This window comes from Clostridium sp. UBA1652, from assembly GCF_002320975.1.
In the GTDB taxonomy this organism is placed as follows: Bacteria; Bacillota; Clostridia; order Clostridiales; family Clostridiaceae; genus Clostridium_T; species Clostridium_T intestinale.
On the sequence record NZ_DCLI01000036.1, the window covers coordinates 57,672 to 115,342 of the forward strand.

Here is a 57,671-nt window from a genome sequence, read left to right on the forward strand (position 1 = left end):
TGATCTTAAGTCCCCAAGAAATTTGTGCAAAGTCTTCATCTGTTTTAAGATAAGTTAATTCTTTTAATTTCTTTTTTTCTACGTTTTCATCATTGACTATTATTAATTCTTCTCCAACTTTGTATTTTGCCATAACTTACACCTCCTATTTTCTTTATAGAATAGTTTACCATTGTTAAATATTTCTTTCAACACCTAAATAAAGCATAACTCTAATTTATAACATATTTATTATAAATTTAACATTTTCAGTAATTTCACTTTATACTTGTACAAAACTTCTCATTTAAAAATATTGTATTATTTTTAAATTTTATGTTGTTTTTTATACGTATATACTTTATTATTTAATATTGAGTATAAAAAATTTCCAGTAGAATTAGTTGTCCTAGATCTTACTAATACATGTGATTATCTATAATAGCTAATTAATCTGATGAAGCTTTTAAAAACAAAAAGAACAGTAAAACTGTTCTTAAAGTTAAATGAAATAAAATGAACATGGATTTATGAGGATTGTTAATTGTTTAACAACCATGTTTTTATTTTATCAAACTTTTCGTAGTAATACAAGCATTTTTTTATATTATTTGAAATTTATTTCTCTTTATGAATAAATTATTAATAAATAAGAATTGACAGTAAATAATTATTATCATATAATATAATTAATTAAATTCAAGGATGGTGACCATGGATAATATAACTTCTATTTTCAGAGAAAAAAAGCTTAAATTAACACCTCAAAGAATTGCTGTTTATAAGTACCTAAAAAGTACACATGAACATCCTTCAGCAGAAGTAATCTACAAAGCCCTTCAAACTGAATATCCTACTATGAGTCTGGCAACCGTATACAAAGCATTAAAAACTTTAGTAGAGGTTGGTCTTGTTCAAGAGATAAATGTTGGTGAAGGCAATTTTAGGTATGATGGTACTTTAGGACAGCATCCTCATGTTCAATGTGTTGAATGTGGTAGAGTCGATGATTTAGATACCTTAGACTTTAGTTCACTAAACACTGAAGCTGAACAAAACTCAAAGTACAAAATACTTTCAAACAAAATTTATTTCTATGGTGTTTGTGAAGAATGCCAAGAAAAATAAAGCTACTTTTTAGGTAGCTTTATTTTTTTACTTAATAATATCATTCCATTCATTACCGTCATATTTACCATTCATTACTTCTTTTAACTTTTCTTTTAGGCTTGATAAATATTTCTTAGGAATATTATAAAAGTAGAAAACATTATTTTCATTTGCGTTAACAATGTTTTTTGCCATAGCTCCCCTTACACCTTCTAAACTCATATCTAAGTTTTTATTAGCAACTATTATTCCTTCTTTTGATAAGTCAGAATACATATCTTCTTTAACTAAATATCCCAATAACTTTCTAGAAGAATCCTTATTTTTTCCTTCAGCATAAAGAGATATCATTGCACCTAATCCTACAGGTGAAAACATTGTGTTTTCAGTCAAATTAATATTTGATATACTTTTTATTGAATTAACTTTTTTTATGTTTTTAGATAAAAATGATGTACCTATTAATATAGGTATTTCTTCATTTTCAAGTTCTTCTATATTATGTTCTGAACCTACATAAAAGTTAGTTAGGTTAAATTGTCCACTAGAAACTATTGAATTCATTATAGAAAACATCTGCTGCATAGATTCTAACTTTTTATAATCTTCTTCACTATCTCCATAAATATCTTTTAATTGAGATGACACTAATAAAAAATTAGCTATATAGGATGATAATGCTAACTCTAGACTAACCTCCTCAGGTAGAATATAGGGGATTTTTATATTTTTATCCCTTAAAGTTTTTAATAAATTTAACATATCTGCTGAATTTTCAGGGATTTTTATATTAAGTTTTTCGAGAGCCTTAGGGTTATATAAAAAATCTATTGTATATGGAAAAGCACCTATCCCATAATATTTATCCTTTAATCTTCCACTTGATGTATTTATATTATAAAAATTTTCATTATACTTTTCCTCTTTTATTATCTCATCTATTGCTTGTAGTTCATTTTCCTTAAATATTTCTATAAAACTACTTCTAGTAGTTATCAATATATCTGGAGACAAATCTTTATTACTAATTGCATCCTTAATATTATCTTTTGTTATTATCTGTAGATTAATCTCACTATTACTTTCTTTAAATTTATCTAATATTTTATTTAAATTATCCATAATAGGTATACTATTATTCTCTACTAAAACAATAACTTCTTTATCTCTACTCTTGTCAATTTTCTTGCAAGCTACTGGCATAAACCCTAAAATTAATACAAGCAAAAAACAAATATATTTCTTCATATATCACGCCTCCTTTAATAAATATTTTGCTCAATATTAATTCCTTCATACTATTTATATTTAGAATAAAATTCTCTCGCCTTCATATAATTCTATTGAGGTGATTATTAATGAAGTTTAAAGTTATTTTTCTAACTAAGAGAAATATCTATATAGCACTTTTTTTTATATTTACTTTTTTATCGCTTTTGTTTATATATAGTCTCTTTTCACAAAAATCTTATGATGAAACTTCTATGGTAATGGCAAAAAAGGATATAGAAAAAGGAGTTAAAAAAGATTTTAATGGAGATGGAAATGAGGATATTTTATACATTACGACTAAAGAGGATAAGTATTATGCTAGTATAAATATTAAAGATAAAAGCTACATGTTGTCTCCAGACAAACAAATAGGCTCCTTAGGAAAAGAATATCCTTATTGGGGAATGAGACTTTTTATACGTGATATATCTAGAGATGGTATTCCAGAAATTTTTCTTCAATCCTCTCAAGAAGGTACACCTATTTCACATATTTTTAGATGGAATGGTACTGGTTTTGATGATATTCATTTCTCCAAAAATAACATTATAGGAATTCTTAATTCAAAAAATAATAAAACACCAAAAGTATTTTCTGGATCTATTGTTAATGGAGTATTTTCTTTTGAAAGTCATATGCTTATAGGTAGTAATTTTAAAGATATAACCTATGAAAACTCTCCTGTTCCAGGTAAAGATGAGGTTATTAAATTTACGGATATTGTAGAAAATCCTTACGAACCATCTGAACTTCCTAATATCTTTAGTAGCTCCATATCAAGAAATGACACTGCTTTATTGTGGAAATTAGAAAAAGAACTCTATAGCTATAACTTACAGGATGCCTTTTTTGTAGATACTGACTGGGATAATAATGGAAACATATCATCAGTTATGTGGGAACTTAACTTTAAAAAGACAGACAAATCAAAATCTAAAGCTAATGAATCTATAAGTATACGAATTTCTTTAAAATATTCAGATAATAAATATAATATATCATCCATAACTTATTCATAAATATAAAAGGCCGCTAAAGCGGCCTAAAAAGGGGGATGGGGGGTTTAGTTATAATAAGTTAAACTTACTATAACAAGGAGATAAATCTCCTTATAACTGTAGTATTACCTTCTTGTCATATTCTATTCAATATGTTTCATATTAATCATAAAATTTTCCTTTTTCATAAAGATCAATAACTCTATCTATAAACTTTACTCTTTCAGGATCCACAATTCTTCTCATTGCTTTCATCATTTGCATATTTCTATCATCATCAGTAACTTCTTCAGTACTAGCTTCACTGAAGTTTACATTTTCGTTGTAAGCTGAATTATCCGAGAAATTATTGGAGCTATTTCCTCCCATATTACCTAACCCCATCATGCTTATTATATTTCCTATATCTCCCAATCCGCCTAAACCACCAAGTCCTGCTAAATTTCCTAAATTGCCTAGACCACCCATATTACCAAGGCCCCCTAGGTTGCCCATATTGCCCATACCATTTGCATTTCCCATATTCCCCATATTAGGTGCGCTATTATTCATATTAAACATATTTGCAAGATTTGCAAAACTATTCATATTAAAGCCTTCTCCACTCATTCCAGCCAATAAACTTGCAATTTGTCCCATATCAAAATTGCCACCTAGCATATCCATTAATTGATTTGGATTAAATCCCATAGGATTCATATTATTGGGCTGAGCTTGAGGATTAGGTATATTCTCAGATCTATTTCGATGTCTTCTTCTTGACATTAAGTTTCCTCCTACATATTGTTAGATAGGTATGTACTTCTATGTATTTATTTATATATGTATAATTAGATATCTATAGGTGAAGATTATATATTTATATGTGAATATTTTTTTGGAGGGCTTTGCCCTCCAACTATTATACTAAAATCCGAAACCTGGTGCTCCTGCTCCAGCTCCTACTCCAGAACCTCCACAAAGCCAGAACAATAAAATTAATATAAATGCTCTGTCATTGCACAATACTTCTGGTTTGCAAAGTATAATTAATAACACTATAAGTGACCAAATATTATTTCCACCAAATCCGCAACCACCACCATATGGAGCTACTCCAGCACTCATATAAGGATTAACTGCTGTTTGATAGCAATACTCATATTCATCACAATGACGATGTTTACTCATACAAATCGCTCCTTTCAATTGTATCTTTATACTATTTTTCTTCTAAAGTTATTTTTTATATTAGCAGAAGTTATTATTATTACCAAATCCTCTTCCGCCGCATCCACAGAAGAATATTAATAATATTATTATCCACCATATTCCATTTCCACCGAATCCGCATCCACCTAATCCGCCGAATCCGCCTGGGTATCCGCCTCCCATTGGGTATCCTCCCATTGGATAACCGCCCATTGGCTGTCCGCAACATGGATCAGGTTTACAACAACATTTACTCATATATTTTTCCTCCTAAATTCAAGTTATTTTAATTTTTTATCTACAATGTTTTTAGATTAAACACAAACGTTATTATTATCATTGCATCCGCAGCCATTATTTCCGAAACCTCTTCCACAACCACAGAAGAATATTAATAATATTATTATCCACCATGAATTAAATCCACAGCCAGCACCTTGTTGAGTTGCATATGGTTGATACATTGGCATACTTCCACAGCAGCACTTATTCTTTTTGCATTTACACTTACAAGTATAAGTGTCTCCTACTGGAGCATATCCTTGATATCCGCCAGGGGAACCAGCTCCAAATCCGCCACCACAGCCGCTACCAAATAGTATAAACAACAGAATTAACCAGATCCAACTTCCGCCGAACCCATTATTATTACAGTTATCCTTTTGTCCGCCTAATCCATTTAAAATTTCATTAATTTCCACAGGAAAATCCTCCTCTCATTTTTAAATAATTAAGATTTTATAGTATATACTATTCTGCAATTCAAAAAGTTGCTACAAAATATTGGAATATTATAGATTATATGGAATATATATTTATATACAACAAAAATCCCATTCTAAGCATTAACCTAGAATGGGATTTTTCATTTTTATTACTCTTCTGATTCTTCTACAATTCCACCAAAAACAAAATCTATTAACTCATCTCTTCTTTTTTTATTAAGTGAGGAAAAGAAAAACAGCTTATCTTCTTTTCCTAATTTTAAGGTTTCTTTTATTATCTTCTCACTTTTCTTAAGATCGTTATTGGAAAGTTTATCGCTTTTAGTTGCTACTATAACATAATCATATCCGAAATGTTTAGTCCACTCAAGCATTGTAATGTCATCACTTGTTGGTTTATGCCTACAATCTACTAATAAAACAACTCTTTTAAGTTCTTCTCTATCATTGATGTATAACTCTATAGTTTTACCCCAACTTGCTTTTTCCGTCTTAGATACCTTAGCATATCCATAACCAGGTAAATCCACGAGATAAAATTCTTTATTTATAAGAAAAAAGTTTATTAATCTAGTTTTCCCTGGGGTTTGACTTGTTTTAGCTAGTTTTTTTCTATTTGTTATTGCGTTTATAATTGAAGATTTTCCTACGTTTGATCTTCCTACAAAGGCTACTTCCGGCATCCCATCTATAGGATATTGTTCTCTTTTTACTGCTGATATTATAAATTCAGATTGTTTAATATTCATTTAGTTCAACTCCAATTAATGCATGTTCTAAAACCTCTTCCACTTTAGTCGCAAATATAAATTTTAATTTACTCTTTATAGTTTTAGGGATTTTATTAGCATCTTTCTCATTTTGCTTTGGTACAATTACTGTGTCAATTCCAGCCCTAAATGCTGCCAAAGCTTTTTCTTTTAGCCCACCTATAGCAAGCACTTTTCCAGTTAATGTTATCTCTCCTGTCATTGCAACATTGTGCCTAACCTTTTTGTTAGATAAAGCACTTACAAGAGCAGTTATTAAAGTAACTCCTGCTGAAGGACCATCTTTAGGTACAGCCCCTTCTGGAACATGTATGTGAATATCCTTCTCTTTATAGAAGTCTTCATTTATACCATATTCACTAGCATGAGCTCTAACATAAGAATAAGCAGCCTTTGCTGACTCCTTCATAACATCTCCTAATTGACCTGTAAGTTCTAGCTTTCCAGTGCCCTTCATAACTACAACCTCTACAGGAAGAGTATCTCCACCGTAAGCAGTCCAAGCCATACCTGTTACCACTCCAACTTGATCATCTTTTCCAATCTTATCATAAGTAAAAATCTTATTTCCTAAATATTTTTCTAAATTACCTGTATTAATAGAAACACTGTTTTTGTTTTTTTCCATTATGTCAGTAACCGCTTTTCTAGCAACAGTTCCTAACTTTCTTTCAAGATTTCTTACTCCTGATTCTCTAGTGTAATATTCAATTACATCTTTAATTACAGACTCACTTATCTTAAGCTTATTCTCATCTAAATTATGTTCTTTTAAAACTTTTGGTAATAGATATTTTTTAGCAATATTGAACTTTTCTTCATATGTATACCCAGAAACCTCTATTATCTCCATTCTATCTAATAATGGTCTTGGGATAGAATCTAAGGAGTTAGCTGTAGTAATAAACATAACTTTTGACAAGTCCATATCTAACTCAATATAGTTATCTCTAAAATTAGAATTTTGTTCTGGATCTAAAACCTCTAACAAGGCATCTGATGGATCCCCTTTAAAATCTCTACTTACCTTATCTATCTCATCTAATAATATTAATGGATTTTTTGATTTAGCATTTTTTATACCATATATTATTCTTCCTGGAATAGCCCCAACATAAGTTTTTCTGTGACCTCTAACCTCAGCCTCATCTCTTATTCCACCTAATGATATTCTAATAAAGTTTCTATTAAGAGATTTTGCTACTGATTTAGCTATTGATGACTTTCCAACTCCTGGTGGCCCTACTAAACATAAAATAGGCCCTCTTAAACTGTCGCTCATCTTCTTTACAGCTAGATATTCTATTATTCTCTCTTTTACATCACTTAATCCATAATGATCTTCTTCTAATATCTCTCTAGCTTTAGTTAAGTCTAAATTATCTTTAGTTGATTTGTTCCAAGGCAACTCTAATATCCAGTCTAAATAAGTTTTAATAACTGAACCTTCTTGAGAATAAGAAGATGAATTTTTTAATCTATTTAACTCATAAGTAGCTTTTTCTTTCACTTCTTTTGGAAGTTTTGCTTTTTTTATTAAATTCTCATATTTCTCTATCTCAAGTTTTTCTTCAATATCTTCACCTAGTTCTTCTTTAATTACCTTTAGCTGCTCTCTTAAATAATATTCCTTTTGAAGTTTATCAATTTTCTTCTTAACTTTAAAACCAATCTTTTTTTCTAATTTTAAAACTTCTATTTCATTTTTAACTATTACTAAAAGCTTTTCCACTCTTTCTTTAATATCTAAAGCTTCTAATATCTCCTGTTTAATTTTATGCTTTAACATTAAATAGGACGCAATTATATCTATAACTCTACCTGGCTCATCACTTTCATCCATGTCATAAACTTCATCAGCCGTCTTATTATTTGACAAATCTAAAAACTCACTAAAATCATCCATTAGTTTTCTTAAGGATGCAAGAAATTCCACATTATCTTTATACTCATCATTATTGTCATAAATAGATTCTATATTTCCTTTAATATATTTATCCCTATTTATAAACTCTACTAATCTTCCTCTTTCTATACCTTCAACTAATACTCTTACGGTATCTCCTGGCAACTTCAAAAGTTGTTTTACTATAGATATAGTTCCAACATTATATACATCGCTAATCTCTGGATCATCTATCTTAGCATCCTTTTGTGATACTAAAAATATCTCTTGTTTATTTAGCATAGCTTCTTCCAATGCAGCTATGGACTTCTCTCTTCCAACATCAAAATGAATCACCATATTAGGGAATACAGTTAAGCCCCTAAGTGGAATAAGAGGAAGAAGTTTAACCTTTTCACTCATTTAAATTTCCTCCCTTTAAAGATTGTACTTCTCTAGTTAAATAATTATACACATAAACCTCTTATTTTTCAACAATTTTCAATCTATTAAGAGTATGTTTGTTCTCTACACAGAAAAAATCCACCTAAAATCTAGATGGATTTTTCTTTTTAACTAAAAGCTCTCATTACCCTCTGCATATAATACTTCAATATTTACATTATCATCTTTCTTTTGAGAATAATCTTTAAATAAAGCTACTTCCAAAACTTCTTTAATATTTTCTACTGGAACTATCTTTATGCCCTCTATTTTCTCTAAGCTTTCATCATAATTATCTTTTGGAATTATAACAGTTGTAGCTCCAGATTTTTTAGCTGCTAATATTTTTGCACTTACTCCTCCTATAGGCTTAACCTTGCCTATTAATGATACTTCCCCAGTCATAGCAACCTTATTGTCTATTGGTATTCCATTAATAGCGCTATAAACTGCACAAGTTATACTTATTCCGGCTGAAGGACCATCTACTGGAGTACCACCCGGAAAATTAACATGAATATGATAGGATGAACAATCTATTTTAAAAATGTTTTCTAAAATACTTAATACATTTTGTACAGAGCAATGAGCATTACTCTTCCTTCTTATTTTTCTATTATTACTGCTTATTTCCTCTTCTTCAACTATACCAGTAATTTTAACATTTCCTTTTTCCTTATCAACCTTTTTAGCTGTAGCCTCAATCTCCATCAAGGTTCCTAAATTCGATCCATATACAGCTAACCCATTTACAATTCCTACTTGCGGTTTATCATATATTCTTTTATCTCCGCGTTCTGTATACTGCCCATTTTCAATTACCCACATTACATCTTTAATAGTTACGTTTTTCCTATCTTCATTTATAGCTAAACCCGAACATAACTGAACAATATTAACAACTTCTCTTCCATTTGTGCAGTATCTTGAAATTTTATTTAAGCTTTCTTTATCTATAGTTAGATTTATTTTATTAATAGCATTTTGAGCTATTACTTGTATCTCTTCCTCATCTAAAGCCCTAAAGAATATTTCTACGCACCTTGATCTAATTGCAGGCGCTATCTCCTCTGGACTTCTAGTGGTTGCACCAATTAACCTAAAATCTGCTGGCAAACCATTGTCAAATACTTCTTTAATATACACAGGCATATTAGGATCCTCTGAGCTATAATACGAAGAATCTAGAAATACCTTTCTATCCTCCAAAACCTTCAATAACTTATTAAGCTCTGTGGAGTGTAATTCACCTATTTCATCTAAAAATAATATACCCCCATGAGCCTTAGTTACAGCTCCTGGTTTAGGTTGAGGTATCCCTGCAATACCCATAGATCCTGCCCCCTGATATATAGGATCATGTACAGAGCCTATTAAAGGGTCCGCTATCCCTCTTTCATCAAATCTTATCGTAGTAGCATCAACTTCAACAAACTTAGCTTCATTGCTAAATGGAGTGTTTCCTTTAGTTTTTGCATATTCTAATACCAATCTTGCAGCTGCAGTTTTACCAACTCCAGGTGGACCATAAATTATTACATGCTGAGGATTAGGACCGCATATCGCTGCTTTTAATGCCATTATTCCTTTTTCTTGACCTATCACTTCTTTGAATTCTTTAGGTCTACTTTTTTCAGTAAGTGGCTCACTTAATTTTATATTTCTCAGCTTATTAAGGTTCTCCATTTCCTTTTTGCTTTCTTTATCTATAACCACTCTTTGATTACGAGTAGTTTTAGAATTTGTAACCACATGCATAAATAAAACAAGGATCAATATTATTTGTAGAAAGACCATCACATTAATACTTTCCATTAATTACCCTCCCTTCTTTACATTGTTATTATTGACTGTCTTATACAATCCTATTCTAAAATTTTGTTAACAAATTCTAAAAAAAGAAAATAAAAAAAGCCTCTATATAAGAGACTTTTAATATAGCATTAAGCTGTTTCTACATCTTTACCTTTTTTAAGTTTTTTACTTTTCGATTCTTTAATTTTAGATTCCCCTATGATAATTGTAGGCTCTTCTTTAGATATTATTGATTCTTTAGTTATTACAACTTTAGCAATATCATCTCTTGAAGGTATTTCATACATTATGTTTGTCATAGTATCCTCTATAATAGCTCTAAGCCCTCTAGCCCCAGTACTTCTCTTTATTGCTTCATCTGCAATAGCTCTTAAAGCTTCTTCGTCAAATTCTAATTCAACATTATCATATTCAAATAGCTTTTTGTACTGTTTAACTAAAGCATTTTTAGGTTTACTTAAAATACTTATTAATGCACTGTGATCTAAAGACTCCAATGTTACAACTATAGGAAGTCTTCCTACAAACTCTGGAATTAATCCAAACTTTAATAAATCTCCTGGCATTACATCTTTTAGAAGTTTACCTACGTCCTTATTAGTTTTTGAAGTTATTTCTGCTCCAAAACCTATAGAACTTCTTCTTGTTCTCTTTTCAACAAGCTTATCTATACCATCAAATGCTCCACCACAAATAAATAGAATATTAGATGTATTTATTTGTATAAACTCTTGATGAGGATGCTTTCTGCCACCTTGTGGTGGTACAGAAGCTGTAGTTCCTTCTAATATTTTTAAAAGTGCCTGTTGAACACCTTCTCCTGATACATCTCTTGTTATTGAAGGATTTTCTGATTTTCTAGCGATTTTATCAATCTCATCAATATAGATTATTCCTTTTTCTGCTCTTTCTACATCATAATCGGCGTTTTGAATAAGCTTTAAAAGAATGTTTTCTACATCTTCTCCTACATAACCAGCTTCAGTTAAAGTTGTTGCGTCTGCTATGGCAAAAGGAACATTTAAAAATTTAGCAAGAGTTTGAGCTAAAAGAGTTTTACCTGATCCAGTAGGTCCTAAAAGTAATATATTACTCTTTTGAAGCTCTACATCAGTTTCCTTTTCTTTTGCATTAATTCTTTTATAATGGTTATAGACAGCAACTGAAAGTGATTTTTTAGCATCTTCTTGACCTATTACATATTCATCTAAATGACTTTTAATTTCTAATGGTTTTGGTAATTCTGTAGATGTCAGTATTTTAGGTTCTTCAAATTCATCTGCAATTATTTCAGAACAAAGTTCTATACATTCATCACAAATATAAACTCCTGGACCAGCTATTAATCTTTTAACTTGATCTTGATTTTTCCCACAAAAGGAACACTTTAGTTGCTTCTTATCATCAAATTTTGCCATCCAATACACCTCTCTAAAATAGTCAATTATTTTTCTTTAGCAGTTTCTATTTTTCTAATAACCTTATCTATTAAACCATATTCCATTGATTCTTCTGCAGTCATGAAATAATCTCTTTCAACATCTGCATTTATCTTTTCTAATGGCTTACCTGTATTTTCACTTAATATTTTATTAAGAGTTTCTTTTGTTCTTAAAATTCTTCTTGCATGGATATCAATATCAGTAGCCTGACCTTGGAATCCACCAAGTGGTTGATGTATCATTATTTCACTATTAGGAAGTGCAAATCTTTTACCCTTAGCTCCTGATGATAGTAAGAATGCTCCCATAGAAGCAGCCATTCCTATACATATAGTTGAAACGTCAGATTTTATATATTGCATTGTATCATAAATTGCCATACCGGAGGTAATAGAACCACCTGGGCTATTTATGTATAAATATATATCTTTATCAGGATCTTCACTTTCTAAGAATAATAACTGTGATACAACTAGGTTTGAAGTTACGTCGTTTACTTCTCCACTAAGCATTATTATTCTATCCTTTAATAATCTAGAAAAGATATCGTAGCTTCTTTCTCCTCTACTTGTTTGTTCAATGACATATGGTACTAAACTCATTCTAAATCCCTCGCTTTCTATATACATTACCCTTTTAGTTATAATATATCCAATTTATATAAAAGTAATTATATTAAAATTATATAAAACTTTTCATCATTTGTTAATTACTATATTGAAAATAATTGCCAGAAATATTGTTTCTGGCAATTATATCTTATATACTATTTTATTATTTTACTTTAGCATTTTCAACTAATAATTTTATTGTTTTTTCTACTAATACATCATGCTTTAATACTGACTCTTGAGCTTTTAATATTAAATCAGCCATTTTTTCAGAATCTTCAGCTGAGTACATCTTAGCAACTTCTTGAGCTTTTTCTTTTAATTCATCTTCTGATACTTCAAAGTTTTCTGCTTTAGCTATAGCTTCTAATACTAAATCAGTTTTAACTTTTCTATCAGCAGTTTCTTTCATGTAAGATTTCATCTTTTCTTCATCATTACCTGTGAATTGATAATATTGCTCTAAAGTTAATCCTTGATATTGTAATCTTGTTTCAAGATCTTTAACCATAGATTCTAATTCTTTCTCTACCATTACTTCTGGTACATCAATTTTAGCATTATCTACAGCTTTATTTATAACAGCTTCTTCAAATTCTCTTTTTTCTCTATCTGCATTAGCATCAGCTATTTGCTTTCTTATATCTTCTTTAACTTCTTCTATAGTGTCAAATTCAGATACTTCTTTTGCAAACTCATCATCTAATTCAGGCATTTCTTTAGCTTGAATAGCTTTAATAGTTACTTCAAATTTTGCTGGTTTTCCATTTAATTCTTCTTTACCATAGTTTTCTGGGAAGTTAACATTAACATCCTTGCTTTCTCCTATAGCTAACCCAACTAATTGATCTTCAAAATCTCCAATGAAGCTTCCTGAACCTATTTCTAATGGGTAATCAGTTCCTTCTCCACCTTCAAATGCAACATCATCTATGTATCCTTTGAAGTCAATAACTGCTATATTTCCTTTTTCAACAGTTCCTTCTTCTTTAGTTTCAACTCTAGCATTTTTTTCTTGCATTGAAGTTAATCTCTTTTGAACTTCTTCTTCAGAAACTTCATAAGCTACTTTTTCAACTTCTACGCCTTTATATTCGCCAAGTTCAACTTCTGGATATACAGTAACTTTTGCTGTATAAACAAGTTCTTTTCCTTCTCCAACTTCTAATACGTCGATTTCTGGATAATCAACTGGTCTTACGTTATTATCGTTTAAAGCTGTTGAATAAGTTTCATCTATAACTATATTTATAGCATCTTCATATAAAGCTTCCATACCATAATATTTTTTTACTATTGCCATTGGCACTTTGCCTTTTCTAAATCCAGGAACATTAAACTTCTTTTGATTTTTCTTAAAAGCTTTATTTAAAGCTTCGTTAAACTTTTCAGCAGTAGCTTTTATCTCAAGTTTAACTACATTTGTTTCTATTTTTTCCATTTTAACTTCCATTACATTTTCCTCCTAATTTCTTCGCCTTTAGAAAATAGTTCTTATTTAACTAGGTTATTATAACATACAAACTTTTAATATATCAAATATTTTAGGAAAAGTTTCTTAAATAAAGCTATAATAAAGCTATATAACCTTAATTTCCCTATAAGAATTCCAAAAACAAAGGGATGAGGTTGCCCCATCCTATTTTCAAATAGCAATATGTATTTTAATTATATCCATGATTTACAGCTTTGATACGCTTCCGTTATTCATCAATAGATATTTTTTTTCATCCACTGTTACTTCTAATTTATTGTCAGTTACATTCCCAAAAGAAATATTTTTTCCTTTTAAGGCCCAGATAGCAGCATGATTGCCATTTGAAGTATCTAATATCCATACATATGTATCTACATCACCAGTTTTAAAATATGGCAGATAACTTAAATAAGCTATATGAGAATCATCTATAAATCTTCCATCATTTGCCCATTTATATCCTTGATACCTCTTTATTATGTCATCTTTATTAAAGGTTTCTCCAGCTTTAGAAACATATTGGCTTTTTGTTACTATTGTTTCTGCTCCATTTATATCAATAAGCTTAAGATCTTGAGTTATAATATCTGTAGCTATTATACTTTTTCCTGAAGGGCTTATATAGGCTGTATTACTGTTTTGAAGACCTGTAACTAGCTTATATTGTTTATTATCTCCTTCCCCTTCATATAAAGCTTTTGCAGTATCACCATTCCCAAACTTAATTTCTACAGCTTGCTCTTGATCCTGAGGATTATCCACTGGTTGTTGCTCAATAATATTTTCTTCTTTTTTGTTATCTTCTATAACCTCTGCTTCTTCTTTTGAAGTAGCTAACTGATTTTCATTAGCTTCATCTTTTTTGTTGAATATAGAGGAAATTCCATCTTTTGCCTTAGTTATATAAGTATTTAAATTGCTTCTAAAAGCAAAAATCCCTACAATTATTACTAAAACAAAGACCAGTGAAAATATTCTTCTACGTCTTCTTTTCATCTTCATTTCATACTCTCTACTAAAAATACTAGGTTTTCCCAAAATTCTTCCCTCCTAGGTTTTTATTTCAACAAATATATTATACCTTATAGTGTATAAAATTAATAATACATTTTGTAAATTTTATATTTATGTTATATAATTATTGATAACTTTATTATTTAAGGTTATCGGAGGTTTTATGTGTAAAATAAATTTTTTAGGAACAGGTAGTGCTATGGTTACGAAATGTTTCAATACTTGTTTCACTATATCAGATGAAAATAATGAGCATTTTTTAGTTGATACAGGTGGTGGAAACCTTATATTAACTAATTTAGAGAAGGCTAGAATACCCTTAAACAAAATTCATAATATGTTTTTGTCCCATTCTCACAATGATCATATTAACGGAATAAGCTGGATTATTCGAGCTATAGCTAGTGAAATTTCTAACGAAGTTTATGAAGGAAACTTAAATGTATATGGACATAAAGAAGTTCTAGAAACTGCAAAACAATTATGCACTATACTTTTAAGCGAAAAAAACACTAAATTCTTTGACAATAGAATTAAATTTATTGAGGTAACTGATAAGTTTAATATAGATATTTTAGATTTTAATGTAACTTTCTTTAATATTAACAGCTCAAAACTAAAACAATTTGGTTTTACTTTTAAGACTTTAGACAATAAAAAAGTTGTCTTTTTAGGTGATGAAGGTTATAAAGATGATTTATTCGATTATTGTAATGATGCTGACTATTTAATTCATGAAGCTTTTTGTCTTTATGAACAAAAAGATATCTACTCACCACATGAAAAACATCATTCTACAGTAAAAGATGCAGCTGAAATCTCTGAAAAGTTAGGAGTTAAAAACCTAATTCTAATACATACAGAAGATGATAATTTTGCTAATAAAAAAGAATTTTACTCTGCTGAGGCTAATTACTTCTTTAGAGGAAATGTATTTGTACCAAAAGATTTAGAAACTATTTCATTAGTTGATGAAGTTGTTGAATAAATAAAGATTATAAAGCTTAGCATTAATAAGTGGGTTTATTGATGCTAAGCTTTTTTTATTTAATCTTATTAAAGCATAAACCTTCAATCTTCATTGTGGTAATACCTCTACTGTTAGTTCCCATCTATCACATCTTGTAAAAGAAACAGTATACTCAAACACCCGCCCTTTATCATCATAGGAAGTTCTTGTTTTCTTAATTATTTGGCTATTTTCCTCAACTTTCAATATATCACTTATTGTTTTATTAACTTTTACAATCTTAATATAATCTATAATTTTTGATATTGTGATATCATTATAATTCTTTAGTATATCATGTAATTCGCCTGCAAATTCCTTATAATCATTAGGTATTTTTATCTCATTTAATAAATATGTTTCAGAGTATGATACAGGCGTTTGAACAGAATATATTGTAATTCCAATCCGCTTTACTTCTTGTCCCCGCTCCAAGCTCATCATGTCTGATATCTTACTGCTTGATTTAATCACTTCAATGCCAATCATTTTACGTCTATCCCAAGGATCTAAATTAAGTGTTTCCAAGTAATCACCTATTTTTGAGGATGGAGTTTTAATTTCATTTTGAATAACAATAGCTCCTTTTCCTCTTTGTTTTTTTATATATCCCTCTTTTAAAAGTTCATCAAACGCTTTTCTTACTGTTACTCTACTTACCTTAAAGGCTTCTGTTAATACTAACTCGGAGGGAAGTTTGTCTCCAACCTTGTATTTATTATTTTTAATTTTATTTAGTAAAAACTCTTTAATTTGATGGTATAAAGGAGCTGCCTTATTACTATAATCTAATTTCATTTATTTAAAATCCTTTTTTAATTCTATAATTGTATATTATTCTTAAGGTTTTAAAGTTGTCCCAATATTATAATATCCTAATATTAGGATAACCTAATGTCCTATTGTCCTAATATTATAACATCTTATTTCATTAAAATTATAAGGGCGTAAAATAGCTTTTCAAAAACTATTTTACACCCTTAAACAACTTATTTATTCAACAATTTTGTAGTAAGCTCTTGCAGTTAAACTGAATACTATTCCATAAATTATAACAAAGACGAGTATTGTTGCTAATGTAAGCCACATAAATAAATTAACATTTGTAATGTTTAGCACTTTAAGAATTTTAGTTATCATTGGGAATGCAAAACCAACATGTATTATTGCTGTAATGAGGGGTAGAAAAAATACCATAAGTATTTGTCTACTAATTGTTTTCTTAATCTCAGCTTTGCTCATTCCTACTTTTTGCATTATATCAAAACGTTCTTTATCATCATATCCTTCTGAAACTTGTTTATAATAGATTATAAGTACTGTTGCCATTAAAAATAATGCTCCTAAAAATACACCTATAAACAACATACCTCCATAAAATGAAAAGAACTCCTCTTTAACTCCAGCTGCACTATCAACAAAAATATCAATTCCATTTTTACTAAAGGCCTCTCTAATTTTATTAGTTAGTGTAACTAAATCTTTTTCTGAACCATTAACATCCATTTCAAGATCATAAAATTTATTACCTTTTACATTTGGCAAATCTATATTATTTACGAACAGAAAATAATTGTTGCCTAAGTCATCTCCGTCACTTTCAAATTCCTCTATAGGTTTATCTAATGCTTTTTTGATTTTAAAAACCTTATTTTCTATAGTAATACTGTTTTTATCAAAACCATCTACATTTGAATAAAAAACTGCTTCATCATCTTTAAGGCTTATGTTTTCCCCTGTTATTCTGTTGTAATCAGAAATAGAAATAAGATTTATACCATGTAAATCATTTGAAAAACCAGATTTATTTACAACTTGAAAGTTTTCGTTATTTTTTTTAGTAGTAAATATGTTACTCCAGTAATTAAATCTTTTATCTAAATTTATATTAGTATTTTTTAATTCAGCATCTATTATTTCATTTATATTTTGGGCCTGCTCCTCTGTAACCTTGCTACTGTTTATCATTATCTCTCTAGGGTACCTATTTTTTATAGCATCATCCACGCCTAAATAAAGAGAAACTGTTGTTGATATCATCACAAGTACACAAGTGCTTAAAATACAAATATTCGCAAGCCCAACTGCATTTTGTTTCATTCTATACATCATGCCAGAAACAGAAATAAAGTTACTAGTCTTATAGTAGAAGTTTTTATTTTTTCTAAGGGTTTTTAATATAACAATACTTCCCGAGGTAAAAAGAGCATAAGTTCCTATCATAACTAATATAACTGCAATAAAGAAATTGCCTAAAGCTGCAACTGGGGATTTAATAGTTAATGCAATTACATATGCACTAATAAGAGCTATTAATCCTACTAACGTCATTAACCATTTTGTCTTAGGTTCTTTTTCTCCAGTCTCATTACCTCTTAATAATTCTATAAGTTTCAAAATTTTTATTTGAATTAAGTTAAATAATAAATTAGCTACAAAGATTCCTACAAAAACGGTCAACGTAAATAAAATAGATTGTACTGATAACTGGAATCCAAAAGCTACCTTAAAATTTAGAATCTTTAGTAATGCTAAGAACATAAGTTTATTTAATATAATACCTGAAATCAGTCCAAATATTAGGCTGAAAAGTAAGGTATAGATAAACTCAAAAAACAATATTTTAGAAATATGCTTTTTCTCAAGACCTAACACATTATATAATCCAATTTCTTTTTTACGCCTTTTGATTAGAAAACTGTTTGTATAGAAAAGAAATATTGCTGAAAATATCCCTATTACTATAGTTCCAAATTGAAGGGTGTTTTTTACTGCAGAAGCTCCAGGTCCTTTTTCTATCCCATCATTCATAGAAAGTGCATGCATTATATAAAACATTGAGATGGTGCATATGCAGGTTATTATAAACGGTAGATAGGTTTTACTATTCTTTTTTATATTTATAGCTGCAAGTTTTGGGTAAAATAATCTACTCATTCACCACACCTCCAGTTGCAATGACTGTAAGGGTATTTGAAATTTTTTCAAACATCTCCTCATTAGACATTGAACCTTTATAAAGCTGATGAAATACTTCCCCATCTTTAATAAAAAGAACTCTTCCAGCATGGCTTGCAGCTTTTGTACTATGGGTAACCATAAGTATTGTTTGACCTTCTTTATTAATGTCAGAAAATAACTTTAAAAGATGATCTGTAGCCTTAGAATCAAGAGCCCCTGTTGGTTCATCTGCTAAAATAAGCTTGGGATTCGTAATCAAAGCTCTAGCTACTGCTACTCTTTGCTTTTGACCACCAGATACTTCATAGGGGAATTTATTTAATATATCCTTAATGCCTAATTTCTCAGCAATAGGAGTTAATCTCTTTTCCATTTCATCATAAGACTTTCTTGATAAAACAAGTGGTAGAAATATATTATCCTTTAAAGAAAAGGTATCAAGTAAGTTAAAATCCTGAAATACAAATCCTAGATTTTCCCTACGAAATGCAACTATTTCTCTTTCTTTAATAGAAACTACATTTTTACCTTCAAGTAAAATTTCTCCACTGGTTGGTTTATCTAAGGATGCAAGTATATTAAGTAAAGTGGTTTTTCCAGAACCAGATTCCCCCATTATAGCAACATATTCACCTTCTTCTACAGAAAATGTTACATTGCTAAGAGCCTGAACTTGGTTACCTCCAAATCTAGTTGTGTATATCTTTTTTAAATTATTTACCTCTAATAATTTCATAAAACTTCCTCCAATTAATTGATTTGACTATACATTAATTGTAATAAAAAAAGAAATGTCCAGCCATAACTTAGGCTTACATTTCTCTTCTTAACCTTACATTTATGTAAGGTTCTTATTTTTATTATTATAAAGTTTGTAGGTTATTTTTTCTCTTTACAGCAAGGATTGCCGTTAGCACAACAACCTCTATCATATCCAAGTTCTTCCCTTTCCTTTGCAGAAAGTACAACAACATTATCTCCCGCATCTTCATACTCTGGTGTGTTTTTTAATAAAGATGGCTTTTCTATTCTTATCATTTTTCCTCCTTAAAAAGCTATTCTATATAATTTAACATTATTTTTTACTTATGTAATTAGATTATATAATATAATTCTAAGTAATAAACAACTTTTTAATAAATTTATATATATTTTACTATTTTAAAGAGATACCTTATTAAAAACTAAGATAATTTGTTGGATTTTGATGTTGTCCATTAACTCTAATTTCAAAATGTAAATGTGGTCCTGTACTATTACCTGTAGAACCTACATAAGCTATTACTTGTCCTTGACTAACCGTTTGTCCAACAGACGCAACTAAAGAACTTGCATGTGGATATAAAGTTTGAACCCCGCTGCCGTGATCTAATATGATAGTATTACCGTATCCCGAAATATAGCCTGCCAAAACTACCTTTCCACTTTTTGATGCTTTTATAGGCGCCCCCATTGGTGCTCCTAAATCTATTCCTGCATGGAAGCCATTTACTCCTGTAACAGGGTTTACTCTAGGTCCATATACACTAGTAACTCTCCCTGTAGTAGGTCTTATAAAGCTTTCTGAGCCTGAATTATTAGATTGTCCACCATTGTTTGAATTATTATTATTGTTGTTTATATCCTTAAATATTTGATCTAATTGATTTTGTAAATCTTTATTGTAAGAATTTAAATCCTCTATTTCACCCTGTACCTGTTGCTCTTTAGAAGCTATATTGTTTATAATCCCTTGTTTTTGTGACTCTAAAGTCTTTAAAGAACTAACTTGAGCATTAATTTTGTTTTGCTCTTCTATGTAACTTTTTTGTGAGGCTTTTACATCCTCTTGCATAAGTGCTAGCTGATCTTTTTCGGTATTTAGGTAGGAAACTTTTTTTTCTAAAGAAGCTTTTCCTTCTTCAACTTCCTTCTTAGCCTTTTTTACTTCTTCTATCATAGCTTTATCTGTTTTTATAACTCTTGATACCATTGACATTTTAGAGATAAAATCTCCAAAACCTTTGCTATTTAATAACATAAATATAAGCTCTTCTTCGTAACTCGTCTTATATATGCTTCTTAATCTTTTTCCTAATAGTTCTTCTTTTTCTTCCCTATCCTTTTCCTTTTGTATAATGTCTTGTTCTTTGTCTTTTATATCTTTCTCCAAGGAATCAAGCTCAGCTTGTACAGAATTTATATCCCCTTGCAGGGCATCTATTTCTTTTTGATATTTAGAAACATTTTGTTGCGATGATAAAAGTTCTTTATTTTTTCCATCAATTGTTTCTTGAAGCTTATCTAGTTCACTTTCGTTACTTTTCTTTTCTTGATTAAGTTTATTTTTTTGATTATTTAGTCCATCTATCTTATCTTTATTATTTTCAATCTGATTTTTAATCTGATCTGAATTTTCTGCTTTAACTTCATTTACAGGAAATAAAGTCAATGAAAAAAAGATACTCATAATAACTATTATACTTTTCTTTGCCATTCCATACCCCCACAAAATATCTTCTTTCAACATTATAACAGTAAAATCAATTTTTTTTAACAATATAACTGAATTTTTAATTATATTTAAGATTGTTTTGAAAATATTCACATTAGAATGGTTAATTTTTATGATTATAGAATTTTTTCATGTCCTATATTATTAACTTTTAAAAGCTTTTAACTTTTTTATTATTTTGTTAATTTTACTTTCTTCATCATATCCATATATATTTTTTATGGCTTTATTGTAATTATTTAATACCACAAATTCATTGATTATTTCTGTTTTTTTAGCCACACCAGTTGTGTTATCCTTATTTTCTTCTGCTAAATTCTTTAATGAAATACCATCATGTTCATTTATGAGTTCGTCAACCTTCTCCATTTGTATATAATAATCTATTACTGCCTTATAAAGTGTTTTTTCTTCACTAGTAACCACTTTACCCTCATCTACCAAGTCTTTTCCTTGCCTAAAAATCAACTTTCTAAATTTTTTTTCATCTTTTATTAAAAAGAATTTAGCTTTATTTGAATTATTTAAAAATACGCTATCATCACTTATATTAGTTTTAGCTAAATCTTCAATAGAATTGTTTAAACTTTTACTAACCTTTTTTCCATAACTCCATAATTCCTTATTAATATTACTTGGTCTCTCCCTATAACTCAATACAAAAAATAGTAGTAAGGATATTATTAAGATAAAGAAAATACTTAAAATTCCTAAGGACTTTTTCATATTTACATCTCCAAAAATATTTCTTACTACTATTTATATAATGTTTTATTTTTTATATTAATTAATTTTTGTTTAATGAAACAATCTTCCATTTCCCATCAATATACTCACAGAAGGTTATAAAAGACTTCTCTTCTTTATTTTCTCCAAAAACTAAACCTGCAATATTTTTTGAAGTTGAATAACTTAATTTAACTAAGGCCTTACCTGTATATTTATTTCCTTCAACGTTTTTAAAAGAATCTTCTTCCATATTTATTTCTAGGTCTTTTAATGTGTAGGTATTTTTAAGAAGAAAATACTTTTTAGTTAAATCAGAATAAATTGAAAATCTTAAATCCTCTGGTACTTCTTTAATAAGGTTCATATCTTCCTTATTTAGAGAGGCTAATACGCTATCATAAAAACTTTTTATAGTACTATTTATATCTTCTTTAAGTTTATCATTTACTATATTAATTTTAGGGGCTACCTCTGGATACTTACCTATAGAAACTTCTTCACTTTTTATAGTTCCCCATGGAAAATCGTAATCAAAAGATACCTTGTTTTTTTCATCGGAAGAAAAAAAGCTGAAATCTTTAATATCACTTACCTTTTTATCTATATCTTCACCATTTATATAAACTTTTCCATTAGAATAAGGAGAATTTATAGTTAAGGAGTTACCTTCAAGTTCTAAGGATACATCTGTATCTTTAAAAATTGAAACTTCCTTATCTGCCTTAACTTCACCATATTCATTTACAGCTTTGCCTTCTATTTTATATAAACCTGGAATAGCTTTAGTTATACTAAGCTTGTTATTTTCATCAGCTTTACCAGACTCTAAATCGTTTATGTAGATTTCCGATGGATAATTAACCCCAATATGTATTTCTACTGGCTTTACTTCTAATTTATATTTATTAAATAAAAGTCCCTTATCTTGAGTTAATGTAAAGTTATTATATTTTTCATTGTTTTTAATAGATTGTAGAAAACTATTTTTATTATTATCAATTTTTAAATATTCAACTAATGGTATAAGATCGTTTTTATCTCCTTTATAAGAGATAAGTTTAGATAATCTTTTTGTATCTTCTTTGTTTACTGCCTTTGTTAGGTTATTAAAAAAATACCTTTTTGTACTTCTTACATACCCTATTCCATAACCTACAGCTAAGGAAATGATTAAAATAATAGGTATTATAATCTTAATGTTTTTCTTAAAGTACACTACTAGTTTTTCTAAAAGTTTTAAAAATTTATCCTTCACTAACATCCCCCCATTTAAATTACTCCAAGATGTCAATCATCCATTTATTACAACTCATACATTTATATATTCTTATAACAAATAAGTCTAAATGCTCTTTTCCTTCTTCAACTTCATCTATAAGTAAAAATTCATCTTCTTCATTAATAAAACCTTGTATCTGAGCAAAATAATTCTCTTTTGTTTTTTCGCAGCAGTCGTTTAAATCTGCACAAGTTATTTTTTCTATGTTTAATGCATCTTGAAACTCCTCTATTATAGGAATAATATCCTGATATTCATGAAAATCATCTTGAAAATCCTCTTTATAAAAACTAACTCCATCAATTTTAAATAATAACATATTCTTTAGCAACCTTTCTTACTGATAATTTCTTTCTTGAAACTAATAATACCACAAATCCTTACAAACTTAATATATTCTTAAGTATTTTTTAATAACTTTTAAGCTATTTGTAATTATTTAATAAGGTAATTTATGTATAATGAAATAGAAGATTTATTCTTCCCTATTATAATAAGAGTTTTGAGTCCCCTCTCAAGGCTCTTATGCTCTTTTTAAGAGGATTTTCCTCATATAATCTCATTGAGTTTTATGATATAATCTAGTTATAAATTATATCTTTAAAATTTAGGAGGATAAAGATGATTTTTGATAATCATATGCATACTATTTTTTCTAGTGATTCTACTATGAAAATCGAAGAAGTTCTTGAGGAAAGTAAAAAACAAAATCTTGGTATTGTACTTACAGAACACCTTGATTTAGATTTTCCTGATCCAGATATGTTTAGATTAGATGTTCAAAATTATTTTAAAACCTATGAATCTTATCGCTCTGAAAACTTAGGTCTTGGTATAGAGATAGGTATGAATTCAGACTTTTTACAAGAATATACCAGCGTTGTAAATTCTAATGATTTTGACTTTGTTATAGGGTCAGTTCATAGTATTGATGGACATGATATGGCTTTGGACTTTTTTAAAGTTGGTTCAGATAAACACGCTTTATATCTAAAATACTTCGAGACAATGGAAAAGGATGTTAAAGATTTTGACTGTTTCGATGCTTTAGGACATATAGATTATCCTTGCAGATATGCACCTTACGAAGATAAAGAAATCCATCTAGAAGTCTATAAAGAGTATATTGATAGAATATTTATTGAACTTCTTAATAAAGGTAAGATATTAGAACTTAATACTAGAACTATTGCTGATAAAAAAAGATATGCTTCCCTTCACAAAATATACACTAGGTATAAAGAATTAGGCGGAAAGTATGTTACCCTAGGCTCTGATGCCCACGGGAAAACTGCAATAGGCATTAACTTTAAAATAGCACATGAATTTGTAGATTCAATAGGTCTTAAGGAAGTACATTTTGAAAATAGAATAATGAAAATATAAAAGGCACTCTTTGAGTGCCTTTTAATTTATGTGTTCTACAAACGTTACATCTATATTGTCTATAAACTGACTTCTATTTCTTATTTTACTTCCATTTAGCTTGTGATAACTAAGGAAAAGTTCTTTTTTAGCACGGGTTAATCCTACATAAAAAATACTTTTTTCTTCAAGTAATTTATCTTCTTTAATAGCTCTAAAGGATGGAAAACTTCCTTCTGTTAAATACGGCATAAAAACATAATCAAACTCAAGACCTTTAGCTCCATGAATTGTTAGTATAGGTATCTTCGGAAACTTTTCTATAAGAGTGTCTAGTTCAGAATTAGATAGGGCTGTTATCTTTAATATTTCAGTTAGTTTATCATTAATATTCCCTTTTAACTCTCTTGAAAAATTCTTAACTATTTCATATAGCTCTTTTATGTTTTCAATCTTTATCTTGTCATACAGTTCATATACGTTAAACATATTAATAACTTCTTCTAAAAGTTCTTCTGGAGAAAGCTTTTCTGATAGTTCTTTTAAGTTATTTATATTATCTTTGATATCCTTAAACTTATTAAGATAAGGTGAATAAAAATTGGCTCTATCATAGGAAGTTGGAATTATCTTTTGTCTAACCATCTCCATTAATATATCTTTTGTTGCCAAAATATCATCCATAGCATTATGAGTAGATGGATTTTCAACCCTAAACTTTTTACTTAAAGTCTCTAATTTGTGATTTTCAAATTCTGGATAAAATCTTCTAGCCATATCAAGAGTATCGAAAACTCCAGTAATATCTAACTCTCTGGCTCCTTCTCTAGCTATCTGCGATTTCATTATTGTAAGATCGTAGTTAATATTGTGACCAACTATTACACAGCCTTTAGAGAAATCAACAAATTCCTCTAAACCCCTAATACTTTCCACTCCATTTTCTAACAAAAACTCTTTAGAAAAACCATGAACCTTTTCAGAAGAGCCAAGCTCCTTTTTAGGGATTAAAAACCTCTCAAACCTTTCAATAACTGCCCCCAAAAGATTGATTTTAATAGCTGCTATTTGAACAATTTCATCATTTGAGGTATCTATTCCAGTACTTTCAACATCCATTACTACTACATTACCGCTGTTTATACTATCATTTAGAAGTCTAAAAGGTTCCCCATAGTTAAAAGTTTCTTCTTGAACTAAGTCCATAAATCTTATTCCTATATTTAATTCTTCGCCTTTCTCAAGGCTTTCTATAGTTATATTTCCTATTCCTTTTCCAAACTTCTTTACCATTCTTTTTAAGGAACTGTTATCGTAGCTATTGACTAAAAACTTAAAAACAGCTAATAAATCTTTTATCTCACTTCTTTTAAAGAATTTAAATTCATCTACAAGCATAAACTCTAACTGTTTTTCTTTTGGCATAGTCTCTTTTATTTTTCTTAACATATTTGACAACTCTTGGTTTTGATAGTTATTTCTTGTGAGTATGGCTACTTTAGAGTAATTAATATCTCCTAATGAAAGTATCTTTTCATAAACCCCTAAAGCTTCTTTTTGAAGGGTTTCATAGGAGGTTATCTTTATTTTTTCTCCTTTATTTTCGTTGTTAGAGATTAAATCATAGCCATATCCTTGAGGGTTTGGAAGTACATTTTTAACAAAGGAGGCTGCCCCTAAAAGCAAGTTTTCAGTGCTTCTATAATTAGTCCTAAGCTTTATAAGTACAGCTTTTTCTTCTTTCATAAACTTTCTAAATATAGCTCCTCCAGTGGCTCCTCTCCATCTGTATATTGTTTGAAGAGTATCTCCACAAAGCATTATCTTATTACTTTTAAAAAGCTTTTTCAGCACCCCATATTCTCTTAAATTAGTGTCTTGTACCTCATCTATATGAATGTATTTATAGCTTAAATTTAAAGTTTCATAGAAACCTTCCTCTTGAAATAAATTTATTGTATTTATTATTAAATCATTAAAGTCCATTCCATGGTATTCTAATAGTTTTTTATCATACTTTCTTAATAGCTTTATTGCATGTTCCTTGTAGAAGTTAAAAAGCTCATAATCAAAATATCTTCCTGATGATGATATCTTATGAAGTTCTGTTATGCCATCCTTCTCTGAGGTATTAATTACTCTGTTTAGAGTATCTTCATAACTTTCATTAAAATCCTTCAATCCTTTGATAAGATTTATGAAAGAATATATTTCTTTTTCTCCATATTTAAATTCTTTAGGAAGAATTTCTTTTATTATATCCTTACAATCCTCTTCATCATAAACTATAAAATCCAAGGAAATTTCCTGTAGATTCCTTCCTCTACTTTTTAATAAATTGAAACAAAAGGAATGAAAGGTAAATACCTCTACCCTATCCCCTAAGTCATTATCTATAAGATTTCTTATTCTATCCTTCATCTCTTTAGCTGCTTTATTAGTGAAGGTTAGACATAAAATCTCCTCTGGTTTACATTTATTATTATAAATTATATTTGCTACCCTTAAAGCTAAGGTATTTGTTTTCCCTGTACCTGCTGGTGCAAGAAGGGCTATATTATCTTCTAGATTCTCTACAACTTGCTTTTGCTCACTATTTAAAAGCTTAAACTCTTTAATATTTTCAGACAATTATAAATCCCTCCAACATTTCTGTATATTTCTAATTATACCACTCATAAACATAAAATAAACTTGATGAGCCTTCTTTGGAGTCTTCTACAGAATAATTCTTAAATTTATAATAATTTCAGTACAAACTTAATTTATTATGATAGAATATCTTTGTGTTTGTATAAAGAAGGAGAATTATAATGGAAAGCAAGATAACTAACTTAACATATACCCAAACAAAAAAACTTATAGAATCAAATCCTAATCTTAAAATTTTAGATGTTAGAAGCTATTCAGAATTTAAGGAGGGGCATGTATCTGGTGCTGTAAACATAGCTTATGAGGAACTAGAATATGACTTAGAAGATTTCTCTCCAAATAGAAAAGATCCAGTTTTAGTTTATTGTAGAACAGGTAGAAGAAGTCATTTAGCTATAGACACTATGAAAGAATTTGAATATGAAAACATATATCATTTATATGAAGGTATTAGTGAATGGCCTTATGAATTAATAAAATAGAAAAATTGTGGAGGTACACATTTTGCTTAAAAGTTTATCTAAAATAAAAACATTTCTTCAATTAGCGTGTTACGCTTTAATAGGTACATCTAATATCATTATAGATGTTATAGTATTAAACATCTTATGGCACTTAACTGGTTTATATTCAGGGAACATAAATTATTTCTTTAAATTTATATCAATACTTGTTTATTCAACCTCTGGTTACTTTTTAAATAGAAAGTTCACTTTTAAAGCAGAAGCTTCCAACAAATCATATTTTAGGTATGTTTCTTTACTATTTGTTCTTGGAATTTTTGATGCGAAGTTATTAATGTTGTTAAATGATATGAACCCACTTAAACTTCAACTTAATTTATGTGCAAATTTTGCAGCTGTATTTTCTTCAATTATAACGGGTTCTTTAGGTTTTGTTATAAATAAAATGATAATATTCAAAAAACAACACATACCTCAAGTTCATAAAGCTTAAAGGCTAAAGTAGAACAGATTCACTATCAGTTCTACTTTAGCCTTATAATTTTTCTATCTCTTTTCTCTCTTCTTTTAAATTCCCTATCTTTTTAGCTCTTTTGTTAAGTTCCTCCCTAACCTCTTCTATAGGTATATTAAGCTCCGCCATTAAAACTAAAAGATGATAGGTTAAATCACATATTTCAGCTACTTGTTCTTCTTTATTATCTCCCTTAGCTGCTATAATAACTTCTGTAGCTTCTTCCCCTACCTTTTTTAATATTTTATCTAGTCCTTTATCAAAAAGATATTTGGTATAAGACCCCTCTTCTCCCTCTTCTTTTCTACTTAAAATTATTTTATATAAATTCTCTATTACATTCTCCATAATTAATTACCTCTCAATTTTATTGAAAAAGCAGCTTACCTTACCTGTGTGACAAGCTGGCCCCTTTGGTTCCACTAAAATAAGTATTGTATCACCATCACAATCATAATACATTTCTTTAACGTATTGCATATTACCAGAGGTTGCCCCTTTATTCCAATATTCATTCCTGCTTCTAGAGTAAAACCAGGTAGTACCTTCCTCTATAGTTCTTTTTAAGCTTTCTTTGTTCATATAAGCAAGCATTAAAACTTCTTTTGTATTAAAATCCTGAACTATAGCTGGTATTAAAGAATTCCCTTTATTAAAATCTAAATTTTCAATATCAAACATATCTCTAACCTCTATTTCCTTATTGGTATATCTCTTCCTCTTAAATAATCCTTAACTTCATTTATAGTTAGTTCACCATAGTGAAATAAAGAAGCTGCTAAGGCCGCATCTGCTTTTCCTTCATTAAATGTATCATAAAAGTGTTCTAGACTTCCACAGCCTCCTGAAGCTATTACTGGAACATTTACTATATCATTAACCTTGGCTAAAAGTTCATTGTCAAAACCTTCTTTAGTTCCGTCTCTATCCATAGAAGTTAAGAGAATTTCACCAGCTCCAAGTTTAACACCTTCTTCTATCCATCTAAGAACATCAATACCTGTATCTATTCTGCCTCCATGAACATAAACGTTCCAACCATCTTTAGTTTCTCTTCTTTTTGCATCTACAGCTAAAACTATACATTGAGAACCAAAGTAATAGGCTCCTTCTTTTATAAGTTCCTTATTCTTTACAGCTGCTGAATTAAGAGATACCTTATCTGCACCAGCTCTTAATATTCTCTTTATATCCTCTAAAGAACCGAGTCCCCCACCTACGGTAAAAGGAATAAATACTTTTTCGGCAGTTCTCCTTACCATGTCTTCCATGATTCCTCTACCTTCATGGGTAGCTTTAATATCTAGGAAAACTAATTCATCTGCCCCTTCCTTGCTGTAATAATCTGCAAGCTCTACAGGATCTCCTACATTCACTAAACTTTTAAAGTTTATACCTTTAACAACCTTACCTTCAGCTACATCTAAACAAGGTATTATTCTTTTAGTATGCATATTCTCCACCTACCTCTAAAGCTTCCTTTAAGGAAAGTTCTCCTGAATAAATGGCTTTTCCTGTTATAGCTGCATATATTCCTGATTCTTTAAGTTTCTTAATATCCTCAATATCTTTTACTCCACCAGAAGCAGTTATTTTTATATCAACCTTTTCACTAAGAGTTTTTAACATCTCAATATTAGCCCCTTGAAGGGTTCCATCTCTGCTTATATCAGTAACTATTACATTATCAACTCCAAGCTCAGCCATTTTCTTAGTGAAATCAATATAATCTAAATTACTTTCACTAAGCCATCCATTTCCACATACCTTGCCATTTCTAGCATCTACTCCTACAATAATACGCTCTGCATATTTAGCTAAAGCAGCTTTAACTAAATCCTCTTGTTCCATGGCAGCTGTACCTAATATAACCTTATCTATCCCATTTCCTAATAGTTTATCAATTCTATCTAGAGTTCTTATTCCTCCACCAACTTCAATAGACATATCAACGGTTTTGGCAAGTTTTAATATTATTTCTTCATTAATTCCTGCCCCTTGTTTAGCACCATCTAAATCCACTAAATGAAGGTGAGTTGCCCCTAGTTTTTGAAATTCTTTTGCTTGCTCGTATATATCCTTAGCTACTACTTCTTCCTTAGTGTAGTCTCCTTGATATAATCTAACAGCTTTGCCCCCTCTTATATCTATTGCAGGTAATATAATCATTTAATCATCCCCCAAAAATTTTCTAGAATCTTAAGCCCCACATCTCCACTTTTTTCTGGGTGAAATTGTGCTCCATATACATTGCCTCTATTAACTAAAGCAGGTATTTTATTATCTCCATAAACACTATAGGCAAGTAAATCTTCTTCCTTCATATCTGTAGCAAAAAAGGAGTGAACAAAATACACATAGCTCTCTTCTTTTAATTCATCTATAAGTTTATCTTCCCTATTAAACTCTAAAGAATTCCATCCTATATGAGGTATTTTTATATTCCCTTGAAGCTTTTTAACACTTCCTGTAATTAGGTCTAACCCCTCACACTCTTCACCTTCATAACTTTTAGAAAAAAGAAGCTGCATACCAAGACATACCCCAAGCAGAGGTTTTCCTCTTTTTACTTCTTCTTTAATTATGCTATCAAGATTATACTCTTTTAAATTCTTCATAGCATCTGGAAATGCCCCAACTCCTGGAAGAAGTATCCCTTTAGAATTTTTTATTTCTTTTTCATCTCTTGTAATAACTGCCTCTATTCCTAAAAACTTAAAAGCATTTTCTACACTTTTAAGATTACCCATGCCATAATCTATAATACTTATCATACTAATCCTCCTAGAGAGTCCCCTTTGATGATGGAATCTTATCTTTGTTATCTTCATCAATAGTTACTGCTTCTTTTAGTGCTCTTCCTAAGGCTTTAAATAAACCTTCAATCTTGTGATGGTCATTCTCCCCATAAAGAATTCTTCCATGTAAGGTTATTTCCCCATTCATAGCTAAAGCCCTAAAAAACTCCTTAACCATTTCTGTTGAGAAATTCCCTATACTCTCTCTATTAAACTCACCTTCAAAATGTAGAAAGCCTCTTCCTGATATATCTAAAGACACCATAGCTAGAGCTTCATCCATAGGTAGAAAAAAGGTTCCATATCTTTTTATCCCCTTTTTATCTCCTAAAGCTTCCTTTATTGCCTGCCCAAGTAAGATTCCTGTATCCTCAACTAAATGGTGATCATCTACATATAAATCCCCTTTAGCTTCAACCCTTAAATCAAAAGAGCTATGAAAAGCAAGTAAAGTTAACATATGATCAAAAAAACCTACTCCAGTATTAATTTCTGCATTTCCTTTTCCATCTAAATTTAGTTCTATTTTAATTTCCGTTTCCTTGGTTTTTCTTTCTTTATTAGATGCTCTCAACTTCATATCCGTAATCTCCTTGATAAATTAATATACTTTCCAAGGCTTCCACTAACTTTTTGTTTTCTTGATAGGTTCCAATAGTAATTCTAAAGCTATCATCATCTTCAAAATCTCTTATTAATATGTTCTTATTTTTAAGTCCATTTATAAGAGCTTCCTTATAAGAAGTTCTTCCAAAGATAAAGTTTGCCTTAGAAGGATAAAAAACTATATCCATACAACTTTCTTTTTCTATTCTCTTTAGCTCTTCTATAAGATTTTCTCTTTCTTCGATAACTGTTGCAGTATTTTGCCTAACTAGCTCAACGTAACCTAAAGCAATTACCGCTAAAGCCTGAGAAATACTATTAACATTGTATGGAGCCTTATATTTTATAAGTTCATTGACTTTTTCTTCACAGGCTATTAAAAATCCAACTCTTAAAGAAGATAATCCCCATGCTTTAGATAAGGTTCTAGTAATAATTAAATTCTTATATTTATTTATATATCCAATCATAGTTTCTCCATAAAACTCATAATAAGCTTCATCAATTACTATAGGGATATCATCAAAAGCCTCACACACTCTAATTATGTCTTCATTAGATAAAACTATTCCAGAAGGATTATTGGGATTAGATACTATAATTAAACTTACTTCTTCAGCTTTACCTTTTTTAATAAGTTTGCCTATATCTACTTTCCCAGCTTTATTAATGTCTATTTTTATAAGTTTTCCGTCTTGTAGGGAAGTATAAAACTCAAACATAGAAAAATCAGGATCTAAGGTTAATAGTTTTTTCCCCTTTGATATAGTTGAAGTAATCATAAGATTGATCATCTCGTCAGAACCATTACCAACTATTATGTTCTTTTCACTTACACCTGCATATTTTCCATAAGCTTTCTTTAAAGCTAAAGGATTATCCTCAGGGTATCTGTTAAACTGAATAGTTGATAATATGGAAGTCATTGAGAATATGGAATCCCTATACATATTAGTAGATATTTCATTAGAATTAAGCCTTATTGGTTTTGATCTATCCATTGATTTATAAGAATTTATCTTTTTCATATTACTTCAACCTCACTTTTATTGAATTTGCATGGGCTGTTAACCCCTCCTTATTAGCCAAATTAATTATGTCTTTAGATGCCTCATTAAAGGCTTCCTTTGAATAATATATATATGAAGATTTTTTGATAAAGCTATCTGTTGATAAAGCTGAAAAAAATCTTGCTGTTCCTGAGGTTGGCAATACATGATTAGGTCCTCCAAAATAATCCCCAACTGGTTCTGGAGTATATTGCCCTAAGAATACACTTCCCGCATTTTTAACTTTTCCAAGTAGCTCCATAGGATTAGCTACCATAAGTTCTAAATGCTCTGGTGATATTATATTTGAAAGTTCTATACACTGCTCTATACTTTCACAAAGTATTCCTATACCATATTTACTCATGGATTTTGTTATAATCTCTTTTCTACTAAGCTCCTCAGTTTGCTTCTCCATCTCTTCACAAACACCATTTAATAGTTCTTCCGACGTTGTTAAAAATATTGAAGAGGCTAAAACATCATGTTCAGCTTGAGACAATAAGTCTGCTGCTATATATTCCTTTTTACTAGTTTCATCACTTATAACTAAGATTTCAGAAGGTCCTGCTATCATATCTATATCAACACTACCAAAAACAAGCTTTTTAGCAGTAGCTACATAAATATTTCCTGGGCCTACTATCTTATCCACCTTTTCTATACTTTCAGTTCCATAAGCTAAGGCAGCTATAGCTTGAGCTCCCCCAACTTTATAAACTTCATCTACCTCTGCAATTTTAGCAGCAACTAAAATATATGGATTTACCTTTCCATTTTTAGAAGGTGGTGTTGTCATAACAATTTTATTTACTCCTGCAACTTTAGCTGGAATTGTATTCATAAGTACAGAGGATGGATAAGCTGCTGTTCCTCCTGGAACATAAACCCCTATCTTATCTAATGGAATAATTCTTTGCCCCATATATACTCCATTAGCTTCAGTATTTATCCATGAATTTCCCTTTTGCATCTCATGAAATTTATAGATATTTTTTTTAGCTTTTTGAAGAGATTCTATAAAATTATCTTCAACTAAACTAAAGGCTTCTTCTATTTCTGTACTAGATACCCTTAAATCCTCTAGCTCTACCCCATCAAAGCTTTTAGTTAAATCTTTAAGCGCCTTATCCTTTTCATTCCTTACCTTATTTATGATTTCTTCAACAGAATTAAGAATTTTTTTGTCTTCTTTTCCTTCTCTATCCTTTAGTTCTTTTATTACTAAATCTCTGTTTTCCTCGTTGAATTTAAAAATTCTTAACATATATAGCCCCCTCTTTTTTTACTATATTACCTCGCTAACCTTAAATAAAAATTCTTTTATTTCTTTTTCTTTTAGTTTAAATGCGGTGTTATTAACTATAACCCTTGCACTAATGTCACATATTTCATCTTTCACTATAAGTCCATTTTCCTTTAAAGTTATCCCAGTCTCCATAATATCTACAATTCCATCACATAACCCAAGTATAGGTGCAAGCTCCACAGAACCTTCAATTTTTATTATTTCAACATCCATTCCCTTTTCATAAAAATACTTTTTAGCTACATTTGGATACTTTGTCCCTATTTTTATATTACTGTAGGATTTAAATAACTTTGAATTTGGAAGTGATGCTACTATAAACTTGCATTCCCCTATTTTTAAATCCAGCATTTCGTAATAATTAGAATTACTTTCTATTAAGGTGTCTTTCCCAACTATTCCGATATCAGCTACACCATGCTCAACATAGGTTATAGCATCTGCACTTTTAACTAAAAAATAGTTATAATCCATTTTGTTGTCCTTAAATATAAGTTTTCTCCCTTTATCCTTTAAAGCTGATACATCAAAACCTGCCTTATCAAATATCTTGATGCTTTCCTTCTCTAATCTCCCCTTAGTTAAAGCTATATTTATTGCCACGATACCCCTCCATACTAAAGCACTATTTCATTTTCACCTATTTCTATATCTCCATTTATAGGAATCAATTCAACCTTATATCCACTAATGGTTAATTCCTCTGCTTTTTCTAATGCTTTTAGAAATTTTTCACTTGAAAAATAAAGTTTTTTCTCTACAAGTCTTTCTTTAATTTCATAAACATCCCCTAATGAATCAATGTCTATAGCAAACCCTATAGCCCCATTATCAACACCAAAGGATTTGATTAAGTTATCATATCGCCCGCCTTGGAGCACATACTTTCCAACTCCTTGTACATAGCCCCTCATTATTACTCCTGTATAATAATTGATTTTAGGAATCATACCCATGTCTAAAGATACATATTCTTTTAGGTTTAATTTTTTAATTCCCTCTAAAAGATTTTCTAAGTACTCTATAGAATCCCTTATCTGTGAATATATCTCTAACTCTTTAACTGATTTTAGTATCTCTTCACTTCCAAATAGCCATGGAAGCTTTTTAAGAAACTCTTTTTTAGATTCTTCTAAGCTTATTTCCTCTAATATATTTTCAAGCTCTCCAAGTCTCTTTTTCTCTATTAAAACTGCTATCCTCTCTTTTAGTTCTTCAGATATATCTATTTCATTAAATATAGAAGTTATTATTCCCATATGTCCAAGCTCTATTTTAAAGCCTTTAAGACCTAAAGCTTTTAGTGAGTTTATTGCAAGAAATATAACCTCTAAATCACCCTCTAGGGTTTCTTTTCCTATTAACTCAACCCCACAGTGAGTTATTTCATTTGCCTTTCCCCCAAAAGCTTCATTGACTCTATAAATATTTGAAGTATACCTTATTCTAATAGGCCTCTCATATTCTTTTAATTTTGTACTAACAACTCTTGCTATTGGAATAGTCATATCTGGTCTTAAGACAAGAATTTTCCCTTTATTATCAAAAAACTTATACATGTCTTCCTGTTTAAAACCTTCTGGATGTGAATTAAAGATATCATAATATTCTAAGGTAGGTGTTATTATCTGTTCATAGCCCCAAATCTCCATTTTCTTCTCAAGAATTCTCTTGATTTCCTCTTTCTTGTAACAGTCCTCTGAGATTAAATCTCTAGACCCCTCAGGTAAGAAATTTTTCACCGCCACAATTCTAGCCCCCAATCACTTTGCTTCATCACTTTATCCTGATAAATTGATGAAGTATTTAGATTAAATTATACTAGATTATAGAAATTTGTCAACAAACAAAGCTATAATTTAAGAAATAATATTGTAAAAACCCTATTAAGCAATCAATTAGCTAATGAACTTATAATTCCAAAAACTTTGTACACTTGTACAAGTGTACAAATATTCTTTTGGTATTTTTAAAAATTGTACTTTTGTACAATCGTACAGTTGTACAGATGTATAATTGCTTTTTCGAGACACAATATTTTCATAGATAGTTAACAGAGGTTTAGAATTTGACCCATTTTTTAATGAAAAAAAAGTGAGCTAGATAATTAATCTAACTCACATCGAATTTCCCTAATAATTTTTTTATTTCATCTTTTTCTAAACTTCTGTATTTAACCACACAAAACTTTACTTATATTCCCATTCAGTTACATTCCTTACTTACTTTCTCTTAATTTTTCAACCTCTTCTATTGATAATCCTGTTTTCTTTGCTATCATTTCTACTGAAAGTACATCCATTAAATTTTTTGCTAATTCTAACTTTTCTTTTCTTCTAACTTCTTTTTTTGCCTCTTCTATAGCTTTTTCTTTTTCCTCTTGATAAATTTTATCTACCTTAGTCATAGTTAACCATTCCCTCACTTTCTTAGCATAATTTTTTTCGATAAACTTGTCAGTAGCAGTAAGTATTCCTGCTATTAATGCTAATTGTTCTTCTTCGCTATCTATAAATTTAACTAGCTCTATGCTTTCTTCTATTATATTCTGTTTATGCCTACTAGTGTTCATAAGAGGCAACAGTACAATCTTCATTTTATCTTCTGAAGTTAGCTTCTCTTTATTTTGTATCCTTTTCTTTACCTCTTCAAAAATACTATCTCCATCAAAGTTACTCATAAATACACTTTGTGAGTTTATTATGATATCTCCAAAAGCAACTGTTGATTTAGCTTCCTTTACTTCTGCAGTATAAACTACAGCTATATGAATTCGCGGAAAGTCTTTAGTTTCTTCAAAATACCTTCTTAAGATCCTTACAGTATAGTCTAGATACTTAAACATATTTTCTTCTACTCTCTTATTACTTTCATATTCTAGCAATAATATAGATCCATCTTCTAATAAAAATATACTGTCAGCTCGCTTTTCATCCGCCTTAACCTCTGGTAAGTCTGATGGTATCATTTCAACTATCTTTGGATAATTTAATCCATATACGTTTAGTGCCTTGTCTTTATATATGGAACTCATTGATTTAAAAAGCACGTCCTTAGCTTGATATGTTATTCCCTTTGCTGCCAAAATATCATCTCCTCATCCTCTTCAATATAGGCTTTATAAACTGAATAGGGTAAGTCTTTATTACTTCTTCCCATTTCATATAATTAATGCTCTTGTACATTTTATATTTATGATAATTTTAGCATAATAAAATATTTATATAAAGCCATATTCTCAAAGGTTATCCCTTATTTTCTTCCTCTAGCTTCTCTCGAAGCACCACTTTTTATTATAAGCAAAATGCTAAAAAAAGTGAGCTAGATAATTAATCTAACTCACATCACATTTCCCTAATAATTTTTTTATTTCACTTTTTTCTAAACTTCTATATTGTCCTTTTCCTAATGATTCATCTAACTCTAAATCACCAATTGAAATTCTTTTTAAATATATAACATGGCATCCTACTGCTTTAAGCATTCGTTTTACTTGATGCTTACGTCCTTCTGAGATTGTGAGATATCCTGATACGGCTGGCTGTTTATAGTGATTTGATGAATCATTATAAACTTTTATAAGTTCACTTTCATTCTCAAAATCTTTATAAATGCCATTAGTTACCTTTTCTAGCTTTGATGATTTTGTTATCTCTTCATCAGCTCCTATAAATACCCCTTGCTCTAATCTATTAATACACTCTTCATCTAAAGATCCTAATGCTATGAAAAAATATTTTTTATCAACATGTTTCAGTGGACTCATCAACTTATTATTAAGCTCACCGTCATTTGTAAGTAATAATAAGCCCTCTGTATCTTTATCTAATCTTCCAACATGAGATACACCATTCATATTTTCCTCTTTGAAAAAATCAAATACGGTTTTATATTTATCATCTCTTCTTGCAGTAACGCACCCTGAAGGTTTATTAAACATATAATAGGCTTTGCCCATATAAGAAATTTTTTCATCAAGGTACTCAACTATATCCTCATTTTCATTAATTGTTATTGCAGGCTTTATGACAACCTGTCCATTAACTTTTACTTTTCCATCTTGTATATATATTCTTACAGTTTTACTATTTCCAATACCTGATTGTGCTAAAAATTTATCTAATCTCATGAGTTCACTTAATCCTTCACGCCTTAATACTGTCGCTCCTCCACCCATAAAACTATACTAACACCAAACACCAAGCAAGAATATAAATATTTATCTATTTTTCTAGTTATCTATTTATATACATTTCTAGTTATCTATTTATATATTTTTCTATATAAATAGATAACTATATAACTATATATAGTGTTTATGCGGCTTCAGGGCATTTTTACCAATAAAACAATAGTCTTATTTTAATAGATACGATATAAGCACTATTAAAAAACCAACAATCACTGCTAAATCATTAATTTTAGTTTTATCACCTTTATTTTTCTTAAAGAAAGTAATAAATTTACCTGCTGATATAAATATAAACGATGTACTGATAAGCGCTTTACTAAAAGTTTTACTTAAAGTTATATCTGAAACCATCACAATAGAAATTGGCAGAATAATTATAATTGCAGCTATTAGATACAATATTAAATTTAAACAACTTAGTTTTAGAAATAACATAAAATCCAATTTATTTCTTTTCATATACTCTTTCCCCTTTTCCACCCTGAGTTATATCTAAAAAGTTTTGAAGGTCTATGTCCAGCATCTTTTGTGTATTCATTTGTTTCAACTACCATGTTTGCTATCTTTCTTCTAAAGGCAGCTGCTAAAAGTTCTTTTCCTTGAATTATTTCATAAACTCGTTGAAGTTCTGTTAATGTAAATAATTCTGGCATAAGATTAAAAGCTAGGCTGGTATATTCTATTTTATTTCTTAATCTCTCAATTGCATATTCTATAAACTTTCCATGGTCAAAGGCTAATCCTTCATTTTCAATAAGTTCTCTTTTTATTTTTCCCTCTAGATTTTCTGTAGTTTTTATTTTAGCTGATAATGTGTCTACTTCATTCCAAAGTTTTATTTCTACTAATTGCTCGTATATATATCCATTTTCTACTGACGTTTTCTTTTCTTCTAATATATCATAACTAACGTTAAACCAACTGGCGTCTGTTTCATCTTCACCAGCTGTAATATTTAAAGATTTGCTATCAACTAATGCCATATAAGAAGAACTTACTACTCTTGTTCTTGGATCTCTACTTACTTCCCCCCAAGTGTATAGTTGTTCCATATAGATATCTTCTATTCCTGTTTCTGCTTCTAATACACGTAAAGCAGCTTCATCCAAGCTCTCTTCAATTCCTACAAAGCCTCCAGGAAGAGCCCACTTGCCTATATAAGGATGATCTCCTCTTTTTACTAATAGAACTTTTAAAGCTTTTTCAGGAAGCTTTCTATAATTTTCTTTTTCTTTATCCATTACAGTAAATATAAGCATATCCACTGTAAAAGATGGCTTCTTATATATATCATCATTATATTTTTTTAAAAACTCTTCTTCCGTTAATCCTTGCTTATTTTTAATCTCTTCCATAGTCTCTACCTATTGCAGCTCATATTTAGGCGGCAAAATCCCTTTGTGCTTATTATAGTCATGTTTAGCTTTTATTTTATCATCTACTTCTTTATCTCCGCTAGTTCCTTTTTCTATATAATCATTAATTTGTTTATAGGTAAAACCTAGTTTTTCCTCATCAGACTCCCCTGTCAATCCATCACTTGGAGTTTTATGAACTAACCCATAAGGCAATCCTAAAAAATCACCTACGGCTATTACTTCCTCTGTGGTTAAGTCACCTATAGGATTAAAGTCATAGGCATTATCTCCCCACTTTGTAGTATATCCTACGAAACCTTCTGACTTATTTCCTGTACCACATACTCTATAGTGCATGGAGGAGCCTATAGCATACAAAGTAGTCATTCTAAGTCTTGGTGGAATATTTATTTTTCCATCTTTTGATAAGCTCTCTTCATCAATTCCCTCTAATAATCCCTTATATGCCTTCTCTATATTTACTACCTTATAATTAATTCCTAATAGATCTACAATCTTCAAGCTATCTTCTATATCTTTTTGTTCTCCGTTTGGCATTAAAACACCAAATACTCTTTCCTTTCCTAAAGCTTCAACTAAAAGTTTTGAGGTTATGGTGCTGTCTTTTCCTCCACTGATTCCAATAACTGCACCTTTAGCATTAGGTTGTTTTTCAAAATATTCTCTAATCCAATTTTTGATTTCTTCACATACCTTTTCCACCTTAAAATTTTCTCCCATACTTCTACCCCTCCTTATTTAAAAACTTCCATGTAGTCTATTTCTTATTTCCTCTAACGAATAATCTTTTATTAACTTTCCATCCTTAAATACAAGTTCTAGCAAATTGTCTTTATATGCTGCCTGCTCCTCTATAGTTAGTTCATCTTTATATAAAATATCTTCCCCTTCTTTATAAACATAACACATACCTTTTTGAGATTTTTTGAAGTTATCTTTGTCAGTCTTAGGAGCCTTAAAGATGAATTTTTCTTCATTATTTATTACTGCATGAGTTGCTTTTAATGCAAATCCAAAGGTATCTCTTGTGTTGTACTGGTAGGTATAGGAACCTATTCCAAAGGTACAATTATTTACTGCAAAACCCTTCTCTTCTAAGCCTTTGCAAATATCTTCACATCTTTCTACAGTTATGCTGTCACCATATATGGTTCCTATTTTAGGATTTAAAACCTTATATCCCTTTGAATTAACTTCTCCTCCAAATATATCCCAAAGAAGTTCCACAGTTCCTTTATACTCATCACTGCCTTTTTCTGCATTTTTGTCTCCACAGATTATTTTCACTGGATCTCCGCTATCCCCTCTTATAATTACCTTTCCATCCCTATTTAAAATTTCTTCTTTAAGTGTTGGAAGTATTGATGTTATAACATTCCAGTAATCATAGGTATCAGATACTATGCTTAATGGCCCTTTTGGAAAAACCTCAGTTATTAATCTCTTATAGGCTGAGAACTCATCTTCTCCATAGCTGCACATTACGCTATGCTCTGTAGATGGAGTTCCAACTCCAATTACCTCTTCATCTAAGTTAGCATTATAATACTCTTCTAAGTAGGTTATAGCAGGTATTGTTGCAGTACCTACAAAGGATAAAAGGTGAGCTGAGGCACTTATTTCTGCACTTTCTATTGAGCTGAAACCTCTCATACTAAAGTCTCCACAAGCTCTTTTAATTTCTCCATCGACTACAGTAAGCTCAAAATATTTCTCTACTATCTCTCTATATCTATAGGCAATAGTTGCACTAGTCATAGGCTGCCATATATTACAGCTCATGAAAGTTTCTAGATAGTTTACAAGCCAAGGAAAATCTTCATGAGTGTTAGTTATCTCAATCATAGGGGTTTTGATGTTTACCCTTGATCCTTCTTCAACAGCTTTAATTTGTATAGGAAGATATCCTAAATCGTGAAGTGCTTCAATATGCTTTGTATCAGAAGCTATATCTCCCATGGTTTTTGATATTACTCTCTTATACTCTGATATAACTTCCTCTTTATCTCTTGAAAAGAAATTATCATTAAAATACTCAATTAAATACTTCTTTAAAAATGGTTGAAGTCCAAACATGACTACCTTGTGCATATCTTCTTTTCTAGACATTCTTGGTGTCCAGTAACTTACTAGCTTTGTCATTCCTTCTGCATAACACATATGGTGTATTGTTTTATAAAAATCTGTTAATAAAAATGGACTTATCATGCTTAATTCCCCCTATTTATTACTTTTACCTGTATTCCTTCTGCTACATCTAATGCCTTATCATGAAGTGAATCATCAAAACTTGCACAAAGACTTGCATCTATTAATATCTCTGCATTTCTATATTGTGATTGAAGCATAACCACATTACTTATTACGCATATATTAGTAACAACACCTACAAGCTCTATCTCATTAATTTCTTCTCCCAATTCTTCTGAGAGTCTAATTACATCTTTTGGAGCCAAACCAAAACCTTCTTTTTCATAATGTAGGGTATTTTCTTTCCCCAAAAATTCATTAAGTCTTCCATAAAGCTCGTGCCCATTAGTTCCTTTAATACAGTGAACTACAGGTAAGTTTTTACCTTCTCTAGTTTCTAAATAATCCTCATAATGAGTGTCATAGGTAAATAAAACCTTATCTCCATTTTCTAAATACTTTCTAACCTTATCATATATTCCTGATTCTAGAGTTTCAGCCTTTTTAAACCCTAAAGTTCCATCCACAAAATCCTTTTGATAATCAATAACTACTAATAGTTTTTTCATCTTAAATTCCTCCTTAAATCTCATATACCTTAATTTTTTTATGATCTTTACTCAAAATACTATTTGTTGTATATATTCCTGTTATTAAATCGCTATCTAATAACTTGCCTTCAAATATTGTATCTTCACAGTGGGTAACTACAAGATATATTTCTCCTGCTCCCATATCTTTAAGCTTAGAAGCTGTAAGTTCAAAGGTTCCTCCTTTTGAACATAAATCATCTACTATAATCGCTTTAAAGTTTTTACTTTTTACCTCACCATTGATTTCTAACTTGTTTATAAATCCTGTTTTAAAATCACGTTCCTTATTTGCAGTTAATATCTTTTCATAAGCTATTTGATGAGCATATCTCTTTGAGGCTCCAGCATCTGGATAAACTAAATATACATTTTCATCATTTAATTCTTCTATTAATTGCTCTGTAAGTCTCTTAGACATATTTACTACTTTAACTCTATCTATTAATGCAACAGATACTTCAGAATGAGGTTCATAAATTGTTACATTTTCAAAATCTAAACTATTAATCAACTTACACAAATACTTTAAAGTAAATACTGTTACACCTTCTGTTCTATCCATTCTGCTGTAAGGCATATAAGGAAGTACTAAACTACACTTTACTCTTAACTCATCTAAATGTCCTTTTAAAAATATCAAATTAGTTATATCTTCATTATTTTCAAACTTAACCTTAATCTCATTATCATCTTTTATATTTAAATCACCACTATGAATAAGTGCCTCACCATTAGGAAACTTTTTTATATCTATTTTTTCATTATTAAAATAAATCATTTTCTAATCCTCCTAAATCTTAATAACTTTTTTAAATACTTATTTTTCTTTTGATATTATCAACTTGTTAATATGTATTTATAGTACATCTTATTCAACTTTCTGTCAATATGTTCTTGAGATTTTTTGTAAAATAAAAAGAAGTTCTTAAAATTAAGATACTTCTTGTTTTAAATAATCTGGTACAGGAAAACTTTTTATATGTTTAAACCTTTCAACTTTCACTTCTCCAGCTTCTATTTTTATAATTATATCATCTACACCAAGGGTATTATGTGCTCCTATAAATGGTCTTACTTCAACCGTAACAATAAAAGAAAAACTTCTATATCCATTTGGCCTTTCTATTTTTAAAAATTCCATATCAAACAAATCGTACATATATGCTTTTCCATAATATTTTTCTATTTCTTTGGTTATATATGGTTCTATAAGTGTAGCTATTATATCTTTATACAATTCTTCTATAGATCCTTCTTCTGGTGTATATTTATAAGGTAATCCTAACTTAGCATCTGGTGTTTTTTCAACACTCCATGCCTTATTTTGAAATAATAAAATAGATATACTAATTATTAAAGATGTTACCGCTAATCCTCTTTTCATAGCTGCAATCCTCCTTAGGAAAATTAATAATCCTATACTATATAATAATATTATTTCACTATTTGTTTATTAATATATTGAGAATATTTGAAGTATTATGCTTATCATCCCAGTAAGCATTAATCTCAAAAATATATTCTCCTTCTTTTTCAGGAAGCAATATTGTTACTGAATTTGAAATATCCCCTCTAATTTCTTGATACACCTCTCTATTATCCTTATCTTTCCATATTGAAACTATAAGTTTTTGAGGTGGACAATTTATAGGCTTAGTTTTAAAATCTATATCCATATAACTACTTGCAGTACACTTTATTTCTACATGTAATTTTAATTTCCTTTAAACTAAATAAAAATAGTCCTACAGAAGCAGGACTACTCTATTTTTATATTAAATTCTAGAATCTATAAACCTCAACATTATCTACAGCTTCTTTAACTAAAGCATCGATATCTAAAGCTTCTTCTGATTTTCTTATTGGCTCTACTTGTGGTTTAGTTTTAGGATGTTTAGGTACAAATATTGTACAACAGTCTTCATATGGTCTTATAGATATATCATAAGTTCCTATTCTTCTTGATATATCCATTATGTCTTCTTTATCCATTGATATTAATGGTCTAAATACTGGTCTATCTGCTACATCTGTTGAAACTATTAAACCTTCCATAGTTTGAGATGCTACTTGACCTATACTTTCACCTGTAGATACTGATTGAATTCCTTTTTGTTCAGCCAATTCACAAGCTACTCTCATCATAAATCTCCTCATGATTATTGTAAGCTCATCTTCTCTACATTTCTCAATTATGCCCATTTGAATCTCTGTAAATGGAACTACATATAAATTAACTTTTTCTGTATAGCTTGCTAATACTTTTGCTAAATCCTTAACCTTATCTTTAGCTCTTTCTGAAGTATATGGGTGAGAGTGATAATATACACAGTGAAGTTCTACCCCTCTTCTTGCCATCATATATCCAGCTACAGGTGAATCTATTCCTCCAGATAACATAAGCATAGTGCTTCCATTAACTCCATAAGGAAGACCACCCTCTCCTTTTACTATGTCTAACTTAGTATATAGATAAGCCTTATCTCTTATTTCAACCTTAACTAAACATTCAGGATCATTTATTTTAACTGAAAGCTCACCTTCATAGTTAGTTAAAACATATCCTCCAACTTCTCTTGAAACTTCCATAGAGTTTTTAGGGAATTCTTTATTAGCTCTATTAGTTTCTATTTTGAAGTTTGATGCTTTAGCTTCTATTACCTTACTCAAAGCAAGTTTTTTAATTTCTTCATAATCTCTTTCTATTTGAGTTACTATACAAACCTGAGTTACTCCAAATACTTTTCTAATTCTACTACAAGCTTCTTCTAAATCCTCTGAATATACGAACCATCTTCCCATGTCTGTGATGAATTCATATTCTATTCCTTCAAGTTTTTTAGCTATATTCTTTTTTAATAGTCTCTCGAATTTATTTCTGTTTAGTCCCTTTAAAAATATCTCAGGGGCACTTTTTATAAGTAATAATTTTTTCATTTTCTAACTCTCCTTAAAAATAACAATGATTTCTTAAGTGCTTCATTGGATAAATCCACTTCTTCTATGGTATTAAATCTTGAAAAAGAAAATCTTATAGCACCATCTATGTCTTTATAATCTAAACCTAAAGCTTTTAATACATGACTCTCTTTGCCACCTCTTGATGAACAAGCAGAACCTGTGGATACAAATATCCCATTTTCCTCAAGGGCATGTAAAAGAACCTCTCCCCTTATACCAGTAAAAGAAACATTTAATATATATGGACTTATGTTTTCCTTTCGAGGAGAATTTATTTTTATATTTTCTATTCCTTTAAGTTTTTCTATAAAGTGTTCTTTTATTTCCCAAACCTTTTTATAACTTTCTTTAATTGAGGCTTGTGCCATCTTTGCTGCTACAACCATTCCCATTACTCCAGGTAAGTTTTCAGTTCCACTTCTAAAACCAGACTCTTGTCCACCACCTGAAATCAATGGTTTTAGTCTTAAGCCTTTTCTTATATAACAAAAACCTACTCCCTTAGGTCCATGAAATTTATGAGAACTTACAGTTAAATAATCTATATTAGCTTTTTTAACATCAATAGCTATTTTACCATAACTTTGAACTCCGTCTACATGAAATTTTGCTCTAGTAGAATTATCTTTAATTATTTTCCCTATTTCTTCAATAGGCTGAATAGTTCCGATTTCATTATTAACATGCATTATGGATACTAATACAGTATTTTTATCTATAAAACTTTTTAGTTCTTCTAAATCAACTTCACCATTTTCATTGAGAGATAATTCATAAACTATTATTCCCTGTTCTCTTAGCTCATTTAAAGCATTTAAAACTGAAGGATGTTCAAATTTAGTTGTAATAATATTGTTCCCTGATTTTCCAATTCCTTTTAATATAAAGTTATTTCCTTCACTTCCTCCAGATGTAAAAAATATTTCATCTGAAGTTGCATTTATAGTTTTAGCTAACTCTTCTCTACTAGTTAATAACATTCTTTCTGCATTTAACCCTAACTTATGAAGAGAAGATGGATTGCCATAATATTCTTTCATTCCTACTACTATTGATTCTATAACTTCTTCTGTAGGTGGAGTAGTTGCTGCGTTATCAAAATATATACTCACTCCTATCACCCTTTCTCTATATTACTCTCTTCCTTAAAAAGACTCTAATACAAGATTAATTAAAAACCTTCATTATGTCAAAGGTAAGTTTCATTTAAAATAGGTAAAATCCACTATGAATATATCATAATGGATTTTTAATTAATCTATTTAACTTATTTTTGCTAGTTTTTCCATAAAAAATTTCTTTAACATCATACATATTCCTAAACCTACTACCATTATAACGGATAAAATTATTATAATGTGCATGTTCCCTGTAGCTATATTAGCTCCATAAAAAGAAGATATAACTAATGCTGGCATTCTTCCAAGTGTTGAGTAGATTAGAAAATCTTTAAAACTGATTCTAGATAGAGCACATAAAAATACTGAACTATCCTTAGGTATTCCTGGAATTAAATATATTAAAAATACTATTAAGTTTATCTTCTTAGCATTTAAAAGCTTTTCAAATGGTCGTTTTAACTTTTCAGGTACAACTTTATCCACTAAAGAATTCCCAAACCTTCTTGTTCCAAAAAATAATACTGCTGAACCTAAATTTATTCCTATAATAGAATATAGTGTTCCAAGAAATGTTCCAAAAATATATCCTCCAGCTGCCTGGGTGACTTCCCCTGGTATAAAGAATATAACTACTTGAGTGACTTGAAGTAAAATAAACATTAACACTCCAAAGTGACCATAACTTTCTATATATAAACTAATTGCTTTCGGATCTTTCATTAAGTTTATTGCTTGAGCTAAACTCTCTCTATAAATAAATCCATAAAAAGAAAGTACAATAATAATCATACCTGTAAGAAGTTTTCCCCAATGATTTTTCAATATATTTTTCATTGATAGTCCTCCGTTTTAAGTTTATGATTATATCTTATCGTACTTTTCTTAAATATATCTTCTTAAATTCTTAATTACTTCTTAAATTTATTCCATTGCGACAAAATCTACCTTTTCTACTCCATCTACCAAGTATAAATCTTCTAAAAGGTCTGTTGCATCCCCTTCTAAAGAAGTTATATCCATGGTAATACTTACATTCGCTAGATTGTTTATAGGAATTCCTTGATCTATTGTTAGTATATTTCCACCTTTTTCAGTTAAAAAATTCAATAAACTTGAAAGAACTCCTTTTTTGTGAGAAATAATCATATTAAAAGTAAACTTTCTTCCATGACTACTTTCTGCAAATTCAAAAACATAATCCTTATATTTATAATATACACTTCTACTAATTCCAACTATCTTAGCAGCCTCAGTTATTTCCTTAACTTTCCCATCTTTTAATAATCTCTTTGCCTTTAATACCTTTTCAAATACTTCTGGCAAAACCCTCTTATCCACAAGTATATAATTACTATTCATCTTAACTCACCCTTTAATTATTTCGGCCCCTATATTGTTTTCCTTAAGTGTTACAACTGACCACTCTTTTTCAAACTTAATCATATGAGCCTTTATTTTATCTTTAGCGGTATTATCCTCTTTCTTAACTATACTCATAATAGTTGGACCTGCTCCGCTTAAAAAAACACATAATGCTCCCAAATCCAAAACTTCTTTAGTTATCTCCTCAAAGTTAGGTATAAGTTTACTTCTATATGGTTCATGAAGTTTATCCTTACAAGCATACTTTAGCATATCATAATTGCCTAAATAGAAACAACTTAAAGTAAGAGCAGCTTTTCCAACATTATAAACCCCATCCTTAAATGGTATTGTAGCTGGAAGTGCTCTTCTTGCCTTCTCTGTAGATAAAGTAAAACTTGGAATAAATGATAAAAATTCTATTCCCTCTTTTATATCCACCTTATTATAATAAGCTTTCCCATCTTCCATAGAAGAAACTACAATTCCTCCAAAAAAAGCTGGCGCTACATTATCTGGATGCCCTTCTATTTCTACAGACATATTAAAAAGTTCCTCTAAGTTGAAGGGAGAACCCATAAGTTCATTTGCCCCTAAAAGCCCCCCAACTATACAGCTAGAGCTGCTTCCAAGACCTCTTGAAATCGGAATATTCTCTTCTAAAATACTTATCTTAAGTCCAGTAGGCTTATAATCTGCTCTATTAAAACATAACATCATGGCTTCATATATGATATTATCTTTATTGCAATACTCTTCTTTTACTCCCTCAAACTCTAAGCCTTCTTTAATCTCTTGAAATTCAAACACATTAAAAAGTTCGAAGGCTAACCCCATACAATCGAATCCAGCCCCAAGGTTTGCAGAAGTGGCAGGTACTTTAACCTTAACCATACTACTCACCTACTTTTAATATCTTCTTAAGGATATCTTCCATTTTATCAGCTTCACACTCTAAGTCATGCACCACTGTAAGCTCTCTAAGCTCTTTTAGAGCACTTGGTATCTCTAATGAGGTTTTTTCTGATAAAGTATTTAACAGTTCTAAATCGTCCTTATCTCCAGCTTCTATTCCCAAAGCATTGATTATACTCCTATTAAACTTAAATGGACTTGCAGTAGATGCAATTAATACTTTTTTATCGTCACCTGTTTTTTGTACGTATTTTTTATAAACACTATAAGCAACTGCAGTATGTGTGTCCATTAGATAGTTTTCTTTTTCATAAACATCTCTTATAACTTCATACACCTCTTCTATATCTGAAAAATCTCCATAAAAATCTTTTAACTTTTCTTCCATAGAATTAGTTATAGAATACTTTCCATCCTTCTGCAGCGAATCCATTAAGTCTTTAACTAAGCTGCTATCTCTATCCGCTATTTCAAATAAAAGTCTTTCAAGATTTGAAGACACTAAAATATCCATTGAAGGAGATTCTGTTAATACAAGTTCCCTATTTTTATCATAAACCCCTTCCTTAAAGAAGTCAGTTAATACATTATTTTCGTTAGATGCACATATAAACTTATCTATAGGAAGTCCCATCTGTTTTCCATAGTAAGCAGCTAAAATATTTCCGAAATTTCCTGTAGGTACAACTACATTAATTTTTTCTCCTTCTTTTATCTCTCCCTGCTCTATAAGTTTAAAATACCCATAAAAGTAATAAACTATTTGTGGTACTAGTCTACCTATATTTATAGAATTTGCAGAAGAAAGTGCTATATTATTTATATCTAGTTCTTCCTTTAATCCACTATTACTGAATATAGTTTTTACTCCTCTTTGTGCATCATCAAAATTACCTTCTATAGCTACTACATAAACATTATCCCCTTTTTGAGTTCTCATTTGCTTTTCTTGAACCTCTGAGACTCCATCTTTTGGATAATATACAACTACTTTAAACCCGTCTACATCCTTAAAGCCTTCTAAAGCAGCTTTACCAGTATCTCCTGATGTAGCAGTTAAAATTACTATATCCTTATTAAAATTAATTACTTTTTTAGCTTTTTTCATTATTTGAGGAAGAAACAAAAGTGCTGCATCCTTAAAAGCAGAAGTTGGTCCATGATATAATTCTAAAAACCCATTTTTAACTTCAACATTAAATCTACCAGTATACGCATCTTTAATAGCCTCTTTTAAATCTTCACTCGTTATGTCAGTAAAATATTGCCCTATAATTATTTCAGCTAATTCTTCATAATTATAATTTGTTTTCCCCTTTAACTTTGAATAAACCTCTGGAAAACTCTCAGGAACAAATAGCCCTCCATCCCTTGCAATTCCTTTTAATATAGCCTCTGACGAGGATAAATTACTTTCTAATCCTCTTGTACTTTTAAATAACATTTAAATCACCCCAAGTTTACATGATATAACAATTACGTTAAAAAAATTATACCCTGTCCCCTCATAGAATACAAGTGTTTTTTATTTGTAAACATTCTACATTCTTATATTATTAGAAAGCTTTTTAAGATATCGTAAAATCTCTTTATAATTTGCGTTTCTTACAAGAAAATCATATTTCTTTCCATCTTTCATGGTTATTATAGCTTCTGTTTCTAAATCTGGTTCTATTCCACTTATTATCAAAGCTATAACAGCTGCCAACTTAATAACAAGCTTTGCATAAAAATCTACTTCAAAATCATATAAACTAAAAAATCTATCTGAGAATACCCCTATACTAAATAGCACAGAAACAAATCCTCCAGGAGTTGTAATTATATTCTTTAAGAAATTTTTAATCAAACCTTTCTTTGATCTATCCAAAACTCTTTTAAATCTTATATTTTTTATTTCTTCTCTTGTATAAATTCTAGTTCCCAAAGCTTTGTTAAAGTAATTAGAATTTACTACTATTAATCTTTTATTGGTAATAAACATAATATATCCAAAAGAATAGTCACCTGAAAGTAAGAAGGCTCCTGGCATAAACATACCTAAAAAAGCAGAGTACACTATAGCATCTCTATCTGTTCCTTTTATTACCGCTTCTGTGTATTCACCTTTTTCCATAGTGCTTCCAATAAATTCACCACATTCTCTAAGCGCTTTTCTAGCAAGTTTAGTCTGTATATCTCCACTTATTTTATTAAGTTCATCTTCACTTATTTCTGCCCAATTTAAATAATCATCTATTTCTTCGTTGCTATACTCTATTCCATTAAGTTCATTTATTAATTCCGCTTCTAACATCTAAATCCCCTCCAATCTTTCTTTGATTTTCTTTCTTCCTCTGGAAAGTTTATTATAAATATACTCTTTCGATAGGTTTAAATCTTTTGATATCTTTTCCATAGATTCATCTAAAAGATATCTTCTTATAAATATCTCTTTATCCTTTTCCTTTAACTCTTTTATTAAGTTATAAAATCCCTCTTGATCATTTATATCAAGCTCATCTTGAAACTCTTCTTTCCTTAATACCTCTTCTTTAAGTTCAATAACATTATTTTTTTTCTGAATCTTTCTTTTATAATCTATAGCTTTAAACTTAGCAACTGAAATAATAAAGTTAATAAGTTTACCTTTTTCCTCTTTATAAAGATACATATTCTTCCACAAAGTCATAAGAATATCATTAAAACATTCTTCAATCTCCCATCTTTCATTAGAAGAGTTTAGAATCTTATTAATTACACCAAAAATTAGTTTCCCATATTTATTTATTAAATCTTCTATAGCTTTAGGGTCTTTTTCAATAATCTTTTGGACTATTTCCTTATCCTCCACACTATCCCCTCCTTTTACCCTATATACGAAATTGTCATAGCCACTTATATCATTCTACCAAAATTTTCTCAATGAGATTTACTAAAAAACTAGATAAATGCGCCTTAACCCGCATGGAAACTATATATAGTTATATAGATATATAGTTTTATATATGAAGGTAGATTTTAAAATAATTTTAATGAAACTTAAAAATTCTTCTACAGTATCGCAGTGTATGGTACAATTTGTATATTAATTAATATAGGAGGTCTGTTATGAAATCAGAAATTAATCTTATTACAATTTGGACAGATAACTTTAAAGAAATGAAAAATTTTTACAACGAAGTTCTTGGTTTTAAAATTAAAAATGAACTTGATAGCTATGTAGAATTTGAAAATCCAGGAGCACGATTTGCTATTTGTACTAGAGAGGTTATGTTTAGTCATAGCAGCAGGTATAAAGAAAAAGTTACTGGTCAGTCTTTTGAGTTAGCTTTTCCATGTGATAACCCTACTGATGTTGATGAATCTTTTAAGAAATTAATTTCTCTTGGCGCAACACCTATACATGAACCAGAAAATATGCCTTGGAATCAAAGAACAGCCTTATTTTCAGATCCTGATGGAAATATTCATGAGATATTTGCTGATCTATAGTCATAGAAAGGTATGATGCATATGAGCGATTTAGATATTGCAATAGAATTAAGAAGACAAGGTAAACTACAAGAGTCAAACGAACTTTTAATTCTTCTTGTTAATTCTTATCCAGATAATCCTACTATAAATTATCAATGTGCTTGGAGCTTCGATGTTTTAGAACTAGAAAAAGAAGCTGTAAAATATTACGAAAATGCCATTTCACTTGGTCTTGAAGGGGAAGATTTACAAGGCGCAATTTTAGGTTTAGGCAGTACCTATAGAACTATAGGAGAGTATGAAAAATCTAAAGCTACTCTTAAGATCGGTTTAGATAAATTCCCTCATGACAGAAGTATTCAAATCTTTTACTCTATGACTTTATATAATTTAAATGAACATTCAGAAGCTATGAAAATTTTATTAGAAAACTTGGCTGAAACTTCTTCTGATGAAAATATAAAAAATTATAAAAAAGCCATATCATTCTATTCAGATAAACTAGACAACATTTTCTAATAATTTAGGGGGCTAATAATGTTTATAGAAAATAAAGCAATTACTCACAAGAATCTTACTTGGACTCTTCGTTGTCCAAGAATATCAGATGCCGAAAAGCTATCTTCTTTAAGAGTTAAAATAGATGGAGAAACTGAATTCCTGGATAGAGAAGCGGGTGAAAACTTACTTACTAAAGATGACTTTGAAAAAATAATTGATGAAGATAACGCTTCTAATACAAGCTTATTTCTACTTGCAGAAGTAGAAGGACAAATTGTAGGATTTTTAAGATGCGCTGGTAATACCTTATCAAGGTTTAGGCATAAAGCTGAGTTTGGAATATGTATATTAAAAGATTACTGGGGTTATGGGATAGGTAAAATATTAATAGAAAATATGCTTAAATATATGGACTCTTCAGAAGTTAATAAAATCACTCTAACTGTTGTTGAATCAAATGAAAAAGCAATTCAAATGTATAAAAGATTTGGTTTTACTAGAGAAGGACTTCTTATAAATGACCGTATTCATAAAGATGGAAAATATCATAACACTATAATAATGGGAAGATTTTTAGATAAGTAAGCACTAAATTATATAGTTAAATTATAAAAAATATATATTAAAAGGAGACTTAATTTTATGAAACAAAAAAAATCAGCAGGAAAACCCATCCTATCTTCAATTATATGGGGAGTCGCATTAACCTTCCTAGTTAGTGTTGCGTCAGCAATATCAGTAATTCTTGAACTTAGTGATATTGCTACAAGGATTACTCAAACAAGCGCATATTTAATAATGGGTATTATACTTATAATTAACATGACAAGTAAAGAAAAGTCTTTAAAATTGTTTGGATTTAAGAAACTCAATCTTTCTAACACAGGAAAAGTACTATATTACATTCCTCTATTAATTATTGCATTAGTTCAACCAATAATGGGTGGACTTAATTTTAAATTAACTTTAATGGACATACTAACTATAATATTATTTACTTTTTTTGTTGGATTCACTGAAGAATCCTTATTTAGAGGAATTATTAAAGAAAAGTTAAAATCAAAAAGTACAAGCTTTTATATAGTTTTCTCTTCAGTACTTTTTGGAATTCTTCATATGGCAAATGCATTTAGCAATGTTAATATACTAAATGTTATACTTCAAGTAATAAATGCATTTCTAATTGGTCTTATTTTATCAGAACTTATAGCTATTGAGTTTAATATTATTCCACTTATCGCTTTCCACTTTATATATGATGCATTAGCTATGATGACAAATACTAATATCGATGAAACCCCTACCCTTATAGTCCTAGATATACTATATGCAGCTTATGCAATTTATCTTGGTACTAAGTTAAAAAACAAAGATAATCTATCAAAAAACAATCTACATGGATAAATCTTATTCACATAACAAGGAGGAAATACATGAGAAAATACTTTTTTGATAATATAAGATGGATAAGTATTCTATTACTTTTCCCTTATCACACTTTCATGATTTATAATAACTGGGGTGAAAACTTTTATGTTAAAAGTTCTGGTGTATCTATTTTAAGTGCCTTTATCCAAGGTACTTCTCCTTGGTTTATGCCTTTATTATTTGTTATAGCGGGAATAAGTTCTAACTATGCACTTAAGAAAAGAACTCCTAAAGAGTTTATAAATGAAAGAAGATCAAAATTATTAAATCCTCTTCTTTATGGAATTTTATTTCTAGTTCCTATTCAAACATTTTTCGCTGAAAAATTTCACAATGGTTACACAGGAAATTATTTTTATCAATATATATTATTTTTCACAAAACCAACTGACCTAAGTGGATATACTGGTGGTTTTACTCCTGCTCATCTATGGTTTGTTTTCTATTTATTTATCATTTCACTTTTAGCTATTCCTATTGTGGCTAAATATGATAAAAGCAATATTAAATTGAAGATTGCTAATCTATCAGTTATTGGATTGATTCCTTTATTTATATTTCCTTTATTTATGTCACTAATCTTAGATATAGGTGGTAAAAGTATAGGAGAATTTTTTGCTCTATTTATGTTAGGGTATGTGGTATTATCTGAGGATATTATTCAAGAAAAACTTGAAAACAATAGGTTTATTTTATTTATAAGCTTTATTATATTAACAACACTAAATCTATTAATTATATACCTTTGGAAGGTTAATATTGGAATATTTCATGATATTTTTATTAGAATTATTGCTTGGATTGGAATCTTGGGAATTATCGGTATGGGAAAATATTATTTAAATTTCTCAAATAACATTACTAAGTATTTTTCTAAAGCTTCTTTTCCTATTTATATTTTTCATCAATCTTATGTAATATTAGTAGGTTATTACTCACTAAAATTATTTACATCAATCTCTGCACAAGTTATTTTTATAATTTTAGGAAGCTTTATATTAACAATGATTACTTATGAAGTCTTTAGGAGAGTATCTCTTTTGAGAAATATGTTTGGTATTAAAAAATAATCACAGCTTATTTTATTTAGAATTCTTAAACAAAACAACCTAGGATTGTTATCTTTATTAACAATTCCAGGTTGTTTTGTGTCTATACTCTATATTCTTTTAAAGTACTTTTTATATCTTTACTTCTCATCAAAGTACTCATTACAGATATTCCCTCACACCCTGTATCTTTAACTTCTTTAACATTTTTTGGCAATATCCCTCCTAAAGCTACAACTTTACAAGAAACCTCTTTTTTAACCTTACTAATAAAGTCTACTCCTTTTGGTTCTAATCCCTTTTTACATTCAGTGTTAAATATATGAGAAACCAAAACATAACTAGCCCCTTTTTTATCAGCTTCAATAGCCTCTTCTAAACTATGAACTGAAACACCTACTTCTTTAAAACTATAAATTAGCTTATTATCCTGCTCCATAAACACTTGAAATGGTAGCTGTATTCCGTAAGCCTTAAGTTTTATTCCACCCTCTATATTTGAGTTTAAGATAAGTTTTGTCTTATTTTCATCTATAACTTCTTTTACCTTATTCCCTAACTTAACTAAAGCATCAAAACCTAAATCTTTTTCTCTTAGTATTATATTATCTACTCCATTTTCTGAGCATTCTTTAATTACTTGTAAGAACTCCTCTTCATTACTTACGAGTTTTCTATTAGTTATTAAATATATTTTCATAATTTAAGCATCTTCTCTCAAGATATTTATATCCTTACCTTCAAGAATTCTTTTCATATTTCTCATAGAACACATCTTTCCACACATTGTACAGGAATCTGAATGTTCTGGCATAGATTCTTCTCTGTATCTCCTAGGCTTTTCTGGCTCTAAAGCTAAATCAAACATCTCTTCCCAATCTATATCAGCTCTTGCCTTACTCATTTTGTTATCCCATTCCCTAGCCCCTTTTATGCCTTTTGCAATGTCTGCCGCATGTGCAGCTATTTTTGAAGCTACAATTCCTTCTTTCATATCTTCAAGATTTGGAAGTCTTAGATGTTCTGCTGGAGTTACATAACATAAAAAGTCTGCTCCATAGGTTGCTGCAATAGCTCCTCCTATAGCTGAGGTTATATGATCATAACCTGGTGCTACATCAGTAACCAATGGCCCTAAAACATAAAATGGAGCTCCGTGGCATAATTTTTTCTGTAGTAGCATGTTAGCTTCAATTTCATTAATAGCCATATGTCCTGGTCCTTCTACAATGATTTGAACATTTCTCTCCCAAGCCCTTTTTGTTAATTCTCCTAAAGTTATCAATTCTTTAATTTGAGAAGCATCTGTGGCATCATTTATTGAACCTGGCCTTAATGCATCGCCTAGGGATATGGTCATATCATATTTTTCACATATATCTAATAACCTATCATAATGTTCATAGAAGGGATTTTCTTTATTATTTAGTTCCATCCATGCAAATAATAAAGAACCTCCTCTTGAAACTATATGGGTTAATCTTTTATTCCTCTTAAAAGTATTAGCTGATTCTCTATTTAATCCAGCATGAATTGTAATGAAGTCAACTCCATCCTCTCCATGTTTCTCTACAACTCTAAAAAATTCATCAACTGTTATATCCTTAAGTTCTTTGTCATAAAATCCTACTGCATCATAAATAGGCACTGTTCCTATCATAGCTGGAGACATTTCTATTATTCTTCTTCTAAGCCCCTCTGTTTTTCCATAGTTAGAAAGATCCATTATAGCTTCAGCCTTCATATCAATTGCAATTCTAACCTTTTCTAACTCTTGATCAAAATCACAACAGTCCTTTGATATACCTAAATTAACATTTATCTTAGTTCTAAGCCCTTGTCCTACACCTTCTGGAGATATGTTCTTATGATTTTTGTTAGCTGGTATTGCTACCTTACCTTCAGAAACTAACCTTCTTAGCTCCTCAACATTCATCTTCTCTTTTTCCGCTACTATTTCCATCTCTTTTGTTATGATTCCTTTTTTTGCTGCATCCATTTGAGTAGTGTAATTCATATATACGCCCTCCTAAAAATTTATATAGTTTCCCAATCCTTAAATATTGGTTGATAACCTTTATTTATAAGCATATTTTTTATTTCTACTGCAAATCTTCCATCCGATATCTCAAACTGTTCTTCACCAACTTCTACATCAGAGGAATGTCCTCCAACATGAGTAGAAACTCCTGCTGATATCTTATTAACCCCTAAAGGTATTAAGTGTTCCCTTAGCTCTCCGCTTTCTCTTGTGGAAATATTTAAGGAAGCTGTAGGTTTAAATATTCTCATGGCTAATATAGCTTGTACTAAGTCCATATCACTTAAAGGAAGAATATCATCATATCCACCAACACAGGGTCTTATCCTAGGAAAGGAATAAGCTATGTCTACCTCTGGATATTTTTTAAGTAAATAATCTCCGTGTAATCCTGTAAAAAATGCTTCTTTTCTAAAGTCCTCTAGTCCAAGCAGTGCACCTATTCCTAAAGTTCGCATTCCAGCTTTTGCTCCTCTTTCTGGAGCATCTATTCTAAAGCTGTAATTGCTTTTAGGTCCTTT

64 protein-coding genes (2 of these 64 cut by a window edge) are annotated in these 57,671 nt (G+C 29.7%); 11 read left to right on the top strand and 53 right to left on the bottom strand.

From position 1 onward, the window contains the following. Positions 1-133, bottom strand: partial view of a hypothetical protein gene (locus tag B3N22_RS05530; protein ID WP_021802869.1) — the start only. 197 nt of this gene lie to the left of the window's left edge; 133 of the gene's 330 nt are visible here — the first part of the coding sequence; the start codon lies at positions 131-133; the stop codon falls past the left edge of the window. A 560-nt stretch (positions 134-693) separates the two neighbouring features. Here B3N22_RS05530 and perR point away from each other — a divergent pair. Continuing rightward, complete coding sequence (perR, locus tag B3N22_RS05535) at positions 694-1,107, top strand: transcriptional regulator PerR (protein ID WP_021802870.1); 414 nt, start codon at positions 694-696, stop codon at positions 1,105-1,107. Positions 1,108-1,134: 27 nt separating this feature from the next. On the opposite strand, the gene B3N22_RS05540 is transcribed toward perR, so the two are convergent. Beyond that, positions 1,135-2,337 carry an ABC transporter substrate-binding protein gene (locus B3N22_RS05540; RefSeq protein ID WP_286905338.1) on the bottom strand — a complete coding sequence of 401 codons (1,203 nt, stop codon included), beginning with the start codon at positions 2,335-2,337 and terminating at the stop codon, positions 1,135-1,137. A gap of 110 nt (positions 2,338-2,447) precedes the next feature. Between B3N22_RS05540 and B3N22_RS05545 the strand changes: the two genes are divergently transcribed. After that, the gene (locus B3N22_RS05545; protein WP_073017808.1) at positions 2,448-3,380 is read left to right on the top strand and encodes an FG-GAP repeat domain-containing protein; all 933 of its coding nucleotides are present in this window, start codon (positions 2,448-2,450) and stop codon (positions 3,378-3,380) included. 141 nt (positions 3,381-3,521) lie between these two features. On the opposite strand, the gene B3N22_RS05550 is transcribed toward B3N22_RS05545, so the two are convergent. From B3N22_RS05550 to B3N22_RS05600, 11 genes are all read right to left on the bottom strand, one after another. Next, complete coding sequence (locus B3N22_RS05550; RefSeq protein WP_286905339.1) at positions 3,522-4,124, bottom strand: hypothetical protein; 603 nt, start codon at positions 4,122-4,124, stop codon at positions 3,522-3,524. A gap of 141 nt (positions 4,125-4,265) precedes the next feature. After that, positions 4,266-4,529 (bottom strand): hypothetical protein, encoded by a 264-nt coding sequence (locus tag B3N22_RS05555; RefSeq protein ID WP_021802874.1) that lies wholly within the window; start codon positions 4,527-4,529, stop codon positions 4,266-4,268. 60 nt (positions 4,530-4,589) lie between these two features. Beyond that, complete coding sequence (locus B3N22_RS05560) at positions 4,590-4,808, bottom strand: hypothetical protein (RefSeq protein WP_286905340.1); 219 nt, start codon at positions 4,806-4,808, stop codon at positions 4,590-4,592. A 56-nt stretch (positions 4,809-4,864) separates the two neighbouring features. Continuing rightward, complete coding sequence (locus tag B3N22_RS05565; RefSeq protein WP_286905341.1) at positions 4,865-5,251, bottom strand: hypothetical protein; 387 nt, start codon at positions 5,249-5,251, stop codon at positions 4,865-4,867. A 173-nt stretch (positions 5,252-5,424) separates the two neighbouring features. Next, the gene (gene yihA / locus B3N22_RS05570; protein ID WP_073017818.1) at positions 5,425-6,024 is read right to left on the bottom strand and encodes a ribosome biogenesis GTP-binding protein YihA/YsxC; all 600 of its coding nucleotides are present in this window, start codon (positions 6,022-6,024) and stop codon (positions 5,425-5,427) included. Continuing rightward, positions 6,014-8,353, bottom strand: coding sequence for an endopeptidase La (gene lon, locus B3N22_RS05575; RefSeq protein WP_286905342.1), 2,340 nt, complete (start codon positions 8,351-8,353; stop codon positions 6,014-6,016). The genes yihA and lon overlap by 11 nt, the downstream gene beginning before the upstream one ends. Positions 8,354-8,506: 153 nt before the next feature. Next, a complete protein-coding gene (gene lonB / locus B3N22_RS05580; RefSeq protein ID WP_073017823.1) occupies positions 8,507-10,189 on the bottom strand; it encodes an ATP-dependent protease LonB in 1,683 nt (560 codons plus the stop codon). Between the two features lie 128 nt (positions 10,190-10,317). Next, entirely contained in the window at positions 10,318-11,607 is a 1,290-nt protein-coding gene (gene clpX / locus B3N22_RS05585; protein ID WP_286905343.1) for an ATP-dependent Clp protease ATP-binding subunit ClpX, read from the bottom strand. A gap of 26 nt (positions 11,608-11,633) precedes the next feature. Next, on the bottom strand, positions 11,634-12,233 hold the full coding sequence (gene clpP, locus B3N22_RS05590) for an ATP-dependent Clp endopeptidase proteolytic subunit ClpP (RefSeq protein ID WP_021802881.1): 600 nt from the start codon (positions 12,231-12,233) through the stop codon (positions 11,634-11,636). A gap of 172 nt (positions 12,234-12,405) precedes the next feature. Then, complete coding sequence (gene tig / locus B3N22_RS05595; RefSeq protein WP_073017826.1) at positions 12,406-13,695, bottom strand: trigger factor; 1,290 nt, start codon at positions 13,693-13,695, stop codon at positions 12,406-12,408. Between the two features lie 228 nt (positions 13,696-13,923). Beyond that, on the bottom strand, positions 13,924-14,757 hold the full coding sequence (locus tag B3N22_RS05600) for a hypothetical protein (RefSeq protein WP_286905344.1): 834 nt from the start codon (positions 14,755-14,757) through the stop codon (positions 13,924-13,926). Between the two features lie 139 nt (positions 14,758-14,896). On the opposite strand from B3N22_RS05600, the gene B3N22_RS05605 reads away from it, so the two are divergent. After that, the gene (locus tag B3N22_RS05605; RefSeq protein WP_286905345.1) at positions 14,897-15,721 is read left to right on the top strand and encodes an MBL fold metallo-hydrolase; all 825 of its coding nucleotides are present in this window, start codon (positions 14,897-14,899) and stop codon (positions 15,719-15,721) included. A 90-nt stretch (positions 15,722-15,811) separates the two neighbouring features. Here the strand turns inward: B3N22_RS05605 and B3N22_RS05610 are convergent, their stop codons facing one another. The 8 genes from B3N22_RS05610 to B3N22_RS05645 form a co-directional block, all read right to left on the bottom strand. Beyond that, positions 15,812-16,540: a GntR family transcriptional regulator gene (locus B3N22_RS05610; protein ID WP_286905346.1), complete on the bottom strand. Its 729-nt coding sequence runs from the start codon at positions 16,538-16,540 to the stop codon at positions 15,812-15,814. 195 nt (positions 16,541-16,735) lie between these two features. Further along, entirely contained in the window at positions 16,736-18,679 is a 1,944-nt protein-coding gene (locus B3N22_RS05615; RefSeq protein ID WP_286905347.1) for an ABC transporter permease, read from the bottom strand. Further along, entirely contained in the window at positions 18,672-19,439 is a 768-nt protein-coding gene (locus B3N22_RS05620; RefSeq protein ID WP_286905348.1) for an ABC transporter ATP-binding protein, read from the bottom strand. The genes B3N22_RS05615 and B3N22_RS05620 overlap by 8 nt, the downstream gene beginning before the upstream one ends. 143 nt (positions 19,440-19,582) lie before the next feature. After that, complete coding sequence (locus B3N22_RS05625) at positions 19,583-19,741, bottom strand: hypothetical protein (RefSeq protein ID WP_286905349.1); 159 nt, start codon at positions 19,739-19,741, stop codon at positions 19,583-19,585. Between the two features lie 139 nt (positions 19,742-19,880). Further along, positions 19,881-21,179 (bottom strand): murein hydrolase activator EnvC family protein, encoded by a 1,299-nt coding sequence (locus tag B3N22_RS05630; protein WP_286905350.1) that lies wholly within the window; start codon positions 21,177-21,179, stop codon positions 19,881-19,883. Between the two features lie 162 nt (positions 21,180-21,341). Then, a complete protein-coding gene (locus B3N22_RS05635; RefSeq protein ID WP_286905351.1) occupies positions 21,342-21,923 on the bottom strand; it encodes a hypothetical protein in 582 nt (193 codons plus the stop codon). 61 nt (positions 21,924-21,984) lie between these two features. Continuing rightward, a complete protein-coding gene (locus tag B3N22_RS05640; RefSeq protein WP_286905352.1) occupies positions 21,985-23,181 on the bottom strand; it encodes a TcaA 3rd/4th domain-containing protein in 1,197 nt (398 codons plus the stop codon). A gap of 19 nt (positions 23,182-23,200) precedes the next feature. Next, positions 23,201-23,524, bottom strand: a complete 324-nt coding sequence (locus tag B3N22_RS05645) for a hypothetical protein (RefSeq protein WP_286905353.1) — start codon at positions 23,522-23,524, stop codon at positions 23,201-23,203. 302 nt (positions 23,525-23,826) lie between these two features. On the opposite strand from B3N22_RS05645, the gene B3N22_RS05650 reads away from it, so the two are divergent. Next, positions 23,827-24,591 carry a histidinol phosphate phosphatase gene (locus tag B3N22_RS05650; protein ID WP_286905354.1) on the top strand — a complete coding sequence of 255 codons (765 nt, stop codon included), beginning with the start codon at positions 23,827-23,829 and terminating at the stop codon, positions 24,589-24,591. Between the two features lie 21 nt (positions 24,592-24,612). Here the strand turns inward: B3N22_RS05650 and B3N22_RS05655 are convergent, their stop codons facing one another. Continuing rightward, entirely contained in the window at positions 24,613-27,201 is a 2,589-nt protein-coding gene (locus tag B3N22_RS05655) for a 3'-5' exonuclease (protein ID WP_286905355.1), read from the bottom strand. Positions 27,202-27,383: 182 nt separating this feature from the next. On the opposite strand from B3N22_RS05655, the gene B3N22_RS05660 reads away from it, so the two are divergent. Beyond that, positions 27,384-27,704 carry a rhodanese-like domain-containing protein gene (locus B3N22_RS05660; protein ID WP_073017853.1) on the top strand — a complete coding sequence of 107 codons (321 nt, stop codon included), beginning with the start codon at positions 27,384-27,386 and terminating at the stop codon, positions 27,702-27,704. A gap of 22 nt (positions 27,705-27,726) precedes the next feature. Beyond that, a complete protein-coding gene (locus tag B3N22_RS05665) occupies positions 27,727-28,179 on the top strand; it encodes a GtrA family protein (RefSeq protein ID WP_286905356.1) in 453 nt (150 codons plus the stop codon). 42 nt (positions 28,180-28,221) lie between these two features. On the opposite strand, the gene hisE is transcribed toward B3N22_RS05665, so the two are convergent. The 28 genes from hisE to B3N22_RS05805 form a co-directional block, all read right to left on the bottom strand. Further along, a complete protein-coding gene (gene hisE / locus B3N22_RS05670) occupies positions 28,222-28,548 on the bottom strand; it encodes a phosphoribosyl-ATP diphosphatase (protein WP_286905357.1) in 327 nt (108 codons plus the stop codon). A 6-nt stretch (positions 28,549-28,554) separates the two neighbouring features. Beyond that, positions 28,555-28,881, bottom strand: a complete 327-nt coding sequence (gene hisI, locus B3N22_RS05675; RefSeq protein ID WP_073017857.1) for a phosphoribosyl-AMP cyclohydrolase — start codon at positions 28,879-28,881, stop codon at positions 28,555-28,557. 11 nt (positions 28,882-28,892) lie between these two features. Continuing rightward, the gene (gene hisF / locus B3N22_RS05680; RefSeq protein ID WP_286905358.1) at positions 28,893-29,654 is read right to left on the bottom strand and encodes an imidazole glycerol phosphate synthase subunit HisF; all 762 of its coding nucleotides are present in this window, start codon (positions 29,652-29,654) and stop codon (positions 28,893-28,895) included. Further along, the gene (gene hisA / locus B3N22_RS05685) at positions 29,644-30,369 is read right to left on the bottom strand and encodes a 1-(5-phosphoribosyl)-5-[(5-phosphoribosylamino)methylideneamino]imidazole-4-carboxamide isomerase (RefSeq protein WP_286905359.1); all 726 of its coding nucleotides are present in this window, start codon (positions 30,367-30,369) and stop codon (positions 29,644-29,646) included. The genes hisF and hisA overlap by 11 nt, the downstream gene beginning before the upstream one ends. Then, positions 30,366-30,974 carry an imidazole glycerol phosphate synthase subunit HisH gene (gene hisH / locus B3N22_RS05690; protein ID WP_286905360.1) on the bottom strand — a complete coding sequence of 203 codons (609 nt, stop codon included), beginning with the start codon at positions 30,972-30,974 and terminating at the stop codon, positions 30,366-30,368. The genes hisA and hisH overlap by 4 nt, the downstream gene beginning before the upstream one ends. A gap of 10 nt (positions 30,975-30,984) precedes the next feature. Continuing rightward, positions 30,985-31,578, bottom strand: coding sequence for an imidazoleglycerol-phosphate dehydratase HisB (hisB, locus tag B3N22_RS05695; RefSeq protein WP_286905361.1), 594 nt, complete (start codon positions 31,576-31,578; stop codon positions 30,985-30,987). Beyond that, on the bottom strand, positions 31,559-32,632 hold the full coding sequence (gene hisC / locus B3N22_RS05700) for a histidinol-phosphate transaminase (protein ID WP_286905362.1): 1,074 nt from the start codon (positions 32,630-32,632) through the stop codon (positions 31,559-31,561). The genes hisB and hisC overlap by 20 nt, the downstream gene beginning before the upstream one ends. A 1-nt stretch (position 32,633) precedes the next feature. After that, positions 32,634-33,920 (bottom strand): histidinol dehydrogenase, encoded by a 1,287-nt coding sequence (gene hisD / locus B3N22_RS05705; RefSeq protein WP_286905363.1) that lies wholly within the window; start codon positions 33,918-33,920, stop codon positions 32,634-32,636. Between the two features lie 21 nt (positions 33,921-33,941). Then, complete coding sequence (hisG, locus tag B3N22_RS05710) at positions 33,942-34,565, bottom strand: ATP phosphoribosyltransferase (RefSeq protein WP_286905364.1); 624 nt, start codon at positions 34,563-34,565, stop codon at positions 33,942-33,944. A gap of 14 nt (positions 34,566-34,579) precedes the next feature. After that, a complete protein-coding gene (gene hisZ, locus B3N22_RS05715) occupies positions 34,580-35,710 on the bottom strand; it encodes an ATP phosphoribosyltransferase regulatory subunit (protein ID WP_286905365.1) in 1,131 nt (376 codons plus the stop codon). A gap of 470 nt (positions 35,711-36,180) precedes the next feature. Beyond that, positions 36,181-37,047: an RpnC/YadD family protein gene (locus B3N22_RS05720; RefSeq protein WP_286905366.1), complete on the bottom strand. Its 867-nt coding sequence runs from the start codon at positions 37,045-37,047 to the stop codon at positions 36,181-36,183. Positions 37,048-37,296: 249 nt separating this feature from the next. Beyond that, a complete protein-coding gene (locus tag B3N22_RS05725) occupies positions 37,297-38,091 on the bottom strand; it encodes a pseudouridine synthase (RefSeq protein WP_286905454.1) in 795 nt (264 codons plus the stop codon). A gap of 228 nt (positions 38,092-38,319) precedes the next feature. Next, positions 38,320-38,613 carry a hypothetical protein gene (locus B3N22_RS05730; RefSeq protein ID WP_286905367.1) on the bottom strand — a complete coding sequence of 98 codons (294 nt, stop codon included), beginning with the start codon at positions 38,611-38,613 and terminating at the stop codon, positions 38,320-38,322. Next, positions 38,610-39,509: an NUDIX hydrolase gene (locus B3N22_RS05735; RefSeq protein ID WP_286905368.1), complete on the bottom strand. Its 900-nt coding sequence runs from the start codon at positions 39,507-39,509 to the stop codon at positions 38,610-38,612. The genes B3N22_RS05730 and B3N22_RS05735 overlap by 4 nt, the downstream gene beginning before the upstream one ends. A gap of 9 nt (positions 39,510-39,518) precedes the next feature. Next, positions 39,519-40,253: an NAD(+) synthase gene (gene nadE, locus B3N22_RS05740; protein ID WP_286905369.1), complete on the bottom strand. Its 735-nt coding sequence runs from the start codon at positions 40,251-40,253 to the stop codon at positions 39,519-39,521. 18 nt (positions 40,254-40,271) lie between these two features. Next, a complete protein-coding gene (locus tag B3N22_RS05745) occupies positions 40,272-41,741 on the bottom strand; it encodes a nicotinate phosphoribosyltransferase (protein ID WP_286905370.1) in 1,470 nt (489 codons plus the stop codon). Between the two features lie 2 nt (positions 41,742-41,743). Continuing rightward, complete coding sequence (locus tag B3N22_RS05750; protein ID WP_286905371.1) at positions 41,744-42,292, bottom strand: cysteine hydrolase family protein; 549 nt, start codon at positions 42,290-42,292, stop codon at positions 41,744-41,746. Between the two features lie 13 nt (positions 42,293-42,305). Continuing rightward, the gene (locus tag B3N22_RS05755) at positions 42,306-43,094 is read right to left on the bottom strand and encodes a ribose-phosphate pyrophosphokinase (RefSeq protein ID WP_286905372.1); all 789 of its coding nucleotides are present in this window, start codon (positions 43,092-43,094) and stop codon (positions 42,306-42,308) included. 153 nt (positions 43,095-43,247) lie between these two features. Next, entirely contained in the window at positions 43,248-43,700 is a 453-nt protein-coding gene (locus B3N22_RS05760) for a DUF3888 domain-containing protein (protein WP_286905373.1), read from the bottom strand. A 58-nt stretch (positions 43,701-43,758) separates the two neighbouring features. Then, the gene (locus B3N22_RS05765) at positions 43,759-43,992 is read right to left on the bottom strand and encodes a hypothetical protein (RefSeq protein WP_286905374.1); all 234 of its coding nucleotides are present in this window, start codon (positions 43,990-43,992) and stop codon (positions 43,759-43,761) included. A gap of 106 nt (positions 43,993-44,098) precedes the next feature. Further along, complete coding sequence (gene thiI / locus B3N22_RS05770; RefSeq protein ID WP_286905375.1) at positions 44,099-45,253, bottom strand: tRNA uracil 4-sulfurtransferase ThiI; 1,155 nt, start codon at positions 45,251-45,253, stop codon at positions 44,099-44,101. After that, entirely contained in the window at positions 45,250-46,389 is a 1,140-nt protein-coding gene (locus B3N22_RS05775; protein ID WP_286905376.1) for a cysteine desulfurase family protein, read from the bottom strand. The genes thiI and B3N22_RS05775 overlap by 4 nt, the downstream gene beginning before the upstream one ends. 150 nt (positions 46,390-46,539) lie before the next feature. Next, complete coding sequence (locus tag B3N22_RS05780) at positions 46,540-47,232, bottom strand: TVP38/TMEM64 family protein (protein WP_286905377.1); 693 nt, start codon at positions 47,230-47,232, stop codon at positions 46,540-46,542. Between the two features lie 87 nt (positions 47,233-47,319). After that, the gene (locus tag B3N22_RS05785) at positions 47,320-47,757 is read right to left on the bottom strand and encodes an ACT domain-containing protein (protein WP_286905378.1); all 438 of its coding nucleotides are present in this window, start codon (positions 47,755-47,757) and stop codon (positions 47,320-47,322) included. Positions 47,758-47,763: 6 nt separating this feature from the next. Further along, entirely contained in the window at positions 47,764-48,654 is an 891-nt protein-coding gene (thrB, locus tag B3N22_RS05790; protein WP_286905379.1) for a homoserine kinase, read from the bottom strand. 1 nt (position 48,655) lies between these two features. Then, on the bottom strand, positions 48,656-50,119 hold the full coding sequence (thrC, locus tag B3N22_RS05795; RefSeq protein ID WP_286905380.1) for a threonine synthase: 1,464 nt from the start codon (positions 50,117-50,119) through the stop codon (positions 48,656-48,658). 96 nt (positions 50,120-50,215) lie between these two features. Then, the gene (locus B3N22_RS05800; RefSeq protein WP_286905381.1) at positions 50,216-50,971 is read right to left on the bottom strand and encodes a hypothetical protein; all 756 of its coding nucleotides are present in this window, start codon (positions 50,969-50,971) and stop codon (positions 50,216-50,218) included. Further along, positions 50,972-51,508, bottom strand: a complete 537-nt coding sequence (locus B3N22_RS05805) for a sigma-70 family RNA polymerase sigma factor (RefSeq protein WP_286905382.1) — start codon at positions 51,506-51,508, stop codon at positions 50,972-50,974. 257 nt (positions 51,509-51,765) lie between these two features. Here B3N22_RS05805 and B3N22_RS05810 point away from each other — a divergent pair, with 257 nt between their 5' ends. Genes B3N22_RS05810 through B3N22_RS05830 form a run of 5 tightly spaced genes read left to right on the top strand, consistent with a single transcriptional unit; the run spans position 51,766 to position 55,130 of the window. Then, positions 51,766-52,149, top strand: coding sequence for a VOC family protein (locus B3N22_RS05810; protein WP_286905383.1), 384 nt, complete (start codon positions 51,766-51,768; stop codon positions 52,147-52,149). A 21-nt stretch (positions 52,150-52,170) separates the two neighbouring features. After that, on the top strand, positions 52,171-52,650 hold the full coding sequence (locus B3N22_RS05815; RefSeq protein WP_286905385.1) for a tetratricopeptide repeat protein: 480 nt from the start codon (positions 52,171-52,173) through the stop codon (positions 52,648-52,650). 18 nt (positions 52,651-52,668) lie between these two features. Continuing rightward, positions 52,669-53,217: a GNAT family N-acetyltransferase gene (locus tag B3N22_RS05820; protein WP_286905386.1), complete on the top strand. Its 549-nt coding sequence runs from the start codon at positions 52,669-52,671 to the stop codon at positions 53,215-53,217. Between the two features lie 57 nt (positions 53,218-53,274). Next, complete coding sequence (locus B3N22_RS05825) at positions 53,275-54,036, top strand: CPBP family intramembrane glutamic endopeptidase (RefSeq protein ID WP_286905387.1); 762 nt, start codon at positions 53,275-53,277, stop codon at positions 54,034-54,036. A gap of 29 nt (positions 54,037-54,065) precedes the next feature. After that, on the top strand, positions 54,066-55,130 hold the full coding sequence (locus B3N22_RS05830) for an acyltransferase family protein (protein ID WP_286905388.1): 1,065 nt from the start codon (positions 54,066-54,068) through the stop codon (positions 55,128-55,130). Positions 55,131-55,212: 82 nt separating this feature from the next. Here the strand turns inward: B3N22_RS05830 and B3N22_RS05835 are convergent, their stop codons facing one another. The 3 genes in view from B3N22_RS05835 to thiH are tightly spaced (at most 20 nt apart) and all read right to left on the bottom strand, a layout consistent with a single transcriptional unit that may run on beyond the window. Beyond that, positions 55,213-55,809, bottom strand: a complete 597-nt coding sequence (locus B3N22_RS05835) for a thiamine phosphate synthase (protein WP_286905389.1) — start codon at positions 55,807-55,809, stop codon at positions 55,213-55,215. 3 nt (positions 55,810-55,812) lie between these two features. Then, on the bottom strand, positions 55,813-57,126 hold the full coding sequence (gene thiC, locus B3N22_RS05840; RefSeq protein WP_286905390.1) for a phosphomethylpyrimidine synthase ThiC: 1,314 nt from the start codon (positions 57,124-57,126) through the stop codon (positions 55,813-55,815). A 20-nt stretch (positions 57,127-57,146) separates the two neighbouring features. Beyond that, positions 57,147-57,671, bottom strand: partial view of a 2-iminoacetate synthase ThiH gene (gene thiH / locus B3N22_RS05845; protein WP_286905392.1) — the 3' portion only. It continues 594 nt past the right edge of the window; 525 of the gene's 1,119 nt are visible here — the last part of the coding sequence; its start codon lies off the right edge, out of view; it ends in the stop codon at positions 57,147-57,149.

What these genes read in the sequence shown, in the direction of transcription:
- B3N22_RS05760 (WP_286905373.1), bottom strand. Translation starts at nt 43,700, where the DNA reads ATGAAAAGAGGATTAGCGGTAACATCTTTAATAATTAGTATATCTATT.
- hisC (WP_286905362.1), bottom strand. Translation starts at nt 32,632, where the DNA reads ATGAAAAAGATAAATTCTTATAAATCAATGGATAGATCAAAACCAATA.
- B3N22_RS05730 (WP_286905367.1), bottom strand. Translation starts at nt 38,613, where the DNA reads ATGAAAAGAAATAAATTGGATTTTATGTTATTTCTAAAACTAAGTTGT.
- B3N22_RS05605 (WP_286905345.1), top strand. Translation starts at nt 14,897, where the DNA reads ATGTGTAAAATAAATTTTTTAGGAACAGGTAGTGCTATGGTTACGAAA.
- B3N22_RS05830 (WP_286905388.1), top strand. Translation starts at nt 54,066, where the DNA reads ATGAGAAAATACTTTTTTGATAATATAAGATGGATAAGTATTCTATTA.
- B3N22_RS05755 (WP_286905372.1), bottom strand. Translation starts at nt 43,094, where the DNA reads ATGATTTATTTTAATAATGAAAAAATAGATATAAAAAAGTTTCCTAAT.
- B3N22_RS05650 (WP_286905354.1), top strand. Translation starts at nt 23,827, where the DNA reads ATGATTTTTGATAATCATATGCATACTATTTTTTCTAGTGATTCTACT.
- tig (WP_073017826.1), bottom strand. Translation starts at nt 13,695, where the DNA reads ATGGAAGTTAAAATGGAAAAAATAGAAACAAATGTAGTTAAACTTGAG.
- B3N22_RS05735 (WP_286905368.1), bottom strand. Translation starts at nt 39,509, where the DNA reads ATGGAAGAGATTAAAAATAAGCAAGGATTAACGGAAGAAGAGTTTTTA.
- thiI (WP_286905375.1), bottom strand. Translation starts at nt 45,253, where the DNA reads ATGAAAAAATTATTACTTATAAAAAGTGCCCCTGAGATATTTTTAAAG.
- thrB (WP_286905379.1), bottom strand. Translation starts at nt 48,654, where the DNA reads ATGGTTAAGGTTAAAGTACCTGCCACTTCTGCAAACCTTGGGGCTGGA.
- B3N22_RS05545 (WP_073017808.1), top strand. Translation starts at nt 2,448, where the DNA reads ATGAAGTTTAAAGTTATTTTTCTAACTAAGAGAAATATCTATATAGCA.
- B3N22_RS05820 (WP_286905386.1), top strand. Translation starts at nt 52,669, where the DNA reads ATGTTTATAGAAAATAAAGCAATTACTCACAAGAATCTTACTTGGACT.
- hisA (WP_286905359.1), bottom strand. Translation starts at nt 30,369, where the DNA reads ATGATTATATTACCTGCAATAGATATAAGAGGGGGCAAAGCTGTTAGA.
- B3N22_RS05620 (WP_286905348.1), bottom strand. Translation starts at nt 19,439, where the DNA reads ATGAAATTATTAGAGGTAAATAATTTAAAAAAGATATACACAACTAGA.
- B3N22_RS05615 (WP_286905347.1), bottom strand. Translation starts at nt 18,679, where the DNA reads ATGAGTAGATTATTTTACCCAAAACTTGCAGCTATAAATATAAAAAAG.
- B3N22_RS05815 (WP_286905385.1), top strand. Translation starts at nt 52,171, where the DNA reads ATGAGCGATTTAGATATTGCAATAGAATTAAGAAGACAAGGTAAACTA.
- B3N22_RS05625 (WP_286905349.1), bottom strand. Translation starts at nt 19,741, where the DNA reads ATGATAAGAATAGAAAAGCCATCTTTATTAAAAAACACACCAGAGTAT.
- B3N22_RS05745 (WP_286905370.1), bottom strand. Translation starts at nt 41,741, where the DNA reads ATGATAAGTCCATTTTTATTAACAGATTTTTATAAAACAATACACCAT.
- thiC (WP_286905390.1), bottom strand. Translation starts at nt 57,126, where the DNA reads ATGAATTACACTACTCAAATGGATGCAGCAAAAAAAGGAATCATAACA.
- B3N22_RS05560 (WP_286905340.1), bottom strand. Translation starts at nt 4,808, where the DNA reads ATGAGTAAATGTTGTTGTAAACCTGATCCATGTTGCGGACAGCCAATG.
- yihA (WP_073017818.1), bottom strand. Translation starts at nt 6,024, where the DNA reads ATGAATATTAAACAATCTGAATTTATAATATCAGCAGTAAAAAGAGAA.
- B3N22_RS05765 (WP_286905374.1), bottom strand. Translation starts at nt 43,992, where the DNA reads ATGGATATAGATTTTAAAACTAAGCCTATAAATTGTCCACCTCAAAAA.
- B3N22_RS05660 (WP_073017853.1), top strand. Translation starts at nt 27,384, where the DNA reads ATGGAAAGCAAGATAACTAACTTAACATATACCCAAACAAAAAAACTT.
- lon (WP_286905342.1), bottom strand. Translation starts at nt 8,353, where the DNA reads ATGAGTGAAAAGGTTAAACTTCTTCCTCTTATTCCACTTAGGGGCTTA.
- hisE (WP_286905357.1), bottom strand. Translation starts at nt 28,548, where the DNA reads ATGGAGAATGTAATAGAGAATTTATATAAAATAATTTTAAGTAGAAAA.
- B3N22_RS05810 (WP_286905383.1), top strand. Translation starts at nt 51,766, where the DNA reads ATGAAATCAGAAATTAATCTTATTACAATTTGGACAGATAACTTTAAA.
- B3N22_RS05750 (WP_286905371.1), bottom strand. Translation starts at nt 42,292, where the DNA reads ATGAAAAAACTATTAGTAGTTATTGATTATCAAAAGGATTTTGTGGAT.
- nadE (WP_286905369.1), bottom strand. Translation starts at nt 40,253, where the DNA reads ATGGGAGAAAATTTTAAGGTGGAAAAGGTATGTGAAGAAATCAAAAAT.
- perR (WP_021802870.1), top strand. Translation starts at nt 694, where the DNA reads ATGGATAATATAACTTCTATTTTCAGAGAAAAAAAGCTTAAATTAACA.
- B3N22_RS05835 (WP_286905389.1), bottom strand. Translation starts at nt 55,809, where the DNA reads ATGAAAATATATTTAATAACTAATAGAAAACTCGTAAGTAATGAAGAG.
- hisF (WP_286905358.1), bottom strand. Translation starts at nt 29,654, where the DNA reads ATGCATACTAAAAGAATAATACCTTGTTTAGATGTAGCTGAAGGTAAG.
- B3N22_RS05630 (WP_286905350.1), bottom strand. Translation starts at nt 21,179, where the DNA reads ATGGCAAAGAAAAGTATAATAGTTATTATGAGTATCTTTTTTTCATTG.
- clpX (WP_286905343.1), bottom strand. Translation starts at nt 11,607, where the DNA reads ATGGCAAAATTTGATGATAAGAAGCAACTAAAGTGTTCCTTTTGTGGG.
- B3N22_RS05825 (WP_286905387.1), top strand. Translation starts at nt 53,275, where the DNA reads ATGAAACAAAAAAAATCAGCAGGAAAACCCATCCTATCTTCAATTATA.
- thrC (WP_286905380.1), bottom strand. Translation starts at nt 50,119, where the DNA reads ATGTTATTTAAAAGTACAAGAGGATTAGAAAGTAATTTATCCTCGTCA.
- B3N22_RS05780 (WP_286905377.1), bottom strand. Translation starts at nt 47,232, where the DNA reads ATGAAAAATATATTGAAAAATCATTGGGGAAAACTTCTTACAGGTATG.
- B3N22_RS05635 (WP_286905351.1), bottom strand. Translation starts at nt 21,923, where the DNA reads ATGAAAAAGTCCTTAGGAATTTTAAGTATTTTCTTTATCTTAATAATA.
- B3N22_RS05555 (WP_021802874.1), bottom strand. Translation starts at nt 4,529, where the DNA reads ATGAGTAAACATCGTCATTGTGATGAATATGAGTATTGCTATCAAACA.
- B3N22_RS05645 (WP_286905353.1), bottom strand. Translation starts at nt 23,524, where the DNA reads ATGTTATTATTTAAAATTGATGGAGTTAGTTTTTATAAAGAGGATTTT.
- hisH (WP_286905360.1), bottom strand. Translation starts at nt 30,974, where the DNA reads ATGATAAGTATTATAGATTATGGCATGGGTAATCTTAAAAGTGTAGAA.
- hisI (WP_073017857.1), bottom strand. Translation starts at nt 28,881, where the DNA reads ATGTTTGATATTGAAAATTTAGATTTTAATAAAGGGAATTCTTTAATA.
- lonB (WP_073017823.1), bottom strand. Translation starts at nt 10,189, where the DNA reads ATGGAAAGTATTAATGTGATGGTCTTTCTACAAATAATATTGATCCTT.
- hisD (WP_286905363.1), bottom strand. Translation starts at nt 33,920, where the DNA reads ATGTTAAGAATTTTTAAATTCAACGAGGAAAACAGAGATTTAGTAATA.
- B3N22_RS05725 (WP_286905454.1), bottom strand. Translation starts at nt 38,091, where the DNA reads ATGAGATTAGATAAATTTTTAGCACAATCAGGTATTGGAAATAGTAAA.
- B3N22_RS05610 (WP_286905346.1), bottom strand. Translation starts at nt 16,540, where the DNA reads ATGAAATTAGATTATAGTAATAAGGCAGCTCCTTTATACCATCAAATT.
- clpP (WP_021802881.1), bottom strand. Translation starts at nt 12,233, where the DNA reads ATGAGTTTAGTACCATATGTCATTGAACAAACAAGTAGAGGAGAAAGA.
- B3N22_RS05540 (WP_286905338.1), bottom strand. Translation starts at nt 2,337, where the DNA reads ATGAAGAAATATATTTGTTTTTTGCTTGTATTAATTTTAGGGTTTATG.
- B3N22_RS05550 (WP_286905339.1), bottom strand. Translation starts at nt 4,124, where the DNA reads ATGTCAAGAAGAAGACATCGAAATAGATCTGAGAATATACCTAATCCT.
- B3N22_RS05785 (WP_286905378.1), bottom strand. Translation starts at nt 47,757, where the DNA reads ATGAATAGTAATTATATACTTGTGGATAAGAGGGTTTTGCCAGAAGTA.
- hisB (WP_286905361.1), bottom strand. Translation starts at nt 31,578, where the DNA reads ATGAAGTTGAGAGCATCTAATAAAGAAAGAAAAACCAAGGAAACGGAA.
- B3N22_RS05800 (WP_286905381.1), bottom strand. Translation starts at nt 50,971, where the DNA reads ATGTTAGAAGCGGAATTAATAAATGAACTTAATGGAATAGAGTATAGC.